General features: G+C 43.4%; 58 protein-coding genes and 2 other annotated features (2 of these 60 only partly in view). Of the genes, 51 read left to right on the top strand and 7 right to left on the bottom strand.

The window, feature by feature from the left end; all coding sequences use genetic code 11:
• On the top strand, window positions 1–215 hold the 3' portion of the coding sequence (gene spoVID, locus ACIGG7_RS07255; protein WP_397549277.1) for a stage VI sporulation protein D. The gene continues 988 nt to the left of window position 1, outside the view; the window shows 215 of its 1203 coding nt (coding positions 989–1203); its start codon lies beyond the left edge, outside the window; the stop codon is at window positions 213–215.
• 138 nt (window positions 216–353) lie between these two features.
• The gene (gene ysxE, locus ACIGG7_RS07250) at window positions 354–1391 is read left to right on the top strand and encodes a spore coat protein YsxE (RefSeq protein ID WP_397549276.1); all 1038 of its coding nucleotides are present in this window, start codon (window positions 354–356) and stop codon (window positions 1389–1391) included.
• Window positions 1392–1426: 35 nt separating this feature from the next.
• On the opposite strand, the gene ACIGG7_RS07245 is transcribed toward ysxE, so the two are convergent.
• Complete coding sequence (locus ACIGG7_RS07245; RefSeq protein ID WP_034760497.1) at window positions 1427–1615, bottom strand: hypothetical protein; 189 nt, start codon at window positions 1613–1615, stop codon at window positions 1427–1429.
• A gap of 164 nt (window positions 1616–1779) precedes the next feature.
• Window positions 1780–2006 (top strand) — a binding site (T-box leader).
• Between the two features lie 66 nt (window positions 2007–2072).
• Between ACIGG7_RS07245 and ACIGG7_RS07240 the strand changes: the two genes are divergently transcribed.
• The 4 genes from ACIGG7_RS07240 (at window position 2073) to ACIGG7_RS07225 (ending at window position 11009) form a co-directional block, all read left to right on the top strand.
• Window positions 2073–4724, top strand: a complete 2652-nt coding sequence (locus ACIGG7_RS07240; protein ID WP_224939970.1) for a valine--tRNA ligase — start codon at window positions 2073–2075, stop codon at window positions 4722–4724.
• Window positions 4725–4845: 121 nt separating this feature from the next.
• A complete protein-coding gene (locus tag ACIGG7_RS07235) occupies window positions 4846–6168 on the top strand; it encodes a bifunctional folylpolyglutamate synthase/dihydrofolate synthase (protein WP_483880680.1) in 1323 nt (440 codons plus the stop codon).
• A gap of 109 nt (window positions 6169–6277) precedes the next feature.
• Complete coding sequence (locus ACIGG7_RS07230) at window positions 6278–7990, top strand: sensor domain-containing diguanylate cyclase (RefSeq protein WP_397549274.1); 1713 nt, start codon at window positions 6278–6280, stop codon at window positions 7988–7990.
• A gap of 133 nt (window positions 7991–8123) precedes the next feature.
• Window positions 8124–11009 (top strand): vWA domain-containing protein, encoded by a 2886-nt coding sequence (locus ACIGG7_RS07225; RefSeq protein ID WP_397549273.1) that lies wholly within the window; start codon window positions 8124–8126, stop codon window positions 11007–11009.
• A gap of 41 nt (window positions 11010–11050) precedes the next feature.
• On the opposite strand, the gene ACIGG7_RS07220 is transcribed toward ACIGG7_RS07225, so the two are convergent.
• The 3 genes from ACIGG7_RS07220 to ACIGG7_RS07210 are packed head-to-tail and all read right to left on the bottom strand — an operon-like array spanning window position 11051 to window position 14006.
• Window positions 11051–12931: a hypothetical protein gene (locus tag ACIGG7_RS07220; RefSeq protein WP_397549272.1), complete on the bottom strand. Its 1881-nt coding sequence runs from the start codon at window positions 12929–12931 to the stop codon at window positions 11051–11053.
• A 15-nt stretch (window positions 12932–12946) separates the two neighbouring features.
• A complete protein-coding gene (locus ACIGG7_RS07215) occupies window positions 12947–13534 on the bottom strand; it encodes a PilW family protein (RefSeq protein ID WP_397549271.1) in 588 nt (195 codons plus the stop codon).
• Window positions 13476–14006, bottom strand: a complete 531-nt coding sequence (locus tag ACIGG7_RS07210; RefSeq protein WP_397549270.1) for a prepilin-type N-terminal cleavage/methylation domain-containing protein — start codon at window positions 14004–14006, stop codon at window positions 13476–13478. Before ACIGG7_RS07210 ends, ACIGG7_RS07215 begins: the two co-directional genes overlap by 59 nt.
• A 114-nt stretch (window positions 14007–14120) precedes the next feature.
• Here ACIGG7_RS07210 and ACIGG7_RS07205 point away from each other — a divergent pair, with 114 nt between their 5' ends.
• The 30 genes from ACIGG7_RS07205 (at window position 14121) to pheA (ending at window position 40776) form a co-directional block, all read left to right on the top strand.
• Window positions 14121–15305, top strand: a complete 1185-nt coding sequence (locus ACIGG7_RS07205; RefSeq protein WP_397549269.1) for a hypothetical protein — start codon at window positions 14121–14123, stop codon at window positions 15303–15305.
• 18 nt (window positions 15306–15323) lie between these two features.
• Window positions 15324–16064 (top strand): PRC-barrel domain-containing protein, encoded by a 741-nt coding sequence (locus tag ACIGG7_RS07200; protein WP_224939978.1) that lies wholly within the window; start codon window positions 15324–15326, stop codon window positions 16062–16064.
• A 25-nt stretch (window positions 16065–16089) separates the two neighbouring features.
• Window positions 16090–17442 (top strand): G5 domain-containing protein, encoded by a 1353-nt coding sequence (locus ACIGG7_RS07195; protein WP_397549268.1) that lies wholly within the window; start codon window positions 16090–16092, stop codon window positions 17440–17442.
• 21 nt (window positions 17443–17463) lie between these two features.
• Entirely contained in the window at window positions 17464–19122 is a 1659-nt protein-coding gene (locus tag ACIGG7_RS07190; protein WP_397549267.1) for a GspE/PulE family protein, read from the top strand.
• Between the two features lie 9 nt (window positions 19123–19131).
• The gene (locus ACIGG7_RS07185; RefSeq protein ID WP_224939981.1) at window positions 19132–20175 is read left to right on the top strand and encodes a type IV pilus twitching motility protein PilT; all 1044 of its coding nucleotides are present in this window, start codon (window positions 19132–19134) and stop codon (window positions 20173–20175) included.
• A complete protein-coding gene (locus ACIGG7_RS07180) occupies window positions 20176–21387 on the top strand; it encodes a type II secretion system F family protein (protein ID WP_397549266.1) in 1212 nt (403 codons plus the stop codon). It abuts the gene before it with no gap.
• Window positions 21388–21498: 111 nt separating this feature from the next.
• Complete coding sequence (locus tag ACIGG7_RS07175) at window positions 21499–21972, top strand: prepilin-type N-terminal cleavage/methylation domain-containing protein (RefSeq protein WP_397549265.1); 474 nt, start codon at window positions 21499–21501, stop codon at window positions 21970–21972.
• Complete coding sequence (locus tag ACIGG7_RS07170; protein ID WP_397549264.1) at window positions 21973–22719, top strand: prepilin peptidase; 747 nt, start codon at window positions 21973–21975, stop codon at window positions 22717–22719.
• Between the two features lie 15 nt (window positions 22720–22734).
• Entirely contained in the window at window positions 22735–23697 is a 963-nt protein-coding gene (gene pilM, locus ACIGG7_RS07165; protein WP_397549263.1) for a type IV pilus biogenesis protein PilM, read from the top strand.
• On the top strand, window positions 23697–24320 hold the full coding sequence (locus ACIGG7_RS07160) for a pilus assembly protein PilN (RefSeq protein WP_397549262.1): 624 nt from the start codon (window positions 23697–23699) through the stop codon (window positions 24318–24320). The genes pilM and ACIGG7_RS07160 overlap by 1 nt, the downstream gene beginning before the upstream one ends.
• A complete protein-coding gene (locus tag ACIGG7_RS07155) occupies window positions 24317–25081 on the top strand; it encodes a hypothetical protein (RefSeq protein WP_397549261.1) in 765 nt (254 codons plus the stop codon). The genes ACIGG7_RS07160 and ACIGG7_RS07155 overlap by 4 nt, the downstream gene beginning before the upstream one ends.
• An 11-nt stretch (window positions 25082–25092) precedes the next feature.
• On the top strand, window positions 25093–25533 hold the full coding sequence (locus ACIGG7_RS07150; protein WP_397549260.1) for a type II secretion system protein: 441 nt from the start codon (window positions 25093–25095) through the stop codon (window positions 25531–25533).
• 100 nt (window positions 25534–25633) lie between these two features.
• On the top strand, window positions 25634–26611 hold the full coding sequence (locus tag ACIGG7_RS07145) for a hypothetical protein (protein ID WP_397549259.1): 978 nt from the start codon (window positions 25634–25636) through the stop codon (window positions 26609–26611).
• Window positions 26612–26758: 147 nt separating this feature from the next.
• Window positions 26759–27331 carry a Maf family protein gene (locus ACIGG7_RS07140; protein WP_397549258.1) on the top strand — a complete coding sequence of 191 codons (573 nt, stop codon included), beginning with the start codon at window positions 26759–26761 and terminating at the stop codon, window positions 27329–27331.
• A 28-nt stretch (window positions 27332–27359) separates the two neighbouring features.
• Window positions 27360–28070 carry a RadC family protein gene (gene radC / locus ACIGG7_RS07135; protein WP_397549257.1) on the top strand — a complete coding sequence of 237 codons (711 nt, stop codon included), beginning with the start codon at window positions 27360–27362 and terminating at the stop codon, window positions 28068–28070.
• Window positions 28071–28325: 255 nt separating this feature from the next.
• Window positions 28326–29333 (top strand): rod shape-determining protein, encoded by a 1008-nt coding sequence (locus ACIGG7_RS07130; protein ID WP_397549256.1) that lies wholly within the window; start codon window positions 28326–28328, stop codon window positions 29331–29333.
• Between the two features lie 163 nt (window positions 29334–29496).
• Complete coding sequence (gene mreC / locus ACIGG7_RS07125) at window positions 29497–30375, top strand: rod shape-determining protein MreC (protein WP_224939992.1); 879 nt, start codon at window positions 29497–29499, stop codon at window positions 30373–30375.
• Window positions 30372–30893 (top strand): rod shape-determining protein MreD, encoded by a 522-nt coding sequence (mreD, locus tag ACIGG7_RS07120; RefSeq protein WP_224939993.1) that lies wholly within the window; start codon window positions 30372–30374, stop codon window positions 30891–30893. Before mreC ends, mreD begins: the two co-directional genes overlap by 4 nt.
• Before the next feature lie 83 nt (window positions 30894–30976).
• Window positions 30977–31657: a septum site-determining protein MinC gene (gene minC / locus ACIGG7_RS07115; protein WP_224939994.1), complete on the top strand. Its 681-nt coding sequence runs from the start codon at window positions 30977–30979 to the stop codon at window positions 31655–31657.
• A 1-nt stretch (window position 31658) separates the two neighbouring features.
• Window positions 31659–32462: a septum site-determining protein MinD gene (gene minD, locus ACIGG7_RS07110; protein WP_224939995.1), complete on the top strand. Its 804-nt coding sequence runs from the start codon at window positions 31659–31661 to the stop codon at window positions 32460–32462.
• Window positions 32463–32694: 232 nt separating this feature from the next.
• The gene (locus ACIGG7_RS07105) at window positions 32695–33471 is read left to right on the top strand and encodes a M23 family metallopeptidase (RefSeq protein ID WP_224939996.1); all 777 of its coding nucleotides are present in this window, start codon (window positions 32695–32697) and stop codon (window positions 33469–33471) included.
• Window positions 33464–34330: a M50 family metallopeptidase gene (locus tag ACIGG7_RS07100; protein ID WP_397549255.1), complete on the top strand. Its 867-nt coding sequence runs from the start codon at window positions 33464–33466 to the stop codon at window positions 34328–34330. Before ACIGG7_RS07105 ends, ACIGG7_RS07100 begins: the two co-directional genes overlap by 8 nt.
• Window positions 34331–34436: 106 nt before the next feature.
• Window positions 34437–35873, top strand: coding sequence for an Rne/Rng family ribonuclease (locus ACIGG7_RS07095; protein ID WP_397549667.1), 1437 nt, complete (start codon window positions 34437–34439; stop codon window positions 35871–35873).
• A gap of 67 nt (window positions 35874–35940) precedes the next feature.
• Window positions 35941–36019 (top strand) — a sequence feature (ribosomal protein L21 leader region).
• A gap of 12 nt (window positions 36020–36031) precedes the next feature.
• Window positions 36032–36340 carry a 50S ribosomal protein L21 gene (gene rplU, locus ACIGG7_RS07090; RefSeq protein WP_224939998.1) on the top strand — a complete coding sequence of 103 codons (309 nt, stop codon included), beginning with the start codon at window positions 36032–36034 and terminating at the stop codon, window positions 36338–36340.
• Window positions 36341–36351: 11 nt separating this feature from the next.
• Complete coding sequence (locus ACIGG7_RS07085; protein WP_397549254.1) at window positions 36352–36687, top strand: ribosomal-processing cysteine protease Prp; 336 nt, start codon at window positions 36352–36354, stop codon at window positions 36685–36687.
• Between the two features lie 12 nt (window positions 36688–36699).
• Window positions 36700–36990, top strand: a complete 291-nt coding sequence (rpmA, locus tag ACIGG7_RS07080; RefSeq protein ID WP_032087495.1) for a 50S ribosomal protein L27 — start codon at window positions 36700–36702, stop codon at window positions 36988–36990.
• Window positions 36991–37385: 395 nt separating this feature from the next.
• Window positions 37386–37916 carry a Spo0B C-terminal domain-containing protein gene (locus tag ACIGG7_RS07075; protein ID WP_397549253.1) on the top strand — a complete coding sequence of 177 codons (531 nt, stop codon included), beginning with the start codon at window positions 37386–37388 and terminating at the stop codon, window positions 37914–37916.
• 35 nt (window positions 37917–37951) lie between these two features.
• Window positions 37952–39238 carry a GTPase ObgE gene (gene obgE, locus ACIGG7_RS07070; protein WP_224940001.1) on the top strand — a complete coding sequence of 429 codons (1287 nt, stop codon included), beginning with the start codon at window positions 37952–37954 and terminating at the stop codon, window positions 39236–39238.
• Window positions 39239–39373: 135 nt separating this feature from the next.
• The gene (locus ACIGG7_RS07065) at window positions 39374–39829 is read left to right on the top strand and encodes an ACT domain-containing protein (RefSeq protein WP_044339521.1); all 456 of its coding nucleotides are present in this window, start codon (window positions 39374–39376) and stop codon (window positions 39827–39829) included.
• A gap of 92 nt (window positions 39830–39921) precedes the next feature.
• Window positions 39922–40776 carry a prephenate dehydratase gene (pheA, locus tag ACIGG7_RS07060; RefSeq protein WP_397549252.1) on the top strand — a complete coding sequence of 285 codons (855 nt, stop codon included), beginning with the start codon at window positions 39922–39924 and terminating at the stop codon, window positions 40774–40776.
• Between the two features lie 75 nt (window positions 40777–40851).
• On the opposite strand, the gene ACIGG7_RS07055 is transcribed toward pheA, so the two are convergent.
• Both ACIGG7_RS07055 and ACIGG7_RS07050 read right to left on the bottom strand, forming a co-directional pair.
• Window positions 40852–41394: a transcription repressor NadR gene (locus tag ACIGG7_RS07055; RefSeq protein ID WP_397549251.1), complete on the bottom strand. Its 543-nt coding sequence runs from the start codon at window positions 41392–41394 to the stop codon at window positions 40852–40854.
• Between the two features lie 53 nt (window positions 41395–41447).
• Window positions 41448–42590 carry an IscS subfamily cysteine desulfurase gene (locus ACIGG7_RS07050; protein WP_397549250.1) on the bottom strand — a complete coding sequence of 381 codons (1143 nt, stop codon included), beginning with the start codon at window positions 42588–42590 and terminating at the stop codon, window positions 41448–41450.
• Between the two features lie 121 nt (window positions 42591–42711).
• Between ACIGG7_RS07050 and nadB the strand changes: the two genes are divergently transcribed.
• From nadB to yajC, 13 genes are all read left to right on the top strand, one after another.
• On the top strand, window positions 42712–44295 hold the full coding sequence (gene nadB / locus ACIGG7_RS07045; RefSeq protein WP_397549249.1) for an L-aspartate oxidase: 1584 nt from the start codon (window positions 42712–42714) through the stop codon (window positions 44293–44295).
• Window positions 44264–45109, top strand: a complete 846-nt coding sequence (nadC, locus tag ACIGG7_RS07040) for a carboxylating nicotinate-nucleotide diphosphorylase (RefSeq protein WP_397549248.1) — start codon at window positions 44264–44266, stop codon at window positions 45107–45109. The genes nadB and nadC overlap by 32 nt, the downstream gene beginning before the upstream one ends.
• A 2-nt stretch (window positions 45110–45111) precedes the next feature.
• On the top strand, window positions 45112–46218 hold the full coding sequence (gene nadA / locus ACIGG7_RS07035) for a quinolinate synthase NadA (RefSeq protein WP_397549247.1): 1107 nt from the start codon (window positions 45112–45114) through the stop codon (window positions 46216–46218).
• 159 nt (window positions 46219–46377) lie between these two features.
• Complete coding sequence (gene safA / locus ACIGG7_RS07030; protein WP_397549246.1) at window positions 46378–47925, top strand: SafA/ExsA family spore coat assembly protein; 1548 nt, start codon at window positions 46378–46380, stop codon at window positions 47923–47925.
• A gap of 106 nt (window positions 47926–48031) precedes the next feature.
• Window positions 48032–48901, top strand: coding sequence for a phosphotransferase (locus ACIGG7_RS07025; RefSeq protein ID WP_397549245.1), 870 nt, complete (start codon window positions 48032–48034; stop codon window positions 48899–48901).
• 102 nt (window positions 48902–49003) lie between these two features.
• Window positions 49004–49741, top strand: coding sequence for a YhcN/YlaJ family sporulation lipoprotein (locus tag ACIGG7_RS07020; protein ID WP_224940008.1), 738 nt, complete (start codon window positions 49004–49006; stop codon window positions 49739–49741).
• 166 nt (window positions 49742–49907) lie between these two features.
• Window positions 49908–50456 carry a BofC C-terminal domain-containing protein gene (locus tag ACIGG7_RS07015; protein WP_397549244.1) on the top strand — a complete coding sequence of 183 codons (549 nt, stop codon included), beginning with the start codon at window positions 49908–49910 and terminating at the stop codon, window positions 50454–50456.
• 221 nt (window positions 50457–50677) lie between these two features.
• A complete protein-coding gene (gene ruvA, locus ACIGG7_RS07010) occupies window positions 50678–51289 on the top strand; it encodes a Holliday junction branch migration protein RuvA (protein WP_224940010.1) in 612 nt (203 codons plus the stop codon).
• Between the two features lie 28 nt (window positions 51290–51317).
• Window positions 51318–52319, top strand: a complete 1002-nt coding sequence (gene ruvB, locus ACIGG7_RS07005) for a Holliday junction branch migration DNA helicase RuvB (protein WP_224940011.1) — start codon at window positions 51318–51320, stop codon at window positions 52317–52319.
• Window positions 52320–52333: 14 nt separating this feature from the next.
• Window positions 52334–52516 carry a DUF2905 domain-containing protein gene (locus ACIGG7_RS07000; protein WP_263628096.1) on the top strand — a complete coding sequence of 61 codons (183 nt, stop codon included), beginning with the start codon at window positions 52334–52336 and terminating at the stop codon, window positions 52514–52516.
• A 38-nt stretch (window positions 52517–52554) separates the two neighbouring features.
• Window positions 52555–53580, top strand: coding sequence for a tRNA preQ1(34) S-adenosylmethionine ribosyltransferase-isomerase QueA (gene queA / locus ACIGG7_RS06995; protein WP_397549243.1), 1026 nt, complete (start codon window positions 52555–52557; stop codon window positions 53578–53580).
• Between the two features lie 51 nt (window positions 53581–53631).
• The gene (tgt, locus tag ACIGG7_RS06990) at window positions 53632–54771 is read left to right on the top strand and encodes a tRNA guanosine(34) transglycosylase Tgt (protein WP_397549242.1); all 1140 of its coding nucleotides are present in this window, start codon (window positions 53632–53634) and stop codon (window positions 54769–54771) included.
• Between the two features lie 41 nt (window positions 54772–54812).
• Window positions 54813–55085 (top strand): preprotein translocase subunit YajC, encoded by a 273-nt coding sequence (gene yajC / locus ACIGG7_RS06985; RefSeq protein ID WP_224940015.1) that lies wholly within the window; start codon window positions 54813–54815, stop codon window positions 55083–55085.
• 71 nt (window positions 55086–55156) lie between these two features.
• On the opposite strand, the gene ACIGG7_RS06980 is transcribed toward yajC, so the two are convergent.
• Entirely contained in the window at window positions 55157–55528 is a 372-nt protein-coding gene (locus ACIGG7_RS06980; protein ID WP_224940016.1) for a TIGR04086 family membrane protein, read from the bottom strand.
• A 161-nt stretch (window positions 55529–55689) separates the two neighbouring features.
• Between ACIGG7_RS06980 and ACIGG7_RS06975 the strand changes: the two genes are divergently transcribed.
• The gene (locus ACIGG7_RS06975; RefSeq protein ID WP_397549241.1) at window positions 55690–56985 is read left to right on the top strand and encodes an ArsB/NhaD family transporter; all 1296 of its coding nucleotides are present in this window, start codon (window positions 55690–55692) and stop codon (window positions 56983–56985) included.
• Between the two features lie 69 nt (window positions 56986–57054).
• Window positions 57055–57671, top strand: partial view of a DUF421 domain-containing protein gene (locus tag ACIGG7_RS06970; RefSeq protein WP_224940018.1) — the 5' portion only. 28 nt of this gene lie beyond the right edge of the window; only the first 617 of its 645 coding nucleotides appear in the window; its start codon is at window positions 57055–57057; the stop codon falls past the right edge of the window.

Genomic DNA, 57671 nt, shown 5'->3' with positions numbered 1-57671 from the left:
CCTTAACGGATTTCTTTGCCCGTAAAGAAGAGGAAAAAGGGGCGACTCTCCGTGTGTGTATCGTCCAGGAAGGTGAGAACCTGGATTACATCGCCGAAAAATATGATCTGACCATCCCGCAGTTATTAAGGGTGAATCAGCTTGAAGCGAATCAGGATGTGTATGCAGGGCAGGTTCTTTATATCCCGAATAGCGAGTTTGTATTCAAGGGGTAGAGGCAAATAGCAAGGTCGTGCCCATCTTTAGGACCGGAGAAAAAGAAAACTATGAAATAAAAAAACGACGGGGCTGACACCATATTCATTGGAGTTGGTCCGTTTTTTTTAGAAAAGTAATCTTAGAAGGTGAGAGGAATGGTACAAACGCTGGAGGGATTGAAGCCTGTTTTACAGCCATATGGGGTCGAACCCCATTTTGTTGAAAGTTACGGAAGGATTTCGAAGGTTTTTTCAAATAAAGGTACTTTGGCGGTGAAGCAGCTGCCTGCACAAAACGGTGTGGACTTTGTCCGAAATGTGCAAATGCTGTTTCAGCGGGGCTATAATCGGATTGTACCGATCTATCCAACTTTGGATGGGCGCTATGCTGTGTGGAATGAAGGGGATTTGTACTATGTCATGCCCTGGCTTTTGAATCAGGAAAGAGAAGATCAATTTGAAAAGCACCAGAAGATGTTCAGGGAATTGGCCAGACTTCATACACTTTCCTCCCATGAAGTGAAAATCGATAAAGAAGAGAGGGAATCCCATTACGAGCAGTTGACATCAAGATGGGATAAAGAACAGGAATTTCTTGATGAGTACGTGGAAGCATGTGAGAAGACGACGTATATGTCCCCTTTTCAATATCATTTCTGTATGTATTATAAGGATGCCTCTCAAGCGCTGAAGTTTTCCCGGAAGATGCTTGATGAATGGTACGAGGATACGAAAGAACTGGAAAAGGTCCGGACCGTCATAACTCATGGAAAGGTTTCAACAGAGCACTTTTTATTCGATGAAAGGGGATTGGGATATTTCGTTAACTTTGAAAACTCGAAGATGGCATCCCCATTTCATGATCTTTTGCCATTTTTGTCGAGAACATTGAAAACCTACCCAAAATATTATGAAGAGTGCATTGAATGGCTCAACACCTACTTTCAGCATTTCACCGTGCGGAATGAAGAACGGCTCCTGTTCATGAGTTATCTCGCTTATCCCAGCTCGGTCATTTCCGTAGTGGAGAAATATTTTCATACTCCGAAGGATAAGAGGAATGAACTGAAGTCACTCAAGAAGCTGCAACGCCACTATTGGCTCTTGAAAAATACTGAATATGTGGTGATGCGACTGGACGAAATGGAAAAACAAAAGCAGGAGCAGGCTGCGCAGGCGGCTGAATCAGAATAAAAAAAGAACTGACGAATTCACATGTCGTCAGTTCTTTAAATCCAGTCGAAATAAATGGCAAGACCGATACCGATGAACAGGGTCAACAGGAGGACATCAAAAGTGGTTGGTAAGAGAATGGTGCGGATCCCTTGAAAGATGGTAAAAGGAATGATGAATTGTTTACATATTAATCGGGCATTCCCCATCCATTTCTGTAAGGTGTACTGGTTGATTTTTTTCATAATCGTCCACTCACTTTCCTGGGTGTATTCACTACTTTATCTTATGAATGAAGGATGGAATGGTGCCTATGTATAGGCGAAATGAATATTTTTCAACAAAATGGCCAATAATGATTGACGAAAGTTTATCTTTTCCTATACTATAATGAATAAATGAATAATCACGAAAAGCAATGAACAGGAAGAGTACATTGATCCTTACTTTCAGAGAGGAAAATCGTTTGCTGAGAGATTTTCTACGATAAGTCAATGGAAGGTCGCCTGAAGAGCTGCTTCTATGAATGTCAGTAGTAGAAGCCGGTTAAAAGCCGTTACATCCGTCGAGAGTTCAGGAGAAGTAGGTCTCCTGAGAAAAAAGGTGGTACCGCGAATGGAATCCTTCGTCCTTTTCATAGGACGGGGGATTTTTTTATTGTTTTTAGAAATGTGTGCTTAGTATGAGATAGGAGGAATTTACATGGAAACACAAGATCAACAGTTAGCAATGCCAACAAAATATGATCCAAATGCCATTGAACAAGGCAGATACAAATGGTGGCTAGAAGGAAAGTTCTTCGAAGCGACGAATGATAAGGAGAAAGAGCCGTACACCATCGTTATTCCACCACCAAACGTAACGGGGAAACTTCATCTTGGTCATGCCTGGGATACAGCCCTTCAGGATATCCTGACAAGAATGAAGCGGATGCAGGGGTACGATGTCCTTTGGTTACCTGGAATGGACCATGCAGGAATTGCAACACAAGCGAAAGTAGATGAAAAACTTCGCAACCAGGGGATTTCACGTTATGACCTCGGTCGTGAGAAATTCGTGGAAGAAACATGGAAATGGAAAGAGGAATACGCCGAGCACATTCGGCAGCAATGGGCAAAAGTCGGACTTGGCCTTGATTACAGCCGCGAACGCTTCACTCTAGATGAAGGATTATCGGATGCGGTACAGAAGGTTTTCATCGATCTTTATAACAAAGGTTTAATCTACCGCGGTGAATATATCATCAACTGGGACCCTGCGACGAAAACGGCCCTGTCGGATATCGAAGTTATTCATAAAGATGTTCAAGGCGCTTTCTATCACATGAGATATCCACTCACAGATGGAAGTGGACACATTGAAATCGCCACAACCCGCCCGGAAACGATGCTCGGAGATACGGCGGTTGCGGTACATCCTGAAGACGATCGTTACAAGCACCTGATTGGGAAAAAAGTTACCCTTCCAATCGTAGGACGTGAAATACCGATTGTTGGTGACGATTATGTGGATATGGAATTCGGTTCCGGAGCGGTGAAAATCACACCAGCCCATGACCCGAATGACTTTGAAATCGGAAACCGCCATAATCTTGAACGCATCTTAGTCATGAACGAAGATGGAACGATGAACGAGAAGGCGGACAAATATAATGGAATGGACCGTTTTGACTGTCGCAAACAAATCGTGAAAGATCTCCAAGATGCGGGTGTATTGTTCAAGATTGAAGAACATATGCATTCGGTTGGGCATTCGGAGCGTAGTGGGGCAGTGGTTGAGCCTTATCTTTCTACTCAATGGTTCGTTAAGATGGATACATTGGCAGAAGAAGCGGTTAAACTTCAAGAAGGTGAAAACAAAGTTAACTTTGTTCCTGACCGCTTTGAAACCTCCTACTTACGCTGGATGGAAAACACGCGTGACTGGTGTATATCTCGTCAACTATGGTGGGGCCACAGAATCCCTGCTTGGTATCACAATGAAACAGGTGAAATGTATGTAGGGGAAGAAGCACCGGAAGACATCGAAAACTGGACACAAGAAGAAGACGTGTTGGACACTTGGTTCAGTTCAGCATTATGGCCATTCTCAACGATGGGCTGGCCGGATTTAGACGCAGAAGACTTTAAGCGATATTATCCAACCAATACACTTGTTACAGGATATGACATCATCGGATTCTGGGTATCCCGAATGATATTCCAAGGATTAGAGTTCACTGGTGAAAGGCCATTTAAAGACGTTCTTATTCATGGTTTAGTTCGAGATGCCGATGGGCGTAAGATGAGTAAATCATTAGGAAACGGTGTAGACCCTATGGACGTCATCGAAAAATACGGTTCCGACTCCCTTCGCTACTTCCTGACAACAGGAAGTTCACCAGGGCAGGATCTGCGCTTCTCATTTGAGAAAGTGGAAAGTGTTTGGAACTTTGCAAACAAAATCTGGAACGCTTCCCGATTTGCATTGATGAACATGGATGGTATGACATACGACGAGATCGACTTATCAGGTGAAAAGTCCGTGGCGGATAAATGGATCCTCACTCGCTTGAATGAAACGATCGAAACGGTTACTCGTTTAGCGGATCGTTATGAATTCGGTGAAGTGGGTCGCCTATTATACAACTTCATCTGGGATGATTTCTGTGATTGGTACATTGAAATGGCGAAGCTTCCTCTATACGGTGAGGACGAAGCGGCGAAAAAGACGACCCGCTCGATCCTGGCGTATGTTCTCGACAACACCATGAGACTACTACATCCATTCATGCCGTTTATTACCGAGGAAATATGGCAGAACTTGCCGCATCAAGGCGAATCGATCACTGTAGCAGCATGGCCGACAGTGGACGAAAAGCTGACTGACAAAGCGGCAGCAGAAGAGATGAAGCTACTGGTTGATATCATCCGTGCCGTACGTAACGTTCGTGCAGAAGTGAATACACCAATGAGTAAGCAGATCAACTTGATGCTGAAAGCGAAAGATGCCCATACCCTTGCAATCATCGAAAAGAATCAATCGTATATCGAGAAATTCTGTAACCCTGAGAAACTTGAAATGGGTACAGAATTAGAAGCTCCTGAGAAAGCGATGACGGCAGTCGTTACGGGAGTGGATCTTTATCTTCCGCTAGAAGGGCTGATCAATATCGAGGAAGAAATCGCGCGCCTTCAAAAAGAACTCGAGAAATGGACGAAAGAAGTTTCCCGTGTTCAAGGTAAGCTAAACAACGAAAAGTTTGTCAGCAAAGCCCCTCAGAAAGTAGTCGATGAGGAAAAAGAGAAAGAAAAAGATTATTTAGAAAAACAAGCGACTGTTAAAGCAAGAATCGAAGAGCTTAAATCAGTTTAATGTGAATGTTTGAAATGTGGTAAGAAGAGGGCTGCAGAATCAGGTCTGATGGAAACGGGGGTGCAACCCCCAGACAGTCAGGCTTGATGTGGGCCCTTTTTCTAATGAAACCCGAGTGGGAGTGAAAGAATTGTTGAATTATGAATCTGCTGTCGATTGGATACACTCAAGGCTCAGACTTGGAATCAAGCCTGGTTTAATGCGGATGAATCTTCTTTTGGACGAACTGGGGAACCCCCATCGAAAACAAAAGACCGTCCATATCGGTGGAACGAACGGAAAAGGGTCCACCGTCACTTATCTGAGAAATGTGTTACAGGAAGCTGGATACACAGTAGGTACATTTACCTCTCCTTATTTTGAACGATTCAATGAACGAATCAGCATCAATGGGCATCCAGTCAGCGATGATGATTTGACACGGCTGGTAGAGAAGATCAAGCCCATTGCGGAAAATATGGAACAATCAGAATGGGGGGCACCATCTGAATTTGAAATCATTACGGCCATGAGCTTTTATTATTTTGCCGAAATGAAACCCGTTGATCTGGTCCTCTATGAGGTCGGGCTTGGGGGTAGGCTTGATTCCACGAATGTCATCACCCCCATGATCTCAGTGATCACAAGTATCGGAATGGATCATATGCAGTTTCTTGGCAACAGGATAGAAGATATCGCCTATGAAAAAGCAGGGATTATCAAACAACATGTGCCTGTCATTTCGGGAGTAAATCAACCGGAAGCAAGTAAGGTGATAGAAGAAAAAGCCTTAGAAATGGGGAGTGAATTGTTTCAATTTGGTGAGGATTTTTCTGCAGAGCGGACTGTCCTTTTGGAGAAAGGGGAAATGTTCGAGTATAGGTCCCCTTTTCAACATGATACATATGAGCTTTCCATGATCGGAACGCATCAAATCAACAATGCGGCTATCGCCATAAAGACTCTCGAGCTTCTCGAGAAAAGTAATGGATTGAAAGTAGGAACCGTAAACACTAAAGCTGGTTTGAAGAAGGCAGCCTGGCCGGGGAGAATGGAGGCTTTATCAAGCACTCGTGATATTTACATCGATGGCGCCCACAATCCAGAAGGAGTGGCTGCCCTGGTCAAGACAATTAAGGAACGCTTCCTTCATAAGAGAGTGACCGTGCTCTTCTCCGCGCTTCATGATAAAGAATTAAAACCAATGATTCATGATTTGGAAGAAGTAGTGGATTCCATTGGATTCACGACCTTTGACTTTCCCAGAGTAGCATCCGTCAAGGAACTTTATGAAGCGTCTTCTCACCCTTATAAAGCAGAAGTTGATGATTGGAAAGAGTATCTAATGAATAAAGTGCCGGTCATGCTAGATGATGAAGTTCTGCTCATAACAGGATCGCTCTACTTTTTATCTGAAGTAAAACCATATTTACTTCCTTTATTGGAAAATTACAGAAAAAAGTAAGTGACTTTATTTGGGTGCTTTGATAAAATATTCTTAAACTTGTGACTATTTAACTAGTATAGTATGATCGGACTATAATAAACGAATGAAAAACCTATGGGGGATATATATGACGTTACCGTTAAAGAAAAAGCTTTCCTTGTTGCTGGCGTGGCTGGTCGTTGTACCTGCAGGCCTGTATTTTACATTTCAATACTATCCCCCTGAAAATATTGCAGGAAATGAGCTGGAGTTTATCACATTAGTGGCATTCGCCACTTTTATCCCCCTCATGCCCATTGTAATCAACGGCGCGACCATTTTCTTCATCCAATGGGTGACCCTCGTCGGTTTCATCAAATATGGTCTGTTTATTGAGATCGTCCTCATGCAGTTTTCGATTATTCCATTACTGATCAGGCTAAGGGTGACGAAAAATGACTGGCACAGAATACCTTTAAATTCACTGATGTTCTTTTTGGTTTCACTCACCAGCGGTTTAATCTACTTTATGCTCGGCGGGGAAATCGCTCAAAGGGAACTGAGTCTACTGATCTTCCCGATCCTTTGCTATCAGGTCGTATCCATCATGATCAATCAGATCCTGCTCCTACTCTATCATCATTATGTGGCTAACAATGATGTACGGTTTTACAGTAAGGATTTTGTGTGGGATTTTACAGCGAATATGATCATGTTCCCTCTATCTCTATCACTCTATTATCTAACATTCGAACTTGGAGCCATCGCGTCCTTACTGATTGGGGTCCCATTCGTCAGTCTCTCCATCATCTTGAAGATGTATAATTCTTCGGAAAAAATCAATGAATACCTTCAAAAAGCAGGTGAAATCGGTCATCAGCTAACAGAGAGCCTGAAGGTCAAAGAAGTACTTGATATTTTTATTGAGAAAATCATTGAGACCCTGCCTGTAGAATATGCGTACATCCTTGATTGCCATGAGGAAGAATTAGTGCTTCTTCGTCGTGTCGAAAATGGAGAAATGAAATCGAATAATCTTCGCCCTCTCAAGAAAAACCAGGGAATCAGCGGTGTGGTTTGGGAAACGGGTAAATCCGTCCTGTACACTTCCCGGTCTGAATGGAACGATATCGCAGAAGGCTATATGCCGGAGGGTGTGGAAAGCGTGCTATGCGTACCCATCGTCCGAAGCCAGAAGGTGAGGGGGATTCTCCTTCTCGCTTCCTCCAAAAAGAAAGCCTATGAGAAATTCCAATTGATGATTGTCGATATCTTATGCTCCTATTTCGGGATAGCGATTGCTAATGCAAGGCATCATGAACGGACGAAGAAAAACAGTGAACGCTGTGCACTTACAGGTCTCTACAATTATCGTTACTTCGAAGACCTCCTTTCCATGGAATATAACAATCTCGAGGCCGGGAAAAGAAGGAATCTGTCACTCATCATGCTTGATTTGGACCACTTCAAAGTTATTAATGATAACTACGGTCATCAGAGCGGCAATGAAATATTGATCGAGCTCGCCGACCGCTTGCGTACATTGATCGACTCGAAAGGAACCGTTGCGAGATACGGAGGGGAAGAGTTTGTGATTCTCCTTCCCGACACCGAACGGGAAGAGGCGCTATGCATTGCAGAGTATGTCAGGAGCACGATAGCGAATCAACCTTTCACCCTGCATGACAGCCTGGACGAGTCCAATAAGAAGATGATGGTTCGCATCACGGCGAGCATCGGCGTATCCACTGCACCAGAAGATGCAGACGATACACTGGCGCTGATCCGCCATGCCGACCGGGCGCTTTATACAGGAGCGAAGCAGGCTGGAAGAAATAGGGTGGCTCAGTATGTAAAGTGAGGAAAAGGATGTCTGATATATGTTGGACATCCTTTCTTTGTAAAAATAATATGAATTGAGTATTAAGTCCTATTAAAATAAATAGAAGATTGATATAATGAAAGTATTATAGGATACCAAAATGAGGGATATTATGAGAAATCATCCAAAAATTCCGTTGCTAATCATATTACTGCTTGCGTTTCTATTCCATTCAACCAATGCCTCTGCGATTGGTAATGAAAATTTACGTGTGAACTTTAATGCAACTCCTTCACAAGAAGTGATTGTCAAACCTATTGATGGGAATGCCAAAGCGTCTTTAGACTTTAATATCATTCCTGCAGGTGAGATGAAAGAGGCAACACGACCTCCTATTGATGTCGTATTTGTGTTTGATAAATCAGGTTCGATGAACAGTACGAATAATAAAATGCAAAACGCAAAGGATGGACTCACAAATGCCGTTCAATTCTTTGAAAAAAACAAGCAACAAAATGATCGTTTTTCTCTCATTACCTTCTCTTCCGAAGTGGAAACGATTCTTCCATTAAGCAATAACCTCGATGCCATCAAAACTTCTATGTTATATACCACTGCAAATGGAGGCACAAATTACACAGATCCTTTACGTGCTGCTAAATATATGTTGAAAGATTCTCCTAATGAAAAATATATTGTGTTTTTGACTGATGGACAGCCGATGATTGCGTCTTCTGTTGAAAAGGTGAAAAAAGAAGTCTGTACGAAATATTGGTTGGATTTTTTTTGTACCGAAACAGGAGTGGTTGAAAGCGATCAACAAATAATCTATGATTATCAAAATCGGTACAGTAACAATAATTGGCTACATAAAATTTACTCACCGGAAAATAGTAAGTTGAAGTCATTATACATACCTTCAACTTTTTCAATGGATGGTACTTCTTTTAGTTCGGGTTGGTACAATCCAGGTGTTCTGGAAACAAACAGTCAGAAAATGCAGGCTCTGATCAAACAAAAAGGCCTTGAGGTCTCCAAAGAGTTATACAACTCAAAAATCACCATGCATACACTCGGATACGGGGAGGGAGACCTTGACGATCGGTATCTTCAAATGCTTGCTGGGCAAACTTCCGGCAGCTTCATTAAAGCTAGCGAAGGCAGTGTCTCTGATGCGTTTGAAAAGTTAGCGAATAAATTAAACTCAGTCAAATTGGATGGCGAAATAGTTGTTCCATTGCCGGCAAATGTAACCGTTGACCGTAATCAGTATAAAGTAGTCAATAATTCCGTATATTTACCGTTTTCCACTGTGTATGAAGCTGGCCAAGGAGCTCCGTCGCCTATTACACTATCATTACCGGTGGAATTTGCTGCAAAGGGTTCTTACACATTTAATAATTTAAAAATACAATATAAAACAGCAGAAGAAAATGAATGGAGATATACTGATAAAAAATCCGTAACCATTCAGGTGAAAGATGATGCACCTGCTTCCGTGACAGGAAAGTTGGAATTGAATAAAATCAATCAGGATTTGTTCAATTTAATTATTGAGCAAGGAAAAGATACAAACTCCTTTACAGGTAAGTATCAGCTGGAATTTGGCGGTCTGGTGAACCCAAATGCCAAGGGGAATTTGAGCGATATCACCATCTACCAGCCGTTACCTGAGGGTGTAGATGTGGTGGAAGGCACTGGCATATCAGTTGAAAATGTGGAAGGTCAACGAAACGCAATCATAAAACTGACTCAAAGGGTGAACTTTGAGAATGGAACTTTTTCTCAACCTACCCTTTCGGTCAACATGAAGATGAAGGCCGCTTGGGCCATTCATAATGCAAAGATGCCTCAACCGAAAGTATCTTACATTGATTCCAGATACGGGACAAAAGTAGTCGGTAATTTGAATCCTGACCAAAGTGAAATCAGTGCAAAAGTACGTACTCGACAGTATCAAAATTTAAAGGAATATGCCTATGACGGTTTCTCAAATGGAACGATAAAAAAGGTAAGAATTTTAGGATTGGTGGAGACTCCTGTCTCAGCTCTGGAACCAGGAGTGAATAATAACTTCCCGAATAAAGCCGTGAAGGATCTAGTGGCGAATACGACTCAATTAATGATCACGTATAAAGATGGATCAAGTTCTGCCCTATCATTTATTCCTGCATTGACGGTGAGAGACGCTGTTACTAATAATATTCTGGTAGATGGTGCTTCTATCCCGAATGAGGCAGAATTCAGCGTATCAACCGGGGTTCCTGGTAATGATGTGACCTATCAATACCGAGTGCTGAATGAGGATGATCCGTTAGAGGGTTGGACAGGGATTACTCTACAAGAGTTGAAGACCATTGAAATGTTCGGGAAGAATGTAATCCAGGTGAAAGCGAACGGTGGTTTTGCAATCGATGACTACATTGTCGAGAAGACCGTTTGGATTGAAGGGGACGATTTAATACGTGTGCCTTCCATAATCGAACTGTATGTAGGGGAAACAAAGTCATTCGAAATTGATCTGTTTCCTTTTGGAAAACCAAATAATAATTATAGTGTCAACGTGACCTCAGGTGACGATAATCTGATTAACTCGGTTTATACGCAAGTCATCTCTACTAAGGAAAATAAAATGACCGGTCTATCCCCTGGAGTGGATATTGTTGTAGTAGAAACTAAAAACGGTAAGTACAAAAAATATATCCAAGTCATCGTTAAATCCAGGATTGTCAAACTAGAAAGTATGGACTTTAATCAATCAAAATACACCCTGCTTCTTGAGGGAGACCATTTTGACATCCTTTCGAATATACTATTCAATCCGGATAATGCAACAAACAAGAATATCAAAAATGTGACGGATACGGGTAATGGTGTCGTGGATATTATAAAGGAAAACGGAAAATGGAAAGTGGTTCCGGAGAATAGTGGAGTGACAACCATTACGGTTATATCAGACGAAAATCCGGATATTAAAGCCAGGGCTATTTTCGAAGTTGTATCAGAAGAAGAGGAAGATTCTGATACAGATGACAGCAGCATTAATGGCAGATGGTAATGAAAAAGCGGGTCTATGAGAAATCATAGACCCGCTTTTTTTTACTGTACGATTATTTCGTCACTTATGAGGGAGAGGGATTCCACCTTTGGCAGAGCCTCCAGCTTTGAGAGAAGTACATCCCGGTTATAATGTACGATAAAGCGTGATAGCTTCTGTTCCTGGTTAGAGAATAGATCACTTTCAATCCGGTCCATGTCATCTACTTTGCCCCGAACGGCATTTACTGTCAGGTTCCCCTTTGAAAAGACGCCGCCGTTCACATAAAAAAGAGATCCGACCCCATACAAAGTAGCATCACTGTCCGTATATAAGAAAGCCTGTAATGGTTTGATAGCCTCAGATGTTTCAGGTAATAGGTCGTTCTCCTTCTTTTCTTTTTCATTCGAATAATAGTGGAATTCATTCATTCTTGTGACCAACAGTTCCCCTTTCGAAAGTAAAATCAGCTGTCCGGATGGGCCGGTTTCAGAAGAATCTTTTATTCCTGTAATGTTCAAGTTCGATATGCTGGTTTTTCCTTTGGCATATATGACAGAATTGAATTTCACTTCATCATTCTCACCATCAGGGTCATTGGAGTCACCTTGTATCGTTAAATTCTTACCGGAGAAGATGTTCCCTTCGATGCTTGAAGTTGAGTTCTGTGATTGGAATGAAATATTGTCGAAACTGACGATGTTTTCTTTCAGTACTACAGGTGCATTTGCTTCGATCGACACTTTGCCGGCTGCCACGATATTTCCGATAGACATATCCCCTGTGACATTCGAGATTGTTACATTTCCAGTAGAGATGATGTTTCCAATATTCATTGTTGAGTCTGCAAGAATGTTAACGTCCCCTTTGACGATAAGATCCACTCCGCTGTGAATAAGCCTCTTTACTGTGATACTTTTATCCGCTTTTACTACCCCTTGTACATTTTCGTTCAATATACCCTTCACCAAGGGGAAGAATAGAGAGCCGTCTGTTAGTAAGTTATTGGTGATCGTGTTCCTTAAATTTGTCTGAGTCAAGTTATTGTTAAGTGAGAGATCAAGAGGGCTTAACACTTTGCCAACCTCTTCTCCGTATGTCTGATCGAAAGAGATGTCCGTAAATTGACTGTCCTGCTTTATGTCGGGTGCTGAGATGCGCGGGTAAAACTGATGAGTGTCCACCAGGGATTTCATATGTGTATAATTTGTTTTTTCATAACTCGTGTAAATATCACCAATAATAGAAGGGAAAGGTGCGCTCACTTTTTTATCTGTTTGATTGGATAGCTGGTAGTTTGCATCCTCACTGATGTCAAGGGAATGAGCATATACATTTCCGACGAGATGCGGTGAGCCATTCAACTCAAGCAGTTCCCGAGATCCCAGTGTGTATTTCAGAAAACTTGGAATAGGAGAAAGAATGATTCTCTTTCGAACGATCTTTTCGACTTTTCCTTGCTCGGATTCAGGATTTTTGGTATGTACGATAATCTCATAGACTCTTGTAAGGTTTGTGTCTAAAAAATCTAATCCGAAAGTGTGATACTGAAGGGTATTCGCCCTCCCGCAATGATCGCCCAATAAATTCGAAGCTCTATTACTACTCACATCAACGACTGTAATGCATTTGATCGTATTAGAGGATTGATAGGTTGGGATGATGTCAGATTGTATGAAATCTGCGACTTTTGAATTTATAGTGCCTGTAGTCAGTTGGTTGATGTCCAACTTTTTCGATGGCTGAAGCTCGGAGACAAGCTTCGCAGAAATTTCTTCAACCGCTTTTAAGCCCTCGTATGTAATATCGATATCCGTTTCCCTTACTTCTGTTCGTTTTGCCCCGCCGATTGTAGAGCTGATAATCGCCATTCCGATTGTTACCATGACTAGGGTGGTGATTAATACGGTGAGCAGGGCATTTCCTCTTTGATTCGTTAACATGCATTTCCCTCCCTTCTAAAACCCGAAGCTGCTTTCTAATTGAAGTGTTTTATGAAAACTAGTATGGCTCACGTTGTACGTTAATTGAATGACCGCATTTTCACACGGATTGGATGTGCAGCTAGTGGAGATTTTTGAACCGGAAAAATCCGATGGAGTGGCGAGTATTGCACCGTTGAAGCTCCATTGCTCTTTCCCGTCAACTTGAACAAGCTCAAGTGTCTGTTGATCATTTATCACCTCTTCCTCCTCTACATCATAAAAAGATTTATCGGAGTAGGGTGTCACATTCTTTTCACTGTCATTAACGAATATAATGCAACTGGCTCTTTGAGGTGAACATTCTGAAATTCTGTCAAAAGGATATGAATATAGATTCTTCATTACCATGGCAGATACATAATCAGCATCCTCCCGTAATTGGGCGTCAATTGAAACCTTTTCATAGACTTTATATCCTGAAATAAGTGCTCCGTATGTAACGGGTAGAAGAATGGCCGATATAGTAAGTGTAACTAATAATTCAATCAGTGTGATTCCCTTGTTATCGGATATCTTCGCTTTTAACTTTTCCATCCAATGTCGTACTGTATTCACGATCATCTATCGTCCACCTCACTTTGATTATGATGGGAATATAGGAGTCCATTTCTTCAGGAGATGATACTTCCTCAGAAGAGATGGTGGCTTCATATTCTAATCCATTGATTGTAATGTTCTTTTTGTTAGGGCATGCATTAGCTAATTCTGATTCAGTAGTAGAGTTAGAGAATGTATGATATTTATCTTCACATATGTATAATGCAAGGAAATCCTCATCTGAAGATTTCTGTCCGGTGTTTACTTCGTAAAAATAATTTCTCATCTCGAGGAAATCCTGTTTTTCCATGAACATGAGGACATTTCTGGCTACATTGACTCCCACGGTCTTCTTTTGATTATTGTTTGTATATGTACTGGATTGCAGAAAAAAATTCATGAAGTTTAGAAGAACAATTCCAAGAATCGTAATGGAAACCAATAGTTCAATCAGTGTCAAGCCTCTATTATTTTTTACTATTTTTATACGTTTCACTTCAACACCTGCTTTCAAAATACCTGACTTTATTATACAATATTTAATAGTCGAAACTTGTTAAAAAAAGTCTGATTTATAAGAAATATATCACAGGAAGGAGTTGGATTTAAGATGATTTACCTATTTTCGTTGGTTGCACTTATTCTATTGTTACCTATTTTATATTTTGTCCCGATAGGCATCAGTAAGCAGGGGAAATTATTGATAGCGGGTTTATCATTTGGTTTGACACTCCTTGGGATTGTTGCTTCGAGTCAATACCCGATCTGGGCAATTTCGATCATGTTAGTCGTTTTATTGGGGTTGGCGTCTTATATGATCGAGCAGCGATTCAGTGGATTGATGTTGGTGACGGCAGGAGCAGGATCGAATGTGTATGAGGAGCAAAAGATCGAAGTCCAAGAACCACAAGAGTTAGATATACATAAAGAGAGAGTGTCAGAAGATACTCCGGAAGTGAGAGATGTTACAGAAGAGATTTCAGAAGAAGAAGAGATGGAACAGATAGACCTTGAAGAGCATGTTGAAGAGAATGAAACCGAGATACTGGAGTCCAATGATCCTAAAGAGCCTTTACAGGATCAGGATGAAATATTACTTGAACATATTGTAGCAGCTTCTGAAACAGAATCAACACCGATTCAGGATGATGAAAGTGAATGGTTTATTGAGAATACAAACGAAATGATGGCTGAACAGGAAGTGCTGGAAGAAAGTGAATTAATTGATGTTGATTTAAGTGAAATTGAAAGCATGATCAATGATTCTGATTTAGAAGATGAACAAGAAGTCGAATTAGAAGAAGCAGTGGAAGAAATGGAAGTTATTCCAGTAGTCCGTGATGAAACTGAAAATGAGGAATTAGGCGACGAAGAGGAAGAAGCAGATCTTGAGGCTGAGCTATTGGAAGAAGAGAATCTACTTGAAGGCCCGGAAAATGACATATACCAGCCGGCAGAAAAAGAATCGCATGAAGATCAACTGCCAAAGCGTAACAGGATCATGCGGGAAGTGATGAAGACGATGATTGAACAAATCTCATTATCTCGCAGTCTATTATCCACTGACCAGATGGAGAACATGCTTAAGCATTATCTACACCCAAGTTTACATGATCAAGATTACTATACATTTGCAAGGATACTAATGGATCATTATATGACAACAAAGCAATATGAAGATTTGGCTATGTTCACCAAAGGGATCGAAGAGAGGTTCAAAGAGTATCCATATATCAAATTGGATATAGAGCAAACCAAAGAAATGGCGATGGAAAATCAAACGAAATTAAATTGATAGAATAGGTGAGATGACATGAAGAAAAGTGCAGAAATGAAAACATTACCCATTATCAGTATTAACGATGGAAGTGAAATAGGGAGAGTTAAATCACTCGTGATCAACCCGGAAAAAGGATCTGTAGACTTCCTTACAATTGAACATGAAGATTGGCAAGTAAGTGTCAAGGCAATACCATTTAAAAAGGTTGTCGGGATCGGGGAGTACGCCGTCACAGTAGAAAATGAAAATGCGGTCATCGACTTGAATGAAATTCCGATTGCCAATCAGCTTGTAAACAAAAAGATTAAAATCAATGATACCCGTGTCATGACCCGCAAAGGGCAAATGATTGGGAGCATTCAAGAATATTATGTGGATGATGAAACAGGAGCCATCGTTTCATTGGAGCTACATGCAAAGGACAATACCTATTTCCTTGGAACAGAACATGTATTAACTTTCGGAAAGGATATCATCATCGTAAACGAAGATGCTGCTGAGAACTTTAAAGGCGCTTTTGATCAAATTGAAAGCCCTCTGCCAGTGGATGAAGAGGTCGAAGTCACTCACACTCACACTCAACCATATGGTTTGCATACCATCAAATCGAAGCAGACTGAATTATTAACGGGAAAAAGAGTGACAGAAGATATTTATAATTTAGAGGGGGATTTGTTGATTGCCAAGGGCTCCTCTTTGACGGAATCAGATATTAAAGCCGCACAAGATGCAGGTCCGTCTGTGTTTGTTGATTTAACGATGAATATAAAGTAGGAAGTAGCAGGAAGGAGCGCCTGATGTGAAAAAAGGTCTGTTTGTAAAGTTGATGACCGTTTTATTCTTTTCCACGTTTTTTCTTTATGGTTTTTCTCATTTAGGCGTTTTTGCTTATGAAACGTTCTTTGTTAAGTCACTCAATCTTTCGAAACATGCAGCGGTTGCATCTATTCATCTGGGTGGAGCAAACAAAGAAGAAGCCGTGAAGATCCTGAACGAAAAAATAGCGGAGTGGAAACGGAATCAAAATATCCTGATCGAGCTCGACGGAGAGAGTGTCAGGCTCGATCCGTCACTCTTTCAATTCCATCTGGAAGAAAGTATAGAAAAACTCACCGATAATGATAGCACGAGCTTAATCGTAACGATGGATGATAAAGAATTGAATTCTTTCTTATCCAATCATTTTCCAGAATATAATAGTGATGACCTGAACTCTGCTTCTCTAAAGGAATACATCCTTTCCTTAGCAGGGAGTCTCAACAAAGGAGAAACGGTCAATGTATTCGACTATTTATCCAGTAATCAATCTACACAAATCATATTTGAAGCAGTTTCTAATGAATTAGAGGTTACACCAACGCTTAAGAGCTTTATTGACAATTACCCCTCCATTCTCATTGAACCGAATTCTCAGTTTTCCTTCTCGGACTTCCTGGAAACAGAAGGATTTGTAGTTGAATCTCAGACCGACTTAAGTCCAGTTGCATCATTACTCTACCAGATCACCTTACATTCCAACTTTTCCATCATTGAACGAAACATAAGTAAAGAGCTTCCTGACTATGCGACCTTGGGGTTTGAAGCAAAGTTCAATCCATTGAATAATCAGGACTTTGTCATCACCAATCCGAACTCAACCGTTTATGAATTGAAGTTTGCCATTCAAGATAATAGAATCAAGACGCAATTGCAGGGAATCCCTTTTCCGAATTCGTATAACGTCCGATTGTCAGAAAAAGAAACCTTTCCTCCACGGGTAATCAAACAGTTCAGCCCGTTTGTTGAAAAAGGAAGCGTCGATATTCAACAGGAAGGAAAAGACGGAATTCTGATCCGGGTCTATAAACAAAAATTGAGTACTACCGGGGAAATCCTCTCAGAAGAACTGATCAACGAAGATTTTTATGCACCACAGCATAAGGTGATGGTTTATCCACTTCAGGAGATCCAGGAAACCCCTAGTGAAACATATGATAATGTACCAGAGAGTGAAAATGGCGAAGAAACTGGGGGAGACGATGAGAATTCCTCAGTGGATGATGTTGAGCAGGGAAGCAGCTCCGAAAGTGATCAAAATGAAGAATCCGCTAATCAGGATTCTTCCACTTCATCAGAAAAAAGCACAACCCAAAAGAAAAAAGATTATAAATAAGCCATAAAAGCGGGTGATAAGGTGACCACCATAAGAAAGAGGCTTGGAGACCTCCTGGTCGACGCAGGAATTATCTCACAATCACAATTACAGGATACGCTGAAAGATAAGGCTAAGGGGCAGAAGTTGGGGGATGCCCTCCTTCAAAGGGGATATATAACAGAGCAACAGTTGATTGAAGTATTGGAATTCCAATTGGGGATTCCCCATGTCAGCTTATACCGATATCCTTTTGAGACGAATTTATTCCATTTGATTCCGAAAGAATCAGCGAAAAGGAATTTGATGATTCCCCTCAAAAAAGAAGGGGACAAGCTTTTTGTGGCGATGAGTGATCCTCTGGACTTTTACGCCATCGAGGATTTGCGTTTAGCGACAGGCTTTCAAATTGAAACAGCGATTGCGACGAAGGATGACATCCTCAAAGTCATCAATAAGTTCTATGACTTAGAGGATGGATTTGAAGATCTTTTCCAGGAAAATCGGAATCAAAATCGAGTAGAAGAGACGGTGGTTGACTCTGACTCACCCATCGTCCGATTAGTCAACGGAATTCTCTCCAATGCGGTGACACAAAAGGCAAGTGACATACATATCGACCCGCAGGAGACGAAAGTCGTTATTCGTTACAGAGTGGACGGCATTCTTAGAACGGAACGAAATCTTCCCAAGCATATGCAAAGCATGTTGATTGCCAGGCTTAAAATCATGGCGAATCTCGACATAACCGAATTCAGGGTCCCTCAGGACGGGCGAATCAAAGTGAATATCGATTTCCATCCCATCGACTTGCGTGTATCGACATTGCCGACCGTTTATGGGGAAAAGATCGTACTGAGGATTCTTGATTTAGGATCGAGCCTGAATGACTTATCGAAACTGGGGTTCAACAAGGTGAATCATCAGCGATTCATGAAGATGATCCAACAGCCCACCGGAATCGTCCTCATCACAGGACCAACCGGTTCAGGAAAGTCTTCAACTTTATATGCGGCGTTAAATCACCTCAACAGTGAAGAGGTGAACATCATTACCATAGAAGATCCCGTTGAGTATCAGCTTGAGGGAATCAATCAGATCGGTGTGAATCAAAATGTTGGCTTGACCTTTGCGAAGGGTCTCCGTGCGATACTGCGTCAAGATCCAAATATCATTATGGTCGGGGAGATCCGGGATAGGGAAACCGTAGAAGTTTCCATTCGTGCTTCCTTAACAGGTCATCTTGTCCTGAGTACTATTCATACGAATGATTCGATCAGTACAGTGACGAGACTATTGGATATGGGAGTGGAGCCATTTTTAGTTGCTTCTTCACTGAGCGGGGTTGTAGCTCAACGCTTGATCCGGAAGGTGTGCCGAGACTGCAAACAAGAGGTGCCGGCCACTAAACGGGAGGTCGAAATATTCGCCAAAAGGGGAATGAAGATTGAGACCATCACCCGGGGGAGAGGATGCTCCTCTTGTAATATGACCGGTTACAAAGGAAGGATCGCCATTCACGAGGTCCTTGTCATGGATGATGAAATGAAGAAAGTCATCCTGAATAACGAACCGTTCTCCAAGCTTAGGGAGCACGCGGTACGAAACAAAACCATATTCTTGATCGATGACGGCTTGTTGAAGGTGAAACAAGGTTTGACCACGACGGAAGAAGTATTACGAGTAGCGATTTCAGAGTAGGTGAAAGCAATGAAAGAAAAAATTGATTATCTCTTAAAGAATGCATACGAGCTGGGGGCATCCGATATCCATCTAACAGTGGGATCACCTCCTATCTTCCGCATTCATGGTGATTTAAAAAGATTCGGTAAAGAACATTTAGTGCCTGACAGCACAGAGTTGATGGCGAAGGCGATTATTTCCGATCATATGTACCCTGCATTCGAAGAGGCAGGAGAATTGGATTTTTCCTACGGCATTCCTGGTGTATCGAGATTCAGGGTGAATGCATTCAAGCAAAGATCATGCGTATCTTTAGCCATTCGCGTCATCCCAACCTCCATTCCGACCATGGAAGAATTATTTCTCCCTCATGCATTAAAGACAATCGCTGAAAAACCACAGGGGTTGTTCCTGGTGACTGGACCTACGGGAAGTGGAAAGTCAACCACACTCGCATCCATTGTAGATTATATGAACCGGAAAATGAGGAAGCATATCATCACCCTTGAAGATCCGATTGAATATCTCCATAAGCATGGGGCGTCCATCATTGATCAGCGGGAAGTGGGATTTGATACACATTCATTTTCTAAAGGTCTAAGAAGTGCCTTGAGGCAGGACCCGGACATCATCCTTGTAGGGGAGATGCGGGACCTGGAAACCATACATACTGCCATTACGGCAGCAGAGACCGGTCACCTTGTCCTTGCGACCCTTCATACATCGAGTGCGCCAGCCACGATTGAGCGGATCGTAGACGTATTCCCTCCGGAGCAGCAGTCACAAATCCGGGTGCAGTTGGCATCGGTCCTTGTCGGGATCCTTTCCCAACGATTGTTTGCAACCGTGGATAAGAAAGGAAGAAGGGCTGCGACCGAGCTTTTGATGAACAACGCGGCAATCGCCAACCTGATCCGTTCAGAGAAAGTCCATCAGATCCAAAACGTCATGCAGACGTCCAAAACTTCAGGTATGCACATCATGAGTGACAGTATAATGAAACTGTATGAGAGTGGCATCATTTCTAAGGAAATGGCGTTTCCTTATATCAGAGAGGAGATTCCTCAATAGATGGGACGTTATAAGTACACAGGTAGAGATCAAAAAGGGAAAAGATCAGGAATCATTACAGCCTCAACAAAAAAAGATGCGCTCATTCAGTTAAAGAAGCAGGAAGTGAGGGTTATTGAAATCCTGGAGATGCCTGAAACTCTTATGACCAAAGAAATAACAATTGGCAATCCGGTGAAATTGCAGCACCTCGTCATTTTTCTGCGACAGTTTGCCACTCTTCTCCAAGCAGGTGTCACTGTCGTTGATGCCACTCATATCCTAGCGGAGCAGACAGAGAGTAAGGCGCTTGGAAAAGCCCTCAAAGAAATTGAAGATGAACTCAGAGATGGGAATCCTTTATCAGAGGCGTTCTCTCGTCATAAGAAATTTTTTGAACCTCTTTTGATCAATATGCTCAAGGCCGGCGAAGCATCGGGAAGTCTGGATGAGACACTGGAAGGGCTAGCCACCCATTATGAAAAGCAGCATATCACAAAGCAGAAGATCATTTCGGCCCTGTCTTATCCGATGGTTGTCGGTGTCATCGCCATCGGGGTCGTAATATTCCTTTTGGCTGCTGTTGTTCCAACATTTGTGAACATGCTATCTGATTTCGGAGGCGAATTGCCTGCAATTACAAAGTTTGTCATTGCATCAAGTGAATTCATGCAAAAGTTCTGGTACATCATTATTCTGTTCTTTGTATTTATTGTTGTCATCCTTGCCGTTTTAAGAAAAGATAAGAAAACGAAATATTATCTGGATTATGCTGTACTGAGGATACCGATCTTTGGGAAGATGCTGCAGAAAGCGGTCCTTGCAAGAATGACGAGAACATTAAGCTCTTTATTTTCAAGTTCGGTCCCTATTCTACAGGCATTGGCTATTGTTGAAAAAGTGGTAGAAAACGAAGTCGTCGCCCGTGTCATTGGTGAATCCCGGAGATCATTGGAGAAAGGGACATCCCTAACGGATCCAATGAAACGGCATTGGGCTTTTCCTCCTTTGGTAACGCAGATGATTGCTATTGGGGAAGAAACGGGGTCACTGGACTCTATGCTCGCAAAGGTTGCAGACTTCTATGAAAAGGAAGTGGAGAGTGCAACGGACCGGTTGAAGTCATTGATCGAGCCGCTCATGATCGTGGTCCTTGCCGGTCTTGTCGGGACCATCGTAACATCAATCCTCGTTCCGATGTTCGAAATCTTCAATAGTGTTCAGAACTATTAGAAAAATACCTATTATTTTACAAAAAACATGATTTTTTTGTCGGATGGATGTTGTATACTAGTACTAGATTACTAGTTTTTAGTAATAGATAAATAAACAGGAGGAATTACCATGTTAAAGAAAATGGGTCAAAGATTGAAAAATGAGCGTGGATTGACGCTTATCGAGTTACTGGCTGTTGTCGTTATTTTAGGGATCATTGCTGCGATTGCAATTCCTAGTATAGGTGGGTTGATTGATAATTCTAGGAAGGATGCACATATTGCGAATGCAAAGCAGATGATTAGCTCTGCCAAAATAGCAGTCTCATCTAATGAAGATTTAAGACCAGCTAAAGATGCCTCTGTAACAATGACATTAGAAGATTTGGAAACCAAAGGTTACTTAGATACATTAAAAGATCCTGATGGTGGAACAACAACGAAAGATGGGTACGATCGAAAGAACTCTCTCGTATCTATTACCAATGCAGGCGATGGTAAATTTACTTATACTGTAACTCTAATAGGCTCAAAACGTAGTATTACTGCACTCGGAGTAAATGAGTTAACTAGAGATTCAGTAAAAGATAATGCTGCTGAGTAAATGATTGTAATTCTTGTAATCACTTACGGTCTCCTCCTAGGCTCCTTCTACAACGTAGTCGGCCTTCGGATACCGCTCAAAAAATCAATCGTCAAACCAAGATCAGCCTGCCCGTACTGCCAGCATACGCTGACGGCCAGGGAACTGATCCCGGTAGTATCTTATATCATGCAAGGAGGTAAATGCGCTCAGTGTAAAGGGCGCATTTCTCCTCTCTATCCTTTGATGGAATTATCCACCGGATTATTATTCTTACTATCTTATACTATGCTGGGCTTGCAGCCGGAGCTGATTGTCGCTCTGACCCTTGTTTCCCTGTTCATGATCATCACGGTCAGTGACCTGAAATATATGGTCATTCCCGATAAAGTCCTGTTGTTTTTTTCGGGGCTGTTTATCATCGAACGCATTTTCATCCCGTTACACCCTTGGTGGGACAGTATAGCGGGGGCACTCACCGGCTTTTGCCTTCTTCTCCTGATCGCCATTATCAGTAAAGGTGGTATGGGTGGTGGTGATATTAAACTATTCGCTGTCATCGGCTTCGTTGTGGGGGTCAAGTTAATGATGCTTTCCTTCTTCCTCGCCACCCTTTTTGGGGCGGTTGCCGGCATATCAGGACTGCTTCTTGGCATCTTCAAAAAAGGACAACCCATTGCATTCGGTCCTTACATTGTATTGGGAACGCTCGCAGCATACTTCTTTCATCAGCCAATCCTGTATTGGTATTTTTCTTTATACAGCTAAAAGGGGTCATTCAAGATGTTATCACGTCTCTTTAATAAGAATAAAAACAAAATCAATATCGTCATCAGTGATCTATGGATTCGGTTTGTTGAACTGAAGTCTGTATCTCCTCTACATATCCATCAATTTGGAGAGAAACGAATTGCGGACGGAATGATCTCGGATGGTAAAATCATTGAAAAAGAAGCATTTCAAGCCTTTTTGGAGGAATGTGTCCTCGATTGGGGGATGAAGAAGAGGGAAGTTCAATTCATCGTACCGAATACACAGATGATCATCAGGAAGATGTCTATCTCCTCCGATATCGAAGACGATGAGGTAAAGAGTCACTTGTTCCTGGAGATTGGGACGAGTATCCATCTCCCTTTTGAGAATCCGGTGTTTGATGTCGTAGTGGTAGGCAATAAAGAAGATAAGAAAGAAATCATCCTTGTCGCTGCACCAGAAGATATTGTCATGGAATATCAGCAGATGCTGACCGGTGCCCATTTAAAGCCCGTTGTGGCTGATATTAGTCCGCTTGCTTATTATCGCTATATTCATTCTTTAGATATGACTCAAAGAGAAAGTCATGAAATGCTTCTCTATTTCAGTCAGTCAAATGTCACTGTATCCATCTTCCATGATCATCAGCCTGTCTTTTTCAGGCCGATCGGTTTAGGGGATGAGAGGGAAGTGGTAGAGGAAAGAACATATCAAAATAATTTTCAATCCCTGCCATTTGATGACGTTATGAAAGAAATCGACAAAGTGATCAGCTTTTACCGCTATACGCTTACAAATGATGAATCAACCATCAACAAAATTTACGTTGCCGGCGATCATCCCATGGTAGGGGAGATTCATACCCTCTTGTCAAAGCGATTTGAAATCGACATCATCGAGGTGCCTTCAGTCGCACGTGATGCCCATTCCAATGAAAAACTATCAAGTGAATTCCTCCTTGCCATCGGGTTGGGATTAAAAGAGGTGATATAGTGCTCGTTGATATCAATTTATTACCTCAAAGCGAAAAAAGGAGCCCCCAGTGGCTGTATGTCGTCACAGGAGTCATATCCCTCGGAATCCTTGCACTTATCGTTCTTTTTATACTTGTGGGGAATATTGGAAAAGATGTCGATGCTCTAACGACTGAGTTACAGAGTACCAAGCAGCAAAGAGCTGAAAAAGAACAAAACATCTCAGACTTTGAGTCATCGGATGCATGGGTACAATTAGAAAGTGCGGTGGGTTGGGCAGAGAACTATCCGATCGATACCTTACCGGTTTTGGATCATCTTGTGGAATTGCTCCCGGAGCGGGGATTCATGAAAGAATTCACATATGCAGAAGATGGTAGTATCCAGTTATCCATTCAATTTGATACAAGCAGTGAAGCTGCTTATTATTTAACACATCTGAAAGAATCTAAGTACATCGAGGATGCCAAACTATCATCCCTGGCTACGGAAACCATCTCGGAGACCAAACAATCTGCCGTCAATACAGAATCTGTTCTACCTAGATACATAGCTCAATATGACATCATATTAAATAGAATCGCAATCAAAGAGATCGAATCAGAAGAAAATTCCGAGGAGCAAGGGGGCGATTCGGAATGAACATTCAGTTTGATAGAAAAGAATGGCTACTCATTGGTACCTCCAGTGTTTTAGTGTTGAGTTTGATCTTAGGTTGTGTCTGGTTTTTCTATTTACCGGTCAAGACTCAAAAAGAAAGTCTACAAAATGAAATTCAGACTGAAACGAAACTGATAGAAGTATTGGATAACAAAATTGCCTCCATCAAACAGGATTCATTTGAAAATTCAAGTTCCCTTCAACAGAAGGTGCCGGTAAAACCGTTGACACAGCAGCTTCTCATCGACCTCGAGAAGGCTGAAATCGTATCGGATAGCTTGATAACGAGTATTGAATTTACAGAAGGTTCGGTGGCTCTTCCTGTAACAGAAGAAGCAGCTACGTCTCCCATTGAGGGAACCTCAGAAACGGATGGGGCTGCATCAACAGACAGCGCTGAACCTGCTGAGGTCCTTCCTTCAGGACTTCAAAAGCTGACGGCCACTATGTCCGTTGAAGCGAAGAGTTATTTTGAGATCGAGAAGTTTATCGAGAAATTAGAAGAACTGCACCGCATCGTCGAAGTGGAACAGATTTCTTTCAGTGGTCCTGCGGAATTACTGCAGTACGAGGATGAATTCGAAAACATTCAATTGAATATCGTTGTTTCTGCTTTTTACTTACCCGGTTTAGTAGAACTTGAGAAGGAACTCCCTAAGCTGGATGCACCTGTACCATCAAACAAAAAGAATCCCTTTCAGCAATTCCCAGAACAAAAGTCAGAAGAACAAGATACCCATTAAAGGTCTGATGAATGATGATTAAAAATGAAAGAGGCTACACGCTTGTTGAATTGCTGGCTGTGATTGTCATACTAGGTATCATTGCCGTCATCGCCATTTTGGCGATCAACACGATCATTGAAAAATCCAAACACCAAGCCTTTGTGGCCAATGCCCTGGCGATGAAAAGCTCTGCACAATACTATGCAAAAGACGCCATGCTTCAGGAACGGCAAATCAATAAGATAACCTATAAAGAATTGGTAGAGGCCAATTTGATCGAACCGATACTCGATCCCCATTCCAAAACCGTTTTGGCACCGGATGATGAATCGTATGTCCTGGCGAACGGGGAGAGCGTGATATCCATCTGTTTAAGGGGAAATGAATACAATCTTTGTACAAATGATAGTGGCGAAAAAGAAGAAATTCCGTTTTCTACTCTATCAATCAAATCCCTGAAGAAAAACTAAAAAATTTGACGAAAACCTATTAGGACAAGACGACAAAAGTCTTGTTCTTTTTTTTATGGGATGTGATAGCATGGAAAAAAATAGATGAAGGAGGGTGGCGATGATGGGTAATCGTGGGAAAAACGACAAAAAGATTTCTATCAAAATTAATGGGGAAAAAACGAAGTTCGATGAAGATCTTCTTGTGTATGATTGGAAGCTGGGGGAGTCGGAAACAGCTGCCGGTGAAGAGGCGAAGGATGACAGTTTTGATTGGATCCTTCCTGATGAAGAAGCCGAGCCTCCGCAGGAATATAAAAAGATTCATTATGTGTCGGGAAGTAAAAAGAAGAAAAGGTCTTTCACAAACCCTTTTCAGGATTCGGTTAATCTGATTATGTCTTTGATCGGAGCGATTGTCGTGGGGGCGGTCCTTGGCTTTGGGACGCTTAAAGTGATCACAACCACTGAAGGACCTGCTGCACCGGCGGCGACGCTGCAGGACGACACAGTTACAGGGAAAGCGGACGGTCAACAGGCGGTTTCCGCCGTCGAATTAGGAGATTTCTCCACCTCAATCGTTCAGGGAGGTGTGTATTCGACAGAGGAGCAATTAAAAGCCATGCAGGATACTTTGTCAGCAAAAGGCTTTTCTCATGCAAGTGTAGAGAAAGACGGACAATTCTTTTTATTTCTGGGTGTTTCGGGAGATCTGGAAACGGCCAAAATCCTTGGAAGTAAACTCAAGGACCAAGGAGTAGAGGTGTATGCTAAGGATTTTGTTCTCGGATCTAAGGGAATCAACGCCTCTAAAGAAGAGAAAACATTTCTTGAAAAAGGGAATGCCCTCTTTACTTCAATCGCACAGGTTAGCAGCAGTGGGATGATTGGAGGGACTCCAGATGAGGAAACGATGAAGACCGTTCAATCGGGAATAAAGGAATTGGAAGGCATCCAGGTAGGTCAAGAGTCCATTGCTTCGATGAAGAAGTCCTTAGTGGACGCGGGAAAAATGGCTGCGTCGATGAAATCTCCTGAGGATGCACAAAAAATTCAAGGGGAATTATTATCTTATCTTCACCTATACGGCGGATTATGATTTCGACTGATTCTGACTATTTTCTAGGAAATAATCATACGAAGAGAGCTGTCTAAGACCAGCTCTCTTTTCACTTGTTTACAGTAGGGGATTTTGGTAGTATATTCTTGTATCTCCCAATTTTCACTCTGAAAGGATTGGTATGGTGTGTCCAACCTCATACTCGCTTCACAATCTCCCCGTCGAAAAGAACTACTCGCACAAATCCAACTCTCTTTTTCTGTTATGAGCTCCAATGTAGATGAAAGCTTTTCATCCGATTTAATGCCACATGAAGTCGTGATGTATCTAGCACAGAAAAAAGCCAAGGAAGTATCAAATCAATATCCAACTCATTATGTCATCGGTTCAGACACCGTCGTGACAAAGGATGGAAAGATCCTTGGAAAGCCAGGGTCTAAAGAAGAAGCTAAAGAAATGCTCAGTATGCTATCGGGATCTGCCCATGAAGTGTACACAGGTGTCGCAATCGTCCATGGTGAGGTGGAGAAACTCTTTTATGAAAAAACGGATGTTACGTTTTGGGAGTTGAGCTCCAAAGAGATCGATGACTATATCGCATCTGAAGAACCATTTGATAAAGCGGGTTCATATGGGATCCAGGGAATAGGAGCGAAATTCGTCAAAGAAATCAAGGGAGATTATTTCTCCGTCGTTGGCTTGCCTATCTCACGGGTGAACCGCGTTTTACTTGAAATGGGCTATCTTCAATCAGAATGACTCCTTCACGTAAGAATAGGAGGAATCTATGGTTAAAACAATCCCTCAGCAGGAAGAAAACAGGTTGATGATCCGTGATTTTCCCCAGGATGAGAGACCAAGGGAAAGAATGATTCAAAGCGGTGCAGCCAGTTTATCCAACCAGGAACTGCTTGCGATTTTACTCCGGACAGGCACAAAGTCCGAGTCTGTACTTCAATTATCCAACAGGCTATTGACTCATTTTGATGGATTGAATCTATTAAAGGATGCGTCCCTTGAAGAGATTACGAAAACGAAAGGAATTGGGCTTGCCAAGGCCGTCCAGATCATGGCTGCCGTTGAATTTGGCCGGCGAATCAGTAATCTCGCCTTTGACGACAGATATTCGATCCGCTCCCCCGAAGACGGGGCCAATTATGTCATGAATGATATGAGGTTCCTGGCACAGGAGCATTTTGTCTGTTTATACCTCAACACTAAGAATCAAGTTCTCCACAAGCAAACCATCTTTATCGGAAGCCTCAATGCCTCCATTGTTCATCCAAGAGAAGTCTTTAAAGAAGCCTTCCGCCGCTCCGCAGCCTCCATCATTTGTATTCACAACCATCCGTCGGGAGATCCGACACCGAGCAGGGAAGACATAGAAGTGACAAAAAGATTAGTGGAATGTGGTCGAATCATTGGAATTGATATCCTCGATCACCTTATAATAGGGGAGAAGAAGTTTATCAGCTTAAAGGAAAAAGGGTATTTATGACACTATGATTTTTTTCCTGGTTACGCTATAATAAAGCTTATGATTTTTACAAACAATATGGTGATTCAATATAACGTAACTTTACTGAAATAAGAGAGTCATTCTACAAGGGAATGAGTCTTTTCGTTATGCATGAACGAACAATTATTGTGACGAAAATTACGAAGATAGAGAGTGATTGGACAACTCTCCTATGAAAACACATAAAACCTTTTAAAAACCAGCCAATTTGTATCAGAAAGGGAGATACCATCCATGTTTGGAACGAAAGATTTAGGGATTGATTTAGGAACTGCTAACACTTTGGTGTACGTGAAAGGCAAGGGGATTGTCGTTCGCGAACCTTCTGTTGTTGCACTTCAGACAGATAACAAGCAGATCGTTGCTGTAGGGAACGATGCGAAGAATATGATCGGTCGTACACCGGGGAATGTAGTCGCGCTTCGCCCGATGAAAGACGGAGTGATCGCTGACTATGAAACGACAGCAACGATGATGAAGTACTACATAAAACAGGCGACACGCAATAAAGGTGCGTTTTCCAGAAAGCCTTATGTCATGGTTTGTGTACCTTCAGGCATTACCGGTGTGGAAGAACGAGCCGTCATCGATGCCACTAGACAAGCGGGAGCACGTGATGCCTATACGATTGAAGAGCCTTTCGCAGCGGCGATCGGGGCAAATCTACCTGTATGGGAACCGACGGGTAGCATGGTCGTGGATATCGGTGGTGGAACAACAGAAGTAGCCATCATCTCTTTAGGCGGGATCGTGACGAGTCAGTCGATCCGTGTGGCCGGTGATGAAATGGACGATAGTATCATTAATTATATCCGTAAAACGTATAACCTGATGATTGGGGACCGAACAGCGGAAACCATCAAGATGGAAGTGGGTTCGGCCGGAGATTCAGAAGGGATTGAGTCGATGGAAATCCGCGGTCGTGACCTGCTGACAGGGTTACCGAAAACGATTGAAATCACAGCTGTTGAAATTGCATCAGCCCTTCATGATACCGTATACACGATTGTTGATGCCGTTAAGAGTACGCTTGAAAAGACGCCACCGGAACTTGCAGCGGATATCATGGATAGAGGGATTGTGTTGACAGGTGGAGGTGCACTGCTTCGTAACTTGGATAAAGTGATCAGCGATGAAACGAAGATGCCGGTGCTTATCGCGGAAGAGCCTCTGGATTGCGTGGCGATTGGGACTGGTAAAGCCCTTGATCACATTCACTTATTCAAAACAAGAGGAAAATAATAAAGGATAGCAATAGGGGACGTCTCCTTATGGGTGCAGGTGCAGCCTTAAGGCCGGCCCCATCTTTTTTCGAAGAACCATGAATATTTTGACGAATGATATCAAAAAATCATCATTTTTGATATAGTATTTACTAGAATGAGAAAAGGTTGAGGTGTACATCATGCCACAATTCTTCCTGAATAAACGTTTGATCATTCTGCTCGTCAGTGTCATTGTCCTGGTGGGATTAATCGGTTTTTCTTTGCGGGACCGGGACAGTATCAGCTGGCCTGAGCAGTTTGTGAAAGATATGGTAGGATTCGGACAGTCGTTGGTTTCAAAACCCGTCAATTATGTAGCCGGAGTTGTTGATAACGTTCAAGATCTTCAAAATACATACACAGAAAATGAAAAGCTGAAAACGCGTTTGGATGAATTAATCAAGCTTGAAACAAAAGTGAAAGACCTGAAGCAAGATAACGATGAACTACGGGCGGTATTGGATAAAAAGGAGAACCTTCGTGCCTATAGTACGATTCAGGCAACCGTCATCGCAAGAAACCCGGATCAATGGCAGGAACTCATCACCATCGATAAAGGTGAAGTGAACGGGATTAAGTCTGATATGGCCGTCATTTCTTCTGCAGGATTGATTGGGAAAATTAAAAGCGTCAATAAATTTTCATCTACAGTGGAATTAATTTCGACCAATAATACAAAAAATCGAATTTCCACTGTCATTCAAAGTAAAGAAGAGGATATTAACGGCTGGATCGAAGGTTATGACAACAAAGAAGAAGAGATTCTGGTTAAACGCATTTCCAACGATATGAAGGTCGAAAAAGGATCTAAAGTCATGACTTCTGGTCTCGGCGGTGTATTTCCTAAGGGATTGGTCATCGGTGAAGTAAAGGAAGTCAAGCCTGATCAATATGGATTGACGCAAACGGCATACGTGAAGCCGGCTGCTGATTTCTATCATCTAGAGCACGTTATGGTCATCGATCGTGAAATTCAAGGTGTGACAGAAGAAGATGCGGTTGAGGAGGAAGAGCAATGATCAGCAGGCTCCTCCTTCCTTTATTGACTATTATTTTTTACTATAGCGAAAGCTTATTTGTTCATTTGTTCCCTAGTGAAGAGTGGTTTGATCAGAAAATAATTGTTCCCCATTTCCTTGTTATTGTGCTGTTCTTTATTTGTGCCTATTATCAATATCGGACCGCACTTCTTTATGGGCTCATTTTTGGCTTCCTATTTGATATCTATTACACTGAAATCAATGGAATTTACCTGGTGTTATTTCCGTTCGTCATCTTTTTATCCCATCAGATGATGAAAGTGTTACATAATAACCTCTTCGTGTTAGGGATCATTTCCATGGTGAACATCTCTGTATTGGAATTTTTGGTCTACCAGATCAATCTGATCATCAAGAGGACGGATTTGACTTTCATGCAGTTTGTGGATTGGCGTTTATGGCCTACACTGGTCTTGAATATCCTGTTTTATATCATTCTTGCGTTTCCATTTAGAAACTATCTTCTGAAGAAACGGAAAGAATGGTTGGATGAATAAATACAATTAGTAATTTTTTCATAAAAAGAGGAAATGACACTGCTTATGTCGAATTTATAGACGACTGAGGTGAAAATTGCGACATGAATAAGAAGCCAAATGTGATGATAAAAGGAACAAAAGAAGGTCTGACCCTTCATCTCAACGATCAATGCTCGTTTCGCGAGTTAAAGAAGGAATTGGATGATAAGCTGTCTGCCCACTATCGGGAAACAGAAGGTACCCCTCTTTTAACGGTCAATATACAAACCGGCAACCGGTACTTAGCAGAAGACCAAGTTGAAGAGCTGAAGGATATTGTTAGACAAAAACGCAATTTAGTTGTAAACGAAGTATTGAGCAATGTCATAACAAAGAATGATGCTGAGAAACTTATAGATGAACGAAATATCGAAACCCTCACTGGGGTCATCCGTTCGGGACAGGTCGTGGAAGTATCCGGCGACATTCTCGTTGTGGGAGATATCAACCCAGGGGGAAAAGTCCTCGCTGGAGGTAATATTTACATATTAGGTTCATTAAAAGGGATTGCCCATGCCGGCTGCAATGGAAATAAGGAATCGGTTATTGTGGCATCGAAAATGGCCCCATCCCAGCTGCGAATCGCGGATTCCTTAAACCGGGCACCCGATCGGGTAGAAGATGGGGATCACCGTGAAATGGAATGCGCGTATGTGGATGACAGTGGACAGATTGTTGTCGACAGATTACAAGTTTTGAAGCATCTTAGACCAAATATTACTAGTTTTAAAGGAGGAAGCTAATGTGGGTGAAGCCATAGTTGTTACTTCAGGTAAAGGAGGAGTAGGAAAGACGACTACTTCTGCCAATGTTGGTACAGCATTAGCTCTACAAGGCAAAAAGGTTTGTTTGATTGATACGGATATCGGCCTCAGAAACCTGGACGTGGTGATGGGACTTGAAAACCGAATCATATATGACTTAGTGGACGTTGTCGAGGGTAGATGCAAAATCCATCAAGCCCTTGTGAAAGACAAGCGTTTCGAGGACAAACTCTTTTTACTGCCCGCTGCACAGACCAGTGATAAATCCGCTGTCAATCCTGAACAGATGAAAAAGCTGGTACTGGACTTAAAGCAAGACTATGATTATATCATCATCGATTGCCCTGCAGGAATTGAACAGGGATATAAAAATGCCGTAGCAGGAGCGGATCGTGCGATCGTCGTGACGACTCCTGAAATTTCGGCAGTACGGGATGCAGACCGGATCATCGGTTTGCTGGAAAAGGAAAACATCGAGCCGCCGAAGCTTGTGATCAACCGTATCCGAAGTCATATGATGAAGAACGGAGAAATGCTGGATGTGGATGAAATCACCACGCATCTTTCCATCGATCTTCTTGGAATCGTCGCCGATGACGAGAATGTAATCAAGTCTTCCAATAAAGGTGAACCAATAGCTCTTGATTCGACAAGTAAAGCCTCTATTTCTTACCGGAATATTGCGAGACGAATCCTGGGAGAATCCGTTCCGCTTCAATCCCTGGATGAAGAAAGAACCGGTGTCTTTATGAAAATTAAAAAATTATTCGGTGTGAAAGCCTAGAGTTCTTCAAGGTCCTGGCAGGGCGCGTATTGCGTTCTGCCGGGGCTTTTTTATTTTACCCATGAATATTCTCACGGGACAAGTCATACATTGTAGCAAAACACGTGAAATGGAATCATGGTATGGATCTGACACCCATTTGCCCATCATCAGGATTGGACCCAGCCGCTCTTGATCAGAGTTAAGAGATCAATGGTTATGAAACAATACCTTACAAAAAGGAATGGTGTACATGGGGAATCGTGCGGATGAAATACGTAAACGGATAGCAAAACGAAAAAAAATGGGGAATTCAGGGGGGACGCAGCACCCGACCTACTTTTTGCCGAGTGATGAGGAGCGCTATGGACTGGAGCGTCAAACCAGCTTTGAAGGCGGTCCTCCACCGGAAGGCGTTCATCCACTTTTCAAAAAGGAAACCTTTATGCTGAAAATTCTCGGAGCGGGGATCATGGTATTGGTGACGGCCATCATGTTCAAGAGTCCTTCTCCGGTTTTTAACGAGGCCAAGTCTGTTGTGATGAAGACGATGGATACAGAATTTCAATTCGCCGCGATATCCACCTGGTATGAAGATCAATTCGGTAAACCACTTGCCTTATTGCCTGCCAGCAATGCGGATAAAAAGTCCACCTCCACACAAAGTGCCGAATATGCGAGACCTGCCTCAGGGAAAGTCGTAGAGAATTTTAAGACAAACGGGCAGGGCATCATGCTTCAAACCGTCTTGGGTGAAGATGTGACCGCCATGAAGGGAGGCTTGATTATCTTTGCAGGAAAGAAGGAGGGGCTGGGGAATACAGTGGTCATTCAACATGCAGATCAATCAGAATCCTGGTACGGAAACTTGGAATCGATTGATGTGAAACAGTATGAATCAATCGAGAAGGGCTCTCTTGTAGGGAAGGTTTCCTCAAGCAGTCAGGACGAAGCGTCTGGAGAGTTTTATTTTGCCATTAAAATGGGAGATGAATTCATCGACCCGATACAGGTGATGTCATTTGACTAATATTATTTCACTTATGAAGAAGTTTTACGTCCATCCATTGTTGTGGCTTGTGATCGGGATTGCCATCATGACGGCACACTTTTTCGAGCTGATTCTTCTGCTCGTCATCATCACCATTCATGAATTGGGGCACGGATTAATGGCCCAGTCCTTCTCCTGGAGAGTGAAGAAAATCGCCCTGTTACCTTTTGGTGGGGTGGCGGAGATGGATGAGCACGGGAATCGCTCATTAAAGGAGGAGTTCCTAGTGGTGGCAGCTGGCCCCCTGCAGCATGTGTGGCTCATTGCCTTAGGATGGGGACTCCACTCCTTTGGTGTGATCAGTCAGGATGTATTTTCGCTTTTCTTTCAATTAAATATGATGGTGTTACTGTTTAACCTCCTTCCCATCTGGCCGCTGGACGGCGGGAAGATGGTTTCTTTGATGCTTGCTACCAAGTTCAATTATTTGAGAGCGTATGAATACACGCTCCTCTTTTCTTTTGGTTTACTACTACTGTTTCATCTGATTGTGCTCATGACGGCTCCCTTGCACTTGAATCTGTGGATTGTCCTTTCTTTCCTTTACTTCTCCCTTTGGGTGGACTGGAAACAGAGGCGATATGCGTTCATGAAGTTCTTATTAGAGAGGTATTACGGGAAGAGTCATCAATTTGTTCAGTTGAGGCCATTGCCGATTGAAAGTGATGATTCCATCATTACAGTGGTGGAACGGTTTCAGCGCGGAGTCAAGCATCCCCTGGTTGTATTTGAGAAAGGAGTCGAAGTGGGGAAGCTCGATGAAAACGAACTTCTCCACGCCTTTTTTGCTGAAAAGATGACTTCTGCCAAAACGAAGGATCTACTCTACCTATATTGACGAACCGTATAAAATAAGGGCATACTGATTAAAAGGGTTGAATTCAACCCTTTTTTCTGTTGTTCAGGGCATCCATTATAGAAATGAGGGTTCCATTGTGGAAGAAATGATCGTACATAGTAAAAGCAGGGAAAAACGGTGGGTACATCGTTCACATAATGAAATCATCGGTTTATATACATATCAGCCTGGAGAAGAAAGCTTAACAGGGAATATTTACTTGGGGAAAGTCGACAAGGTCCAAAAAGGACTTGGTGCGGCGTTCATCGATTTCGGGCAGGGGAAGAACGGGTACCTCCACGAAAAGGATTTCCCACAAAATGTAGAAGCGTATCACGCAGGAAGTCCTCCGGTGCCGATCAGTAAATGTGTCCACGAAGGTCAGAAAATCATCGTTCAGGTCACCAAGGATGAGATCGGGACAAAGGGCGCCAGGTTGACGGCAGTCATTGAAATGAAGGGCGAACATATGGTGTATATGCCTAAAGGTCACTATGTCGCGGTATCCAAGAAAGTGGATGATGAGAATCGAAAGGTGTTAAGACGATTAGGGAATGAATGGAAACGTCCGGAAGAAGGCGTTGTGATGCGTACGAATGCTTCCGGTGTGAAGGAAGCCGATTTACATGAAGAATTAATCGATTTACGATCTCTTTATGAACGTCTTGAGAAAGTTTCCCTAAGGGCAAAGTGTCCGTCCCTCCTATCTCGGCAGGATACCTTTTATGAAGATCTCCACGAACATTTGAAAAAAGGCGGGGGAGGCAAGATTGTCTTCGATGAGTATGAGAGCATGCTTCAGGTGGAGGAGATGTGTGGGGAAGAGACTAAAGAAAAATGGAGTTTCGAGCTTTATCAGGGTCGCGAAAATATTTTTAAACAATATGGAGTCTTCTCTATCTGGGAAACCGCAATGAAGAAAGTGGTATGGCTGGAGAACGGGGCCTTTCTAGTCATAGAAACAACGGAAGCGATGACGGTGGTGGATGTCAATTCAGGAAAATTCACTGGAAAAGACAACTTAGAAGGCACCATCCTTCAAACGAACAAACTCGCGGCAAAAGAAATGGCCAAACAGCTGACTATCCGTAATTTGAGTGGGATGATCCTGATTGATTTCATCGATATGAAGAAGGAGAGTCATCGGGATGAAGTGATCGAATCACTTTCAGAAGCCCTGCTCTCTGACCGGCAGCGCACAACCATCGTCGGGTTCACGAAACTTGGGATCCTGGAATTGACCAGAAAAAGGACCCGTCAGCCCCTCGCTGCTTCCTTGACCATACCTTGTTCGATATGCCACGGGACAGGGAGGGTGATGAGTCCTGAAACGATGGCTTTCCAGCTCGAACGGGAACTGTGGGAATGTGAAAGACTGGATGCTTCACAAATCCAAGTGGAGGCCTCCCAAGAAGTAGTGGATGTGTTTGCAGGAAAACAGGGCATTCACCTTGATAGACTTCAGAAAGCATTGAATAAAAAAATCACCTTAACGAAAATCACTCACGATCATCCATATTATCATATAACGAAAATCATATGAATTTCATGAATGTTATTGACAGTGTATTCATTTATATGATAGGATTCTAATGTTATTGATTGTAGCACCCGTGCTACAACCGCACATTACAGGTACATAAGTGTGGAGCAATCCAACACCTGTCATTGGCGAGTCTGAGTTTATAAGGAGGTGCGATTATGTACGCAATTATCGAAACAGGTGGTAAGCAAATCCGTGTAGAAGCTGGTCAAGAAATCTACATCGAGAAGCTAAACGCTGAGCAAGGCGATACGGTAACTTTTGACAAAGTTCTATTCGTTGGTGGTGACGATGTGAAAGTAGGAAGTCCTTTAGTGGATGGAGCTACTGTAACAGCGAAAGTTGAAAAACAAGGCCGCGCGAAAAAGCTTGTAGTATTCAAATACAAAGCGAAAAAGAACTACCGTCGTAAGCAAGGTCACCGTCAACCTTACACTAAAGTTGTCATTGACACAATCAACGCGTAAGGCGTGATATCATGATTAACGTTTACGTAGAGCGTTCCTCCAAGAAAAGAATCCGTTCTTTCTCTATGGATGGACATGCTGATTTTGCCGAAAATGGGCAAGACATTGTTTGTGCAGGTGCTTCTGCTGTTTCATTCGGCAGTATCAATGCCATTATGGCGTTAACCGGTGTTGAACCGTCCATCGAGCAATCCTCTGATGGTGGATTCCTTCGCTGTGTCATCCCTGATGACCTTCCGGAAGAAACAGAGGGCAAGATTCAGCTGCTGTTGAACAGCATGCTTATCAGCCTCCAAACGATTGAACGAGACTACAGTGAGTTTATTAAAATAACCTTCAAAAAGTAGGAGGTGGAACAGATGTTAAGATTAGACCTTCAGTTTTTTGCGTCTAAAAAAGGAGTAGGTTCGACTAAAAACGGTCGTGACTCTATTGCAAAGCGTCTTGGTGCTAAGCGTGCAGACGGTCAAATGGTTACTGGTGGATCAATTCTTTACCGTCAACGCGGTACAAAAATTTATCCAGGCCTAAACGTCGGCCGTGGTGGCGACGATACACTTTTCGCTAAGACCGACGGTGTTGTTCGTTTCGAACGCATGGGTCGTGACAAGAAAAAAGTGAGCGTATACCCAGTTGCGAATGAAGCTTAATCGCATATCTTTAACGAAAACTCTAACCGACTTTCGGTTAGAGTTTTATTTTTATTAGAGAAGTGTGTGGGAGATCGGGTTTTGATGTGGTTTTATACCTATTACGATTGAATCTGCTGAATTAGGGAGACTTTAGTGAGTAATAGGGTTAACATAGGGAGAATTTGATTAAAAAGTAGATGTGCAAAGCGATATATTTTCAATTTCAGCCCTTTTATTTTCAAAAACAGAATTTTATTTTCAATTCTCGTGCATTTATTTTCAAAACGAGAGATTTATTTTCAATTCATTAAGAATCCATCATCCCCCACCCACCAATTTCACAGAAACAATATACGCATCACGCCTATCTTTGATATACTTACAGGTAGCACTTAAAGTATAGGAGTTAGATTATGAGCGAAAATTGGGGTGTAGTCGAGGCATTGAGGCATGCTCGCCACGACTGGATGAACGACTTGCAATTAATTAAAGGGAACCTGGATCTTGACCGTGTGGAACGGGCGAAGCAGGTGATCGAGGAAATGGTTCTCGTTGCACAAAATGAGTCGAAGCTATCGAATCTAAAGCTTCCGCTATTGGCAGAATGGATATTAACCTATAATTGGTCAAGACATTTGATCAAGCTGGAGTTTGAAGTCCTTCAGATCGAGTCGGCACATGGACTTGAAGACCGAAGACTTTACAACTGGTGCAAGGAGTTTCTGGTATTCCTTGAATCAAATGTAATGAACAATGTAGAGAATCAATTATCCATCTTACTGGACATTACAAAAGAACAATCCCGTTTTATATTTGATTTCACAGGTATACTAAAGAGTACAAGCATGGTGGAAGACTGGATTAAAAATCAACGATCAAACGGAGAAAATATAGAAATAGAACAACTTCAAGAAGAGGTTCTTGTCGTTCATGTTGTCGTTTAATAGGACGACTGTACGGATCAGTTAGGAGTGAAAGTATGTTTATAGATCAGGTCAAGGTTTATACAAAAGGCGGTGACGGCGGAAACGGTATGGTTGCCTTCCGTCGTGAGAAATATGTACCGAAAGGCGGTCCTGCCGGAGGAGATGGCGGTCATGGAGCAGACGTCATTTTCGAAGTGGATGAAGGTTTAAGAACCTTAATGGATTTCCGCTATCAACGTCATTTCAAAGCACCTCGTGGTGAGCACGGGATGAGTAAGAATCAGCATGGGCGCAATGCGGAGGATATGATTGTCAAAGTTCCGCCGGGTACCGTTGTGAAGGATGACGATACTGGAGAAACAATTGCGGATCTTGTGCAGCATGGTCAACGTGCCGTCATCACGAAAGGCGGCCGTGGAGGAAGAGGGAATTCCCGCTTCGCGACTCCTGCCAATCCTGCACCGGAGCTTTCTGAGAAGGGTGAGCCGGGACAAGAGCGTTATATCGTTATGGAATTGAAGCTTCTTGCTGATGTCGGATTGGTAGGATTCCCAAGCGTTGGGAAGTCCACATTGCTTTCCGTTGTGTCAGCAGCGAAGCCTAAGATCGCTTCTTATCATTTCACAACGATCGTTCCGAATTTAGGGATGGTGGAAACGGGTGATGGAAGAAGCTTCGTGATGGCAGACTTACCTGGATTGATCGAAGGTGCCCACGAAGGCGTCGGGCTCGGTCATCAGTTCCTACGTCACATTGAACGTACCCGCGTCATTGTGCATGTGATTGATATGAGTGGAATGGAAGGAAGAGATCCATACGAGGATTATCTGACCATCAATGAAGAGCTTAAGCAGTACAATCTTCGTTTAACGGAGAGACCTCAAATCATCGTTGCGAATAAGATGGACATGCCGGATGCAGAAGAGAATCTTGAGATCTTCAAAGAAAAGATGCAGGAGGATTATCCTGTTTTCCCTATCTCAGCGGTTACACGACAGGGTCTTGCTGAACTGTTGTATGCCGTTGCGGATAAAGTGGAAACGACTGATGAATTCCCAATCCATGAAGAAGAAGAGACTGGGATTCACCGTGTTGTTTACAAGCATGAAGAAGAGCAGAGGGACTTCGAGATCACGCGTGATCCTGATGGAACATTCGTGGTCGGAGGTGCGAAAATAGAACGCTTGTTCAAAATGACGGATTTCTCACGTGAAGACTCGGCAAGACGTTTCGCCAGACAGCTTCGTTCTTATGGTGTAGATGATGCCCTTCGTGAACGTGGTGCCAAAAATGGCGATACAATCCGATTAATAAAATACGAGTTCGAATTTGTAGATTAAGTTCATCCTTCACCTATTTCAGACAGATAGCAGGTGGCGGCTGCCGCTACCTGCTCTACAATAGAAAGCGAAAGCGGTTTTTAAAGGGGCATGCTGCCTTTGACCTCTGCAGCTAGACAATTGGAGGAATCGTCATTGGGGAAAAAATTTCAAGAAGGCAAATTTTATTTAGTACGTGAAGACGTGTTGCCGGAAGCGATGAAGAAAACCCTGGATGCAAAAGAATTAATCGAAAGGGGCAAGGCGGATTCCGTGTGGGAAGCGGTCCACCGGGTAGATCTTAGCCGGAGTGCCTTTTACAAATACCGGGATACCGTTTTTCCTTTCCATACTGTGGTGAAGGAGAGAATCATCACGTTATTCTTTCATTTGGAGGACCGATCAGGCACGTTGTCTCACCTATTAAGTGAAACGGCCAAGCATGGCTGTAATATATTAACGATCCATCAGACGATCCCGTTACAGGGAAGAGCGAATGTGACGCTCTCCTTAAACGTGACGGACCTGACGATCGGATTGGAAGACTTACTCTCAAAGCTAAGAAGATTAGAATTTGTGGAGAAAGTGGAAGTGTTGGGTTCCGGAGCCTGACGCTTCTCTTTTTTTATAAGAAATCCTTCCCCTTTACCCCTCTACGTGTTAGAATGTTCAATAAATTTCAAGTGAGTGAGAGGAAGATCAGAGTGAAGATTGCATACTTAGGACCGGAAGCTTCCTTTACAGACTTAGCAGTCAAGAAGGCTTTCCCTGAAGAAGAAACCGTTTCGTACGTAACGATCCCCGATTGTATTGAAGCGGTGATAGAGAATGAAGTGGATTATGCCGTAGTGCCTTTAGAGAATGCTTTGGAAGGCTCGGTGCATATTACGGTGGATTATTTGTTTCATGAAGCAGACCTATCGATTGTCGCAGAGTTGACGTCGGCCATTCAGCAGCATTTAATGGTCCACCCTGAATGGAGCGGGAGGAAAGAGAACATTCAGAAGATCCTCTCTCATTCTCACGCACTGGCGCAGTGCCATAAGTTTCTCCATAAGCAGTTTAAGGGGACTACTCTGGAACAAACGACAAGTACAGCTGCGGCTGCTAAATACGTGAGTGAGCATCCTGAGACCTTTCTCGGTGCGATCGGAAATGAGCTGGCAGCTGAAAAGTACGGGCTGAACATCCTGCATGAAAACATCCATGATTTTGCCTATAATCATACCCGGTTCATTGTGTTGCATAAGAAGGCTGAACCGCTGACACTATCAGGTCAGGAAAAAACAATGGAGAAGACGACTTTGATGGTCACCCTTCCGAAAGACCGATCGGGAGCACTCCACCAAGTGTTGTCCACGTTTGCCTGGAGACAGCTGAACTTGAGTAAAATTGAATCAAGACCCCTTAAAACCGGGCTAGGAGATTATTTCTTCTTGATTGATGTGGCTCAAGGATTGGATGATGTCCTTCTGCCCGGCGCCATCAATGAAATGGAGGCACTTGGCTGCAAGGTGAAAATGATCGGTACATATTCTTCTTATTTATTGGATCAATAATAAAAAGGCAGATTCCTTTATGGATTCTGCCTTTTTGTCGGTCTTCTGGCCCCTTTTCGGGTCACAGCAACGACGTTAATGATCATTCGAAATCAAAAATCCCGCGTCATGAAGGGCTTTTTCAGCTCTTTCAAGTGTTTGTTCCGATTGGGCCATGATCGTATGTAAATGCACGCCATCGGTTAACTCGGAGAGAAAGGAAGCGCCTGTTTCATCAATTTTCTTCATGAAATGTTCTACTTCTTTTCGGTTCGATACCATAATCGATGCGGTCAGATCCCCATAAACTCCGTGTTCGATCTTTACATCCTTGACAGTGACCCCGTGATCAACCAGTAAGAAGAGCTCTTCTTCCGACTTGTCAGGGGTGTGCTGACAAGCAATGGTTCTTTCAATCATGGTGTCCTGATTTGAAGCAGGCATATATAAGTATCCTTGACTTGTTGCGATGATCGGTTCACCTTTTGCTTTCAACAGCGTAATGTCACTTACAATCACTTGCCGGCTGACATTGGACTGCTTGGCGAGATCTCCACCTGTTATAGGGGCCTGTTCCGTGATAAGTTTATCGAGGATCCATTTTCTTCTTTCATCCCCAAGGATTTTTTTTCCTGTCAAAGATATCTCCTCCGTCCCAAATTCATATAGGAAATCATACCACAAGTTGAATCTCAAGTTAAGGAGACATATGAAGCATGTATGTCAGCTAACGTGTGGACTAAAGTCTCTATCTGCTCTTTCCCTGTTTCTCTTCCGAAAGAGATCCTGAAAAATTCTTTTCCTGCTCTTTGACTGACTCCCATGCTTGCCATCGTCTTGGACATATTCTGTGACCCTGCCCCGCAGGCACTGCCGGTGGATATGCCAATTCCTCTCCTGTTGCATTCAAGCATGAGCCATTGACCCTCAAGACTGTGAATTCCAAGACCGATGACATGAGGGAGCTGTACGTGCTCAGGACCTCCGTAAAGGGTATAAGAATCTGGCAGTAATTCTTCTAGTCGGGATAAAAAATGATTCCTCAGCTCCACATAATGGGGAGTTGAAAAAGAGTCATGGCACATGTTTGCGGCTGTCACAAATCCAGCTATCCCCGGAAGGTTCACGGTTCCTCCCCTGAATCCACCCTCATGTGTCTGGCCCGGCATCATCGGAGAGACGTCGAGGGCAGGGTTGATATAAAGAGCTCCTACCCCTTTGGGACCGTAAATTTTATGTGACGAAAGGGTAAAACTGTCCACTATGGAAGTCCACTCAGTGATATCCATTTTTCCGAATGATTGAACCATATCACTATGAAGCAGAATGTCAGTGGTTCGAAGGATATTTTTTATAGCATGCAGTGGCTGTATTGTTCCAATTTCTCCATTGACGTGTCCGATGCATACTACGGTCGTCTGATCTGTTATGGATTCCTCAAGAAGTTCAAGATTAACGAACCCTTTAGAAGTGAAAGGGATTTTCGTAACGGTAAAACCCCATTGTTCAAGAAAACCGGCAGCGGAATGAAGTGACGAATGCTCGGCACCTCCGATGATGATATGTTTTCCTTTTTCACATCTTGAGAGGGCCAGTGTGACAAGCGCCAATTGGTTCCCTTCAGTCCCTCCGGAAGTAAAGTATATCCCTTTAGAGGGAACACCGAGCATGTCTGCCAATTTCTCTCTGCAGTTTGACAGGAGTTGCTGTGCTTTTCCCCCAATATCGTGAAGACTGCTCGGGTTGCCCCAGAACTCTTCACTTACGGTCTGATAGACACGTAAACTCTCAGGGTCTACAGGGGTCGTAGCAGCGTAATCAAAATAGTTCATCATGTAAACCGCCTTTAATGGAATTGTCTGAATATATGAGTCTTGTAAAAAACTCTTGTCATTAGTTTAAATATGTGTAAATATATGTGTCAAGACACCTGTAAATAATCAGGAGGGTTTTTTGATGGAAAAAGCCGATATTATCATCGTAGGGAGTGGCATTGCCGCTTTGCAATTGGCACGCCGGCTTCAAGACCATTTTTATGTGATGATTATCACAAAGGATAAAATCAAAAGCGGGAACTCGTACCTTGCTCAAGGAGGCATTGCGGCACCTTTAGGTTTAAAGGATTCCGTCCATGCCCATTTCAGAGATACATTGGAAGCAGGACGCTATCATCAGGACGAAGATAGTGTGAAACGGCTCATAGAAGATGGAAAAATGATTGTAGAATCCTTGTTGAAGGATGGAGCACCATTCGATCGGCAAAAGGATGGAAGTCTGTCTCTTGGGATGGAAGGGGCTCATAGTGAACAGCGCATCCTTCACAGCGGTGGAGATCAGACAGGTAAATATTTAGTGGAATTTCTTTTGAAATCCCTTTCAGGAGAAAAGGTTGAATTCGTTGAAGGGGAAATGGTTTACGAGCTTGTCAAAGATGACAGGGGGCGCTGCTGCGGGGTGAAAACGAAGGATAAGGATGAGGCGATCCGCTCTTATTATGCCCCCCATATAGTGCTTGCCACTGGAGGGATCGGCGGTTTGTATCCCTCTACGTCCAATCATCCGGCTGTAACGGGAGATGGGATGGCTCTTGCCTTTCTTGCAGGGGCTAAGCTTTCAGATATGGAATTCATTCAGTTTCACCCTACCCTTCTTTGGGTGAACGGGAGAACATGCGGGCTCATTTCAGAGGCGGTAAGAGGGGAAGGTGCCATTCTCCTGAATGATGAGGGAAAGAGGATCATGGAGGAAGTCGACCCGCTATTGGAACTTGCACCCCGTCATGTGGTGGCAGAGTGTATTCATAAGGAACGACAAATGGGAAGAAGCGTGTATCTGGATATAAGAGGAATAAAAGATTTTCAGGAGAAATTCCCTTCGATATCCGCTCTATGCCTAAAACATCAAATCTCAATCGAGGATGGGCTGATCCCTGTTTCTCCGGGCTGTCATTTTGTCATGGGGGGAATCGTGACGGATGATGAGGGGCGGACGAATATACCAGGATTGTACGCAATCGGAGAGGTAGCGTGTAGTGGCATTCATGGAGCAAATCGACTGGCTAGTAATTCATTGTTAGAAGGATTGGTATATGGTGACCGGTTGGGGAATCTCCTGATACAAAAGGGAGCAGGATGCTCTCCTCATGTTCCTGTAGATGACATAAAAGAGGGAAATTCTCTGCATATTCCTTTTCATTCTGATGAAATAAGAGAAGGAATGATGAATCGCGTGGGAATCATTCGGCATGAAAAAGGTTTACTTGCCCATTTAAAATGGTTGAAAGAACAGCCGCTTACATTCAGGGAGCTCATTGATGTTAATTCACGTGAAGAAATTCACACGTATTTTATGTGGATCGTTAGCTTACTTGTCACACAGTCTGCATTATTACGGCAGGAAAGCAGGGGAGGTCATATTCGCTCAGATTTCCCCGTTGAAGATCATGATGGATGGTTCAAACGGAAAACGGTCCTGCAAAACAATGATGGACGATTGAGGGTGGAATATCATGAACAAAATGAAACTAAAATCTATGCTTGAAGAATTTTACAGGGAAGATCTTGGCGATGGAGATGTATCGTCTGATATCCTGTTCGGGAAAAAGGATGAAGGTTCGTTTTCATTACTAATGAAAGAAAATGGGGTTTTCTGTGGGAAGGATGTAGTGGAAATTGGCTTCTCCCTTTTCGGCTCTTCGGTGACCGTCCAGCTGTTCGTCGAAGATGGTGAATGGGTAGAGGCAGGACAAAGAATTGCTGAAATCACCGGTCCCATGGGAGATCTCCTCCAAGCGGAACGGGTGGTCCTTAATTTGATTCAACGGATGAGCGGTATTGCAACGGAAACGTATCGGGCTGTTGAGCACGTGAAAGGCAGTGGTGTCCGATTATGTGATACAAGGAAAACAACGCCAGGACTCCGAATGCTTGAGAAATACGCTGTCAGGACCGGAGGCGGGTTTAACCATAGAAATGGTCTCTATGATGCGGTAATGCTAAAGGATAATCACATTTCCTTTGCTGGATCGATCAGTGAGGCTGTGAAGCAGGTGAAAACCCAAATCGGTCATATGGTGAAAGTGGAAGTGGAGATTGAAACGAAGGAACAATTAGTGGAAGCGATTGAAAGTGGTGCCGATGTCATCATGTTCGATAACTGCACTCCGGAGACGATCCGTGATTGGATACCGCTCGTGCCTTCTCATATCGTGACTGAGGCATCCGGAGGTATCACCTGGGAGAGTCTACCTGCCTATGCAGAGACTGGCGTTCAGTATATCTCCCTCGGTTACTTGACACACTCTGTGAAATCGCTTGATATCAGTGCAAGAGTAAGGATAGGGAAAGGGGTATGAACATGGGGATATTGGATGAATTAACGAAAGAAACAGGCGTATTGCCTGAATCGATCACAAGTCTCTCGACGGAAGAGATGGAAAATAGAGTGAGGGAAATAAAACGCCAATTAGGAAAGAAGCTTTTTATTCCAGGACATCATTACCAAAAGGACGAAGTCATACAATTTGCTGATGCCGTCGGTGATTCACTTCAGCTTGCACAAATATCCGCACAAAATAAGGAGGCGGAATATATTGTGTTTTGCGGTGTTCATTTTATGGCTGAAACAGCAGACATCTTAACGGAGGATCATCAATCGGTCATATTACCGGATATGAGGGCTGGATGTTCCATGGCGGATATGGCGGATATTTATCAAACAGAAAAGGCGTGGAAGAAGCTCATGGAGGTATATGGAGAAACGATCATCCCTCTTACCTATGTGAATTCGACTGCAGCCATTAAAAGCTTTGTCGGTAAGAATGGTGGTGCTACGGTTACTTCATCCAATGCGCATAAAATGGTGAAGTGGGCACTTTCGGAGAAGCAACGTATTCTCTTCTTGCCTGACCAGCATTTGGGCCGTAATACGGCGGCTGATCTTGGTATTGCCTTACATGAGATGGCCGTGTGGGATCCGATTGGTAACGAGCTTATTTACGATGGGGATGTCGAACAGGTAAAAGTCATACTGTGGAAGGGTCACTGCTCAGTGCATGAAAATTTCACAGAGAAAAATATTGAAGACATCCGCCTTCATCATCCAGATATGAAGATCATCGTCCATCCGGAATGTCGCCGCGAAGTGGTTGAGAAGTCCGATTTGAATGGAAGCACAAAATATATCATAGAGACGATTGAGCAGGCTCCCCCTGGATCAGCTTTCGCCATCGGTACAGAAATGAATCTTGTCAAAAGATTGATCGATCAACATCCTGATAAAAAGATTGTTTCTTTGAATCCTTACATGTGCCCATGTTTAACGATGAATCGAATCGATTTGCCACATCTCCTGTGGTCATTGGAAAAAATGATGGAAGGAAAGCCCCAAAACATTATCAAAGTGGATGATGAAGTCTCAAAAAATGCGATTTTCGCTTTAGAACGCATGTTGATCCGTGCTTAATGCAGGTAAAAATATCATTTATGCAAGCTGAAATATACCGTCCCATTCCTCGGGACGGTATATTTTTTTTTGATATCTCATAAGTTTTTATGTAGATGATTAGCAATTTGCCTATCTTGTCATAGGATATATAGACTTATGCCTGAGGAGGGAAACAGAGTGAAAATCCATATTGTTCAAAAAGGGGATACTCTTTGGAAAATCGCCAAGAAGTATGGCGTGAATTTCGAAGAGTTGAAACAAATGAATGCCCAGCTTTCAAACCCTGATATGATCATGCCCGGCATGAAAATTAAAGTGCCGACTGCGGGCGGGACCGTAAAAAAAGAGACACAAATCAAATACGGATCCAAGGAAATGCCGAAGAAAGAGATGCCAAAAGCAGAGCATCCTTTCAAAGAGCAGAAGCCTATGGCCATGCCAGTGAAAGAAGCAAAGAAAGAAATGCCGAAAGAAGTTCAAAAGCCATTTACGCCAAAAATGCCTCAACCAGTTGTTCCGGAAATTGATATTAACAACTACTACATGATGAATATGGCGAACATGCAAGTACAGCAGCCGAAGCAGCAGGCAAAACCAATGCCAAAACCCAAATCGCCGCCTAAACCTACCAATGTACTCCCTAAAGCGAAAGAACAGCCAAAACCTAAGCAAGAATCTGTGAAAGGTGTTCAAGAGGAAGAAAGCTTACAAATGCCATCTCAACCACAAGGAGGGAACACTCAGCCTATGTATTATAACCCGAATAATTGCGTACCAGTATCACCTGTCATGCCAGGATCAGGATTCTGTCCGCCACCTGGAGGAATGCATCCTGGAGCAGGATACGGGATGCCGATGGGGCAGGGAATGCCAATGGGACCAGGCGGTCAGGTTCAAGGTGCTCAATCGATGCCTGGAATGCAAAATATGCCGATGATGCCACAAATGGGCTATGATGAGGAATCTTCTTCTGTCATGCCGTATATGCCTCACGGACAAATGCCGATGCAAATGCCGATGCAGCAACCAATGCAGCAGCCAATGCAGCAGCCAACCGGAGTAATGGGTGCATCTGATCAGAACTATCCATCCGTTCAAATGCCGCAGCAGCAGGCTCCATACATGCCTTACCCAGGAAATTGTTATCCAGTCTCCCCAGTTATGCCTGGACCTGGATTCATGCCGGGCGGTTATCCGATGGGACCTGGTGGCCAGGTACAGGGGGCGATGTCAGAAGAGTCTCCTTCCATGAACGGATATCAATCGCCGATGGGTCAGCCGACAGGAGTGATGGGTGCGCAATCGCCTATGGGTCAACCATCCAATGTAATGGGAGCAAGTGACCAGGGTGATTGCGGATGCGGTGGTCCACAGTATGGTCCAATGATGCATCAACCAATGATGCCATATGGCATGCAAGGAATGCCAGGTCAAGGCATGCCAGGAATGCAAGGTCAAGGCATGCAAGGAATGCCGGGAATGCAAGGTCAGGGCATGCAAGGGATGCCAGGAATGCAAGGTCAGGGCATGCAAGGGATGCCAGGAATGCAAGGTCAGGGTATGCAGGGAATGCCAGGAATGCAAGGTCAGGGTATGCAAGGGATGCCAGGAATGCAAGGTCAGGGTATGCAAGGGATGCCGGGAATGCAGATGGGATCACCGGGAATGTTCGGTCCAAGAGCATTTGCCATGCCGAATTTCAATGACGATGATTTTGAGGGATAATATGCTCGCACGAGGGGACGATTATTCACATCGTCTCCTTTCTTTTTTACAATTTAAGCTACAAGATCCCGGGGCATCCCTGAAAAGTATAAAAGAGGGAAAATGGGTGCTGACAAGCCAAGGAACAAAATGGTTTGTCAAACGGTTCCCCAATCAATTGAAATTCATACTCCAGGAACGGCTGATTTCAGCCCTGTTAAGAGAACAGTTTTATCACGTACTTCCGTTTCACCCTATACATGAGCGGGAATTATTACTATTTGAAGGGTTTCCCATCGGTATTACGATGTGGTTGGAAACCTCGAGCCCCATCCGTTATGATCAGCCAAAAGACAGGGAAGATGCATTAAAGGTATTGAAAAGGTATCATGCCATCTCAAAGACGATCCAGGGGTCATGGACTGAAGAAATCCCTCAGTACAAATGGTTGAAAAAATGGAAAAAGCGAATGATTCAGTTTCAATATAATCTCCCCTATTTACAGGCATTCATTCAGCCCTATTATTTGTATACTTATTTAGAATGGGGCAAATGGGCGTTAAAAGAATTAAAATCCATCGGCCTGCATGATTATAGTGACTGCATCACGCATGGAGATGTGGCGCATCATAATTTTTTGAGAGGGAAAAACGGTATTGTGTATATCATCGATTTTGATCTTATGTCCCGCTCTACGGAGATAACGGATGATCTGCAATACTGCAACCGGATTTCCCCATATTTGAAATGGTCACTCAGTGAAATTAAGAAGATGAAGCCGTTTGAGTCCTACTCCGATCATCTGATCTTTTACATCGGATTGATGTATCCATCAGACGTGTTCAGGGAGTGGAATCGGTTCATCAGGGAAGATCAGCATTATAAACAACGTGTATGGGGATATTTAACAGATTTGACACTGCAGCAATTTCCCTTGAGGATGCAATTCAATCAGGAGCTTCATGCTGAATTGAAGAGAATCAATACCCAATTGTAGGGGATGTCTCCAAACTTTGTTCGAATGAATTATAACCTCCTTTCACAACCTAATGGTGAGCAGATCGTATGCTCAAAGTTTGGGTTGAAGGAGGAATCACCATTGAATAAACGATTATTCATGGTACCGTTAACAGCCGTTATGACCCTCGGTCTTGCTGCATGTAATAGCGGTGAAGAAAAAGCTCAAGACCGCTATTCAGACTCCTACGAGCCACTCGGTTTCTACTCCAACGATGGACATGGGGGAGACAACCGGGATGAGAGGGACGGACCTCTGACTGAAATGTATGATCATTCTGTCGGCAAAGAGGGAAAGGATATCCGAAATCAGAAACGAAAGTTCCTTCAAGTGAGGGATGAGAACGGAAATCCAAAGAACCCATCACGGCCGCTTGCCGATTATGATCAGAACTTCCTAGCACGGGATGGCCGTGCGAGCCACGGTGATGCAAACTATCACGGTCATCTTGATGATAATACGAGGGACGCCAGAAGATCCTATTATACAGCGTATGAAGGCGACCTGGCTGAGAAAATAGGGGACGTAACAGGGAAAGTAGAGAACGTCAGTGACGTACGTGCCGTCGCCTATGGATCGGATGTCCTTATCGCTGTAGAAGTGGAAGACCATAGTAAAACCGAGGAAACAAAAGCCCGTGTGAAAGAAGCGGTGCAGCCTTATCTTCATGGAAGAACGGTTTCTGTGGTGACAGATGAGGGGACGTTCAGCCGGGTGAGAAACATTGATAATGATTTACGTGACGGTGGTCCGAGAGATGGGATTAACTTTGATATTCATGATATGTTCCGATCTGTGAAGGACCGCATGAACCGATAATTTTGATGGGCTGCTTAAAGAAACCTCTCTTTAAGTAGTCCTTTTTTGTTTGCTTTTCGAATGAAGGTCCGTCCCTAAAAAGTTTGAATGAGTTTGGATATTCTTAACAGGCTTTGGTAAGACTAGTGGATAGAGGGTTACATAAATCAAGTTCGAGGTGATCACGATGACGATGAAGGTTCGAATCGTGTTTATGGTGTTGTTGTTAATCGGTGCATTTTATTTCACTTTTTTCTATACAGAGGAGAAACAGGCTGCTGACGGAAGTTCCCTGGAGATGCTGAATGAAACGCCTGCTGAGGTCGCATCCGCCCATACGGTCACGGTTATACTGGAGAGAGTATATCTCGATGGGGAAGTGAGCGAGGAAATCGTGCAGGAAACGATCTGGAGCATGGAAGACTTCTGGGCTTCCTATGATGACTGGCAACTGATGGATATGACGGAAGAACAAATCGTGTTTCAGAAAAAGATGGATGATATTTCCCCTCTTTTAAAAACAAATGGATATTTTGGTATATCCGATAACGGGGTACTGTCCATTTTCAACGGGAAACCGGGACAGGCAGAGATCATTCAATCCTTCTTTCAAATTGATGTAGAGAAGCTTGAAAGTAAGCGCCATGATGATCTGGTCAAGGGCATTCCCATCAAGTCGAAGCAGGAATATGAAGAGGTTCTTGAACAATATAAACCCTATTCCGTCCCTAAATAGGAATGAAAACCAGTGCACATGACACTGGTTTTTTTATTGCAGAATTTTCCCTCCCCATTACAACCAATATTTGATAAAATTAGAACAAGTGTTTCTCTTTGAACTCTCTTTCCCATCCCTTCAAATAGTGATATGATACAATAGATTTTATATGTCTTTTGAATATGGATGAGAGAAAAAGATGAATGTAAGCGATATGTACCGTATGGGGAGAGAATGGAATGTATGAATATATAAAAGGGACAGTCAGTCAAGTGGGTCCTGAGTACGTAGTGGTGGAGAATAATGGGATCGGGTATCAGTTGTATACCGCGAATCCATTTGTTTATTCAAAATATCAAAATCAAGAGATTCAGATTTTTACATATCAGCATGTGAGGGAAGATCTTATTGCCCTTTACGGGTTCCTTGCCATTGAAGAAAAGCTGCTTTTTATGAAACTATTGAATGTTTCGGGAATTGGTCCGAAGGGGGCGCTGGCTATTTTGGCATCGGGCGCCCCTCAGCAGGTGATCACGGCCATTGAGGAAGAGAATGAAAGTTTCTTGACGAAGTTTCCTGGTGTCGGGAAGAAGACTGCCCGTCAGATGATCCTGGATTTAAAAGGGAAGCTTCAGGATGTCGTGCCTGATTATTTCCCTAGCCTTTTCTCGGATCCTGTGGAAGCGGAGGCGTCACCTGGGAAGGACGAGGCGTTTGATGAAGCGATCCTTGCCCTGAAAGCCCTTGGATACTCTGAACGTGAAATTAAGAAAATCACTCCAAAGCTGAAAGGCGAAGGGCATTCGTCGGACGAGATCATTCGAAAGGCCCTTCAGCTTCTATTGAAATAAGTGAATGGTATGGAAGGAGGAAGTTTAAATGGAAGACCGGATCGTATCGGGCGAATCAGAATTACATGAAGACTCCTTTGAATATTCCTTGCGTCCTCAGACGATAAAACAATATATTGGGCAAGATAAGGTGAAGCATAATCTGGAGGTTTTCATCGAAGCGGCAAAGATGCGTCAGGAAACCCTGGATCATGTCCTTCTTTACGGTCCGCCTGGGTTGGGGAAAACGACCCTTGCCGCTGTCATCGCCAATGAGATGGGTGTGAACCTGCGTACCACTTCAGGACCTGCCATCGAGAGACCGGGTGACCTTGCCGCAGTGCTGACGGCACTCGAGCCGGGTGATGTATTGTTCATCGATGAAATCCACCGGTTGCCCCGGGCCATAGAAGAGGTTCTATATCCCGCCATGGAAGACTTTTGTTTGGATATCGTCATCGGGAATGGGCCGAGTGCACGATCAGTCCGTCTGGATCTTCCACCTTTCACCCTTGTGGGGGCGACGACCCGTGCCGGAGCATTATCGGCGCCGCTTCGAGACCGATTTGGTGTTTTATGTCGTTTGGAATATTATAATGAAGAACAGTTGAACGAAATTGTTCAGAGGACCGCAACGATTTTAAACACGAAGATTGAAGCGGCGGCTTCTGAAGAATTGGCGAAGAGATCGAGGGGGACACCCCGTATCGCCAATCGATTGCTCAGAAGGGTAAGGGATTTTGCCCAGGTAAAAGGCGATGGGGAAATTACCACCTCCCTGTCAAGGGAAGCACTTGAACTGCTTCAAGTCGATAAGCTCGGCCTGGATCACATCGACCATAAGCTTCTTAAAGGCATCATCGAGCGCTTCAGGGGAGGACCTGTGGGTCTTGATACCATCGCTGCGAGTATAGGGGAGGAGTCACATACGATTGAAGATGTATACGAGCCTTACCTGTTGCAGATTGGATTCATCCAGCGGACGCCGAGGGGAAGAGTCGTCACTCATCTCGTTTATGACCACTTCCAGCTGGAGGTGCCGGACAAGTGACGGGGAAATTCTTGATGGTCATCGGTGGAATCATCCTGGTGATCGGCTTTCTGATGCAATTCATCAAATTGGGGAAGTTGCCGGGTGATATTATCATCAAAAAAGAAAACACGACATTTTATTTTCCACTTATGACTTCTATTCTGATAAGTGTTATACTTTCCGTTGTCTTTTATTTTATCGGGAAATTCAAATAGGACTATAAGTGAGATTTACATAAGCTAGGTGACGAACTGTGAAAGTAGAAGATTTTGATTTTCATTTACCTGAAGAACTGATTGCCCAGACGCCTCTTGAGAACCGTTCAGAGAGTAGGTTGATGGTGTTGGATAAAGAAGATGGTTCCATGGATCATATTCGTTTTAAACAAATCACCGATTACCTTCAAGAAGGGGATTGTCTCGTTCTGAATGATACACGAGTACTGCCGGCACGCCTTTTTGGGCAAAAAGAAGATACAGGCGCCAATATTGAAGTACTCCTCCTGAAACAGGAGGATGGTGATCAGTGGGAGACGCTTGTAAAGCCTGCTAAACGGATCCGTGTTGGAACGGAGATCGTATTCGGCGATGGCAAGCTAAAAGCTACTTGTATCGGTTTGAAAGATCATGGAGGGAGAATCCTGGAATTCCAATATGACGGGATTTTTTACGAAGTACTGGATGAATTGGGTGAAATGCCTCTTCCTCCGTATATTCGTGAGCGATTGGAAGAACAGGACCGCTATCAGACGGTATTTGCCAGGGAAAGGGGTTCAGCTGCAGCCCCTACTGCAGGGCTTCACTTTACGGAAGAACTGTTGGATGAATTAAGAGAGAAGGGTGTGCACATTGCCTTCATCACCCTCCATGTGGGACTCGGAACATTCAGACCGGTTTCCGTGGAGACCATTGAAGAACATGATATGCATGCTGAGTTCTATCAGGTTTCTGAAGGGACCGCCCGCCTTTTGAACGATGTCAGGGCAAATGGGGGTCGCATCATAACTGTCGGGACTACTTCTACCAGGACCCTGGAGACCATTGCTTCAAAGCATGGGACTTTCGTGGAAGAAAGCGGCTGGACGAACATTTTCATCTATCCTGGGTACGAGTTTAAAGGGATTGATGGTTTGATCACGAATTTTCATTTGCCGAAATCGACCCTGATCATGCTGGTCAGTGCCTTTGCCGGTCAAGAAAACGTGATGCATGCCTATGAAACGGCCGTGAAAGAGAAGTATCGATTCTTCAGTTTCGGAGATGCCATGTTGATTAAATAATGATAGAACTAATTAGAAAACCCAATGGATATTGGAAGGAGAATTCCTAAGTTGACTGCAATAAAATATGAATTGATTAAAACGTGTAAACAAACCGGTGCTAGATTAGGCCGTGTCCATACGCCACATGGTTCCTTTGAGACGCCTGCCTTTATGCCGGTAGGAACGATGGCCACAGTGAAAACGATGTCCCCGGAAGATCTGAAATCCATGGAATCCGGTATCATCCTGAGTAATACCTATCATCTATGGTTACGCCCTGGACATGAAATCATCAGGGAAGCGGGCGGACTTCATAAATTCATGAACTGGGACCGTGCCATCCTGACCGATTCAGGCGGCTTCCAGGTGTTCAGTTTAAGTAAGCTTCGTCAGATTGAAGAAGAAGGAGTCCATTTCCGTCACCATCTGAACGGAGACAAGCTCTTCCTAAGTCCGGAAAAAGCCATGGAGATCCAGAATGCTTTAGGATCTGATATCATGATGGCATTTGATGAGTGTCCTCCTTATCCTGCTGAGTATGAGTATATGAAGAGTTCTGTAGAGCGTACTACACGTTGGGCAGAACGCTGTCTGGAAGCTCATCAGCGTCCGCAGGATCAGGGATTGTTCGGGATCGTACAGGGCGGGGAGTATGAAGAACTTCGAAAGCAAAGTGCACGTGACCTTGTATCCATGGATTTCCCAGGCTATGCAGTGGGTGGACTTTCTGTCGGGGAACCGAAGGACGTCATGAACCGCGTACTTGATTTCACGACACCGCATCTTCCGTCTGATAAACCACGTTACCTGATGGGGGTTGGATCTCCGGATTCATTGATCGACGGTTCGATGCGTGGAATCGACATGTTCGATTGTGTCCTTCCAACCCGCATCGCCCGTAATGGAACCCTGATGACAAGTGAAGGCCGCCTCGTGGTGAAAAATGCCAAGTTTGCCCGGGACTTCAGACCGATCGATGAGAATTGCGACTGCTACACGTGTAAAAATTATAGCCGTGCCTATATCCGTCATTTGATAAAATGTGACGAAACGTTCGGAATTCGCCTTACGACTTATCATAACCTTCATTTTCTGTTAAAATTGATGGAACAAGTCAGACAAGCGATTCGTGAAGATCGTCTAGGAGACTTTAGGGAAGAATTCTTCGAGCAGTACGGCTTCAATCGTCCTGATGCGAAAAACTTCTAAAAGCCAAGCTATAAATAGATGATTGAAAGGAGGGGAAAAGAATGGGAGGAAGTTTAGGAACAATACTACCTTTGATATTAATGTTCGTTCTGTTTTACTTTTTACTGATCCGTCCTCAGCAAAAGCGTCAAAAAGCGATCTCAAAAATGCAAAATGAGCTTGCGAAGGGTGATAGAATCATCACAATTGGCGGTTTACACGGATCGATCGATGCCATCGAAGAAGGTAAAATAGTCATCCTGTGTGGTGACGGCAGCCGTCTTACATATGATCGCAATGCGATCAGGGAAGTCGTTAGAACTGAGCAGGCATAAGAAAAAAGGGTCCTTCATCAAGGTGCTAAAGCACATTGGTGAGGGGCCCTTTCATATTTGTATAGATGTACTTAGCTCTCTCTTGGACCGCCACTCATATTTACACCAAGGATGCCCCCCATCATGGCCGTAAGGATGTAGCAGCCGTGATAGATGAGCTGTTCCATAGAAAACAGGCTATCGTATCCGAGGTATTGAAATAAGAAAATGACCAGCGTGTAAATGAGTCCAGTAGATCCTCCCAGTACCCATCCTTTTGTCTTCCCCTTGCCACCTGACATAAATCCACCGGCAAATAATGAAAGAAACGATATGATCGTAACAAATAACGTGATGGAGTTTTCAGTAAGATTAGTAAACCGGAGGAGCAAAGAAAATAACAAACTTGCGACAATCGCTATGACAAATATGGTGGTTGTTCCGTAAAGGACGGCACCACCCATTTTTTTCGCTTCGATGACGGTCCTCTCCCTTCTATCTCGATAATTTTGTTCCGTATTAGTACAAGCATATTCATCGCAATCCAAAAAAAGACTAGAAATTTTCAGTGGTCAAGCCTCATAGACTAGTATGAAACTTCCTTGAGAAGGAGGGGTAAGGGACCATGTCTCCGATGATTGTGTTAATCGTGTTTGTTTCTGTTTACATCCTATTGATGACCGAAAAGTGGAATAGAGTACTTGCTGCCATGACCGGTGGGGTCGCCATGCTCCTGATCGGGGCCTTTCCCATAGAAAAGGCGCTGTTTACCTATATCGACTGGAAAACCATCACTCTTCTGTTTTCCATGATGCTGATCGTAACCATTACAAGTAAAACAGGGGTATTTGAGTATATTGCCATTCGGATCGCACAATGGGTGAACGGAAACGGGTTGGCACTCCTCATCCTGTTTTCCTTACTTGCCGCAGTGGGTTCCGCCTTTTTGGCAAACGTCACCATCGCGATGCTGCTGGTTCCAATCCTCTTCAAATTGACCAGGCTCCTGGATCTTCCGCCCATCCCGTTTCTGATCATGACGATCCTTGCGTGTAACATAGGAGGGACGGCCACCCTGATTGGTGACCCCCCAAACATGATGATCGGGCAGGCAGTGAAACATTTTACATTCAATGCCTTTCTGGAAAATTTGTTACCCGTCGTTTTAATGGTTTATGGTGTGACACTGTTGATCATGTGTGTTCTATATAGGGAAGTACTACATGTGAAAGAGGACCGGAAGCTTTTGCTGAAAGGGATCGATCCCAACGAATATGTAAAGGAAAACAGAGGGCTTTTTCAGTCTGTTTTTGTACTTGCACTGGTGTTGGTGGGGTTTTCTGTGTATCCGGTGTTTCATCTGGATGTGACGACAGTATCCCTGGCAGGCGCTGTCCTGCTCATGCTGCTCTTAGAAAAAATTTATCCTCCTGAGAAGATTTTGAGGGAAGTGGAATGGGGGACACTCTTTTTCTTTATGGGATTATTCCTGCTCGTAGGGGGGATTGAAGAGGCAGGATTCATTGATGAAATCGCACGGGAGATTTTACGTGCAACGGATGGAGATATGAAGAAAACAGCCTTTGTCATTCTGTGGGGAACAGGGTTACTATCTGCCGTTGTGGATAATATTCCATTTGTGGCGGCTATGATACCCGTCATCCAGGAATTCGGTGAATTCGGGATGGTCAACATGGATCCCTTATGGTGGTCGTTGGCCTTGGGTGCATGCCTTGGTGGGAATGGTACACTCCTCGGTTCTTCTTCAAATCTGGTCATCGCCGGACTTGCTTCGAAGGAAAATGTACATATCAAATTCCATCAGTATCTGCTTATCGGGATCCCCGTCACCATCATATCCCTTGCCGTATCCACTGTGTATGTATATTTCAAATATATTCGGCCGTTTTTAGGTGGATAATAATTCCTCCGATTTATTTTAACCTTCTGTCGATACTACATAATGACATGTGTATAGGAGGGAGAAGCAGTGGAGGAATACGTTATCATCATTGCACGCACTCTTTTTCTTTATTTTTTGATCATATTTATTTTTAGAATCATGGGGAAAAGGGAGATTGGCGAATTAAGCATACTCGATCTGGTCGTATTCATGATGATCGCCGAAATGGCTGTCATGGCCATCGAACAGCCGGATGACCCAATTATTCATACGGTGCTTCCCATGGGGGTCATCGTCCTGGTGCAGATCCTGTTTGCATGGTTTTCCCTTCGTTCCAAATCCTTCAGGGAGCTGTTGGACGGTAAGCCATCCGTCATTATTCATAACGGAAAGATAGACGACAAAGCCATGAAGAAACAACGATACAATTATGATGATTTACTCCTTCAACTACGGGAAAAAGATATTTTTAACTTAGCGGATGTAGAGTTCGCCATTTTGGAACCTTCAGGAAAACTATCTGTGTTAAAGAAAGATAAAAAAACGCCGCAAACCCTCACCCTGCCCTTGATTCTCGATGGGCAGGTCCAAACCACACATCTCGATATGATCGGTAAAACGGCTTTCTGGTTACGGAAGGAATTAAGGGAAAGAGGATTTAAGAATATCCAGGAAATCTCCTTTTGCAGCTTTCAAAACGGTCA

Origin of the sequence: Rossellomorea sp. NPDC077527 (assembly GCF_044542955.1) — a bacterium.
Lineage (GTDB): Bacteria > Bacillota > Bacilli > Bacillales > Bacillaceae_B > Rossellomorea > Rossellomorea aquimaris_E.
The sequence above is the reverse complement of the archived record's forward strand: the minus strand, read 5'-3'. Positions and strand labels throughout refer to the sequence as shown.

Coding starts and splice junctions, on each gene's coding strand:
- ysxE (WP_397549276.1), top strand. CDS start 354: ATGGTACAAACGCTGGAGGGATTGAAGCCTGTTTTACAGCCATATGGG.
- ACIGG7_RS07245 (WP_034760497.1), bottom strand. CDS start 1,615: ATGAAAAAAATCAACCAGTACACCTTACAGAAATGGATGGGGAATGCC.
- ACIGG7_RS07240 (WP_224939970.1), top strand. CDS start 2,073: ATGGAAACACAAGATCAACAGTTAGCAATGCCAACAAAATATGATCCA.
- ACIGG7_RS07230 (WP_397549274.1), top strand. CDS start 6,278: ATGACGTTACCGTTAAAGAAAAAGCTTTCCTTGTTGCTGGCGTGGCTG.
- ACIGG7_RS07225 (WP_397549273.1), top strand. CDS start 8,124: ATGAGAAATCATCCAAAAATTCCGTTGCTAATCATATTACTGCTTGCG.
- ACIGG7_RS07220 (WP_397549272.1), bottom strand. CDS start 12,931: ATGTTAACGAATCAAAGAGGAAATGCCCTGCTCACCGTATTAATCACC.
- ACIGG7_RS07215 (WP_397549271.1), bottom strand. CDS start 13,534: ATGATCGTGAATACAGTACGACATTGGATGGAAAAGTTAAAAGCGAAG.
- ACIGG7_RS07205 (WP_397549269.1), top strand. CDS start 14,121: ATGATTTACCTATTTTCGTTGGTTGCACTTATTCTATTGTTACCTATT.
- ACIGG7_RS07200 (WP_224939978.1), top strand. CDS start 15,324: ATGAAGAAAAGTGCAGAAATGAAAACATTACCCATTATCAGTATTAAC.
- ACIGG7_RS07185 (WP_224939981.1), top strand. CDS start 19,132: ATGAAAGAAAAAATTGATTATCTCTTAAAGAATGCATACGAGCTGGGG.
- ACIGG7_RS07180 (WP_397549266.1), top strand. CDS start 20,176: ATGGGACGTTATAAGTACACAGGTAGAGATCAAAAAGGGAAAAGATCA.
- ACIGG7_RS07175 (WP_397549265.1), top strand. CDS start 21,499: ATGTTAAAGAAAATGGGTCAAAGATTGAAAAATGAGCGTGGATTGACG.
- ACIGG7_RS07170 (WP_397549264.1), top strand. CDS start 21,973: ATGATTGTAATTCTTGTAATCACTTACGGTCTCCTCCTAGGCTCCTTC.
- pilM (WP_397549263.1), top strand. CDS start 22,735: ATGTTATCACGTCTCTTTAATAAGAATAAAAACAAAATCAATATCGTC.
- ACIGG7_RS07155 (WP_397549261.1), top strand. CDS start 24,317: ATGAACATTCAGTTTGATAGAAAAGAATGGCTACTCATTGGTACCTCC.
- ACIGG7_RS07150 (WP_397549260.1), top strand. CDS start 25,093: ATGATGATTAAAAATGAAAGAGGCTACACGCTTGTTGAATTGCTGGCT.
- ACIGG7_RS07145 (WP_397549259.1), top strand. CDS start 25,634: ATGATGGGTAATCGTGGGAAAAACGACAAAAAGATTTCTATCAAAATT.
- radC (WP_397549257.1), top strand. CDS start 27,360: ATGGTTAAAACAATCCCTCAGCAGGAAGAAAACAGGTTGATGATCCGT.
- ACIGG7_RS07130 (WP_397549256.1), top strand. CDS start 28,326: ATGTTTGGAACGAAAGATTTAGGGATTGATTTAGGAACTGCTAACACT.
- mreC (WP_224939992.1), top strand. CDS start 29,497: ATGCCACAATTCTTCCTGAATAAACGTTTGATCATTCTGCTCGTCAGT.
- mreD (WP_224939993.1), top strand. CDS start 30,372: ATGATCAGCAGGCTCCTCCTTCCTTTATTGACTATTATTTTTTACTAT.
- minC (WP_224939994.1), top strand. CDS start 30,977: ATGAATAAGAAGCCAAATGTGATGATAAAAGGAACAAAAGAAGGTCTG.
- ACIGG7_RS07105 (WP_224939996.1), top strand. CDS start 32,695: ATGGGGAATCGTGCGGATGAAATACGTAAACGGATAGCAAAACGAAAA.
- ACIGG7_RS07095 (WP_397549667.1), top strand. CDS start 34,437: ATGATCGTACATAGTAAAAGCAGGGAAAAACGGTGGGTACATCGTTCA.
- rplU (WP_224939998.1), top strand. CDS start 36,032: ATGTACGCAATTATCGAAACAGGTGGTAAGCAAATCCGTGTAGAAGCT.
- ACIGG7_RS07085 (WP_397549254.1), top strand. CDS start 36,352: ATGATTAACGTTTACGTAGAGCGTTCCTCCAAGAAAAGAATCCGTTCT.
- rpmA (WP_032087495.1), top strand. CDS start 36,700: ATGTTAAGATTAGACCTTCAGTTTTTTGCGTCTAAAAAAGGAGTAGGT.
- ACIGG7_RS07075 (WP_397549253.1), top strand. CDS start 37,386: ATGAGCGAAAATTGGGGTGTAGTCGAGGCATTGAGGCATGCTCGCCAC.
- obgE (WP_224940001.1), top strand. CDS start 37,952: ATGTTTATAGATCAGGTCAAGGTTTATACAAAAGGCGGTGACGGCGGA.
- ACIGG7_RS07050 (WP_397549250.1), bottom strand. CDS start 42,590: ATGATGAACTATTTTGATTACGCTGCTACGACCCCTGTAGACCCTGAG.
- nadB (WP_397549249.1), top strand. CDS start 42,712: ATGGAAAAAGCCGATATTATCATCGTAGGGAGTGGCATTGCCGCTTTG.
- nadC (WP_397549248.1), top strand. CDS start 44,264: ATGAACAAAATGAAACTAAAATCTATGCTTGAAGAATTTTACAGGGAA.
- nadA (WP_397549247.1), top strand. CDS start 45,112: ATGGGGATATTGGATGAATTAACGAAAGAAACAGGCGTATTGCCTGAA.
- ACIGG7_RS07015 (WP_397549244.1), top strand. CDS start 49,908: ATGACGATGAAGGTTCGAATCGTGTTTATGGTGTTGTTGTTAATCGGT.
- ruvA (WP_224940010.1), top strand. CDS start 50,678: ATGTATGAATATATAAAAGGGACAGTCAGTCAAGTGGGTCCTGAGTAC.
- ruvB (WP_224940011.1), top strand. CDS start 51,318: ATGGAAGACCGGATCGTATCGGGCGAATCAGAATTACATGAAGACTCC.
- ACIGG7_RS07000 (WP_263628096.1), top strand. CDS start 52,334: ATGGTCATCGGTGGAATCATCCTGGTGATCGGCTTTCTGATGCAATTC.
- yajC (WP_224940015.1), top strand. CDS start 54,813: ATGGGAGGAAGTTTAGGAACAATACTACCTTTGATATTAATGTTCGTT.
- ACIGG7_RS06980 (WP_224940016.1), bottom strand. CDS start 55,528: ATGGGTGGTGCCGTCCTTTACGGAACAACCACCATATTTGTCATAGCG.
- ACIGG7_RS06975 (WP_397549241.1), top strand. CDS start 55,690: ATGTCTCCGATGATTGTGTTAATCGTGTTTGTTTCTGTTTACATCCTA.